The sequence below is a fragment of the Pseudomonas sp. PvP100 genome, assembly GCF_017833055.1.
In the GTDB taxonomy this organism is placed as follows: domain Bacteria; phylum Pseudomonadota; class Gammaproteobacteria; order Pseudomonadales; family Pseudomonadaceae; genus Aquipseudomonas; species Aquipseudomonas syringae.
Genome location: NZ_JAFIBO010000001.1, coordinates 2878823 through 2934515, shown reverse-complemented (window position 1 = coordinate 2934515; position 55693 = coordinate 2878823). Strand labels below are relative to the sequence as shown.

At 60.6% G+C, this 55693-nt stretch carries 56 protein-coding genes and 1 riboswitch (2 of these 57 cut by a window edge); of the genes, 36 read left to right on the top strand and 20 right to left on the bottom strand.

Annotation, left to right across the window (positions count from 1 at the left end):
* Positions 1–499 carry the start of a ribonucleotide-diphosphate reductase subunit beta gene (locus JOE39_RS12515; protein WP_054993501.1) on the bottom strand. 749 nt of this gene lie to the left of the window's left edge, so the window shows 499 of its 1248 coding nt (coding positions 1–499); it begins with the start codon at positions 497–499; its stop codon lies beyond the left edge, outside the window.
* A gap of 265 nt (positions 500–764) precedes the next feature.
* Complete coding sequence (locus JOE39_RS12510) at positions 765–3677, bottom strand: ribonucleoside-diphosphate reductase subunit alpha (protein ID WP_210077309.1); 2913 nt, start codon at positions 3675–3677, stop codon at positions 765–767.
* 709 nt (positions 3678–4386) lie between these two features.
* On the opposite strand from JOE39_RS12510, the gene JOE39_RS12505 reads away from it, so the two are divergent.
* Genes JOE39_RS12505 through fhuF form a run of 3 tightly spaced genes read left to right on the top strand, consistent with a single transcriptional unit; the run spans position 4387 to position 7449 of the window.
* The gene (locus JOE39_RS12505) at positions 4387–5130 is read left to right on the top strand and encodes a response regulator (RefSeq protein ID WP_003393712.1); all 744 of its coding nucleotides are present in this window, start codon (positions 4387–4389) and stop codon (positions 5128–5130) included.
* A 4-nt stretch (positions 5131–5134) separates the two neighbouring features.
* Positions 5135–6745: an ATP-binding protein gene (locus JOE39_RS12500; protein WP_017279015.1), complete on the top strand. Its 1611-nt coding sequence runs from the start codon at positions 5135–5137 to the stop codon at positions 6743–6745.
* A complete protein-coding gene (gene fhuF, locus JOE39_RS12495; protein WP_046266367.1) occupies positions 6703–7449 on the top strand; it encodes a siderophore-iron reductase FhuF in 747 nt (248 codons plus the stop codon). Before JOE39_RS12500 ends, fhuF begins: the two co-directional genes overlap by 43 nt.
* Here fhuF and JOE39_RS12490 read toward each other — a convergent pair whose 3' ends face one another.
* Both JOE39_RS12490 and JOE39_RS12485 read right to left on the bottom strand, forming a co-directional pair.
* Positions 7450–8175 carry a 4'-phosphopantetheinyl transferase superfamily protein gene (locus JOE39_RS12490; RefSeq protein WP_198699077.1) on the bottom strand — a complete coding sequence of 242 codons (726 nt, stop codon included), beginning with the start codon at positions 8173–8175 and terminating at the stop codon, positions 7450–7452.
* A gap of 222 nt (positions 8176–8397) precedes the next feature.
* Positions 8398–9186, bottom strand: a complete 789-nt coding sequence (locus JOE39_RS12485) for a dienelactone hydrolase family protein (RefSeq protein ID WP_003393714.1) — start codon at positions 9184–9186, stop codon at positions 8398–8400.
* 173 nt (positions 9187–9359) lie between these two features.
* Between JOE39_RS12485 and JOE39_RS12480 the strand changes: the two genes are divergently transcribed.
* From JOE39_RS12480 to JOE39_RS12465, 4 genes are all read left to right on the top strand, one after another.
* The gene (locus tag JOE39_RS12480; RefSeq protein ID WP_210077311.1) at positions 9360–9710 is read left to right on the top strand and encodes a hypothetical protein; all 351 of its coding nucleotides are present in this window, start codon (positions 9360–9362) and stop codon (positions 9708–9710) included.
* Between the two features lie 27 nt (positions 9711–9737).
* Complete coding sequence (locus JOE39_RS12475) at positions 9738–10415, top strand: response regulator (RefSeq protein WP_003393715.1); 678 nt, start codon at positions 9738–9740, stop codon at positions 10413–10415.
* On the top strand, positions 10412–11758 hold the full coding sequence (locus JOE39_RS12470) for an ATP-binding protein (protein ID WP_003424932.1): 1347 nt from the start codon (positions 10412–10414) through the stop codon (positions 11756–11758). Before JOE39_RS12475 ends, JOE39_RS12470 begins: the two co-directional genes overlap by 4 nt.
* Before the next feature lie 393 nt (positions 11759–12151).
* Complete coding sequence (locus tag JOE39_RS12465; RefSeq protein WP_010437384.1) at positions 12152–13504, top strand: dicarboxylate/amino acid:cation symporter; 1353 nt, start codon at positions 12152–12154, stop codon at positions 13502–13504.
* Positions 13505–13570: 66 nt separating this feature from the next.
* Here the strand turns inward: JOE39_RS12465 and JOE39_RS12460 are convergent, their stop codons facing one another.
* Positions 13571–14065: a SprT family zinc-dependent metalloprotease gene (locus JOE39_RS12460; protein WP_003314586.1), complete on the bottom strand. Its 495-nt coding sequence runs from the start codon at positions 14063–14065 to the stop codon at positions 13571–13573.
* Between the two features lie 194 nt (positions 14066–14259).
* On the opposite strand from JOE39_RS12460, the gene ttcA reads away from it, so the two are divergent.
* Positions 14260–15084: a tRNA 2-thiocytidine(32) synthetase TtcA gene (ttcA, locus tag JOE39_RS12455; RefSeq protein WP_003344844.1), complete on the top strand. Its 825-nt coding sequence runs from the start codon at positions 14260–14262 to the stop codon at positions 15082–15084.
* Between the two features lie 6 nt (positions 15085–15090).
* Here the strand turns inward: ttcA and JOE39_RS12450 are convergent, their stop codons facing one another.
* The 3 genes from JOE39_RS12450 to arsC form a co-directional block, all read right to left on the bottom strand.
* The gene (locus JOE39_RS12450; protein ID WP_003314590.1) at positions 15091–15762 is read right to left on the bottom strand and encodes a DNA-3-methyladenine glycosylase I; all 672 of its coding nucleotides are present in this window, start codon (positions 15760–15762) and stop codon (positions 15091–15093) included.
* Between the two features lie 99 nt (positions 15763–15861).
* Positions 15862–16467 carry an NAD(P)H:quinone oxidoreductase gene (gene wrbA, locus JOE39_RS12445; RefSeq protein WP_003418197.1) on the bottom strand — a complete coding sequence of 202 codons (606 nt, stop codon included), beginning with the start codon at positions 16465–16467 and terminating at the stop codon, positions 15862–15864.
* Positions 16464–16817, bottom strand: coding sequence for an arsenate reductase (glutaredoxin) (gene arsC, locus JOE39_RS12440; RefSeq protein WP_003314592.1), 354 nt, complete (start codon positions 16815–16817; stop codon positions 16464–16466). The genes wrbA and arsC overlap by 4 nt, the downstream gene beginning before the upstream one ends.
* Positions 16818–16946: 129 nt before the next feature.
* Here arsC and JOE39_RS12435 point away from each other — a divergent pair, with 129 nt between their 5' ends.
* Positions 16947–17414 (top strand): TlpA disulfide reductase family protein, encoded by a 468-nt coding sequence (locus tag JOE39_RS12435; protein ID WP_004416738.1) that lies wholly within the window; start codon positions 16947–16949, stop codon positions 17412–17414.
* A 170-nt stretch (positions 17415–17584) separates the two neighbouring features.
* On the opposite strand, the gene JOE39_RS12430 is transcribed toward JOE39_RS12435, so the two are convergent.
* The 3 genes from JOE39_RS12430 to JOE39_RS12420 form a co-directional block, all read right to left on the bottom strand.
* Positions 17585–17992 (bottom strand): META domain-containing protein, encoded by a 408-nt coding sequence (locus JOE39_RS12430; protein WP_046266894.1) that lies wholly within the window; start codon positions 17990–17992, stop codon positions 17585–17587.
* Complete coding sequence (locus tag JOE39_RS12425; RefSeq protein ID WP_003314595.1) at positions 17989–18426, bottom strand: hypothetical protein; 438 nt, start codon at positions 18424–18426, stop codon at positions 17989–17991. The genes JOE39_RS12430 and JOE39_RS12425 overlap by 4 nt, the downstream gene beginning before the upstream one ends.
* An 80-nt stretch (positions 18427–18506) precedes the next feature.
* A complete protein-coding gene (locus JOE39_RS12420) occupies positions 18507–21260 on the bottom strand; it encodes a response regulator (protein ID WP_024649972.1) in 2754 nt (917 codons plus the stop codon).
* A gap of 251 nt (positions 21261–21511) precedes the next feature.
* Here JOE39_RS12420 and cysM point away from each other — a divergent pair, with 251 nt between their 5' ends.
* From cysM to JOE39_RS12395, 5 genes are all read left to right on the top strand, one after another.
* Positions 21512–22414 (top strand): cysteine synthase CysM, encoded by a 903-nt coding sequence (gene cysM, locus JOE39_RS12415; RefSeq protein ID WP_003393723.1) that lies wholly within the window; start codon positions 21512–21514, stop codon positions 22412–22414.
* On the top strand, positions 22414–23769 hold the full coding sequence (rlmD, locus tag JOE39_RS12410) for a 23S rRNA (uracil(1939)-C(5))-methyltransferase RlmD (protein WP_032661144.1): 1356 nt from the start codon (positions 22414–22416) through the stop codon (positions 23767–23769). Before cysM ends, rlmD begins: the two co-directional genes overlap by 1 nt.
* Before the next feature lie 156 nt (positions 23770–23925).
* A complete protein-coding gene (gene relA / locus JOE39_RS12405; RefSeq protein WP_004416742.1) occupies positions 23926–26169 on the top strand; it encodes a GTP diphosphokinase in 2244 nt (747 codons plus the stop codon).
* A gap of 108 nt (positions 26170–26277) precedes the next feature.
* Entirely contained in the window at positions 26278–27111 is an 834-nt protein-coding gene (mazG, locus tag JOE39_RS12400; protein ID WP_116817318.1) for a nucleoside triphosphate pyrophosphohydrolase, read from the top strand.
* Between the two features lie 30 nt (positions 27112–27141).
* Entirely contained in the window at positions 27142–27681 is a 540-nt protein-coding gene (locus JOE39_RS12395; protein ID WP_003314606.1) for a DUF2058 domain-containing protein, read from the top strand.
* A gap of 78 nt (positions 27682–27759) precedes the next feature.
* Here the strand turns inward: JOE39_RS12395 and JOE39_RS12390 are convergent, their stop codons facing one another.
* The 4 genes from JOE39_RS12390 to purM form a co-directional block, all read right to left on the bottom strand.
* Positions 27760–27939 carry a hypothetical protein gene (locus JOE39_RS12390; protein WP_002554613.1) on the bottom strand — a complete coding sequence of 60 codons (180 nt, stop codon included), beginning with the start codon at positions 27937–27939 and terminating at the stop codon, positions 27760–27762.
* 507 nt (positions 27940–28446) lie between these two features.
* Positions 28447–29160 carry a DUF3108 domain-containing protein gene (locus JOE39_RS12385; RefSeq protein WP_003305121.1) on the bottom strand — a complete coding sequence of 238 codons (714 nt, stop codon included), beginning with the start codon at positions 29158–29160 and terminating at the stop codon, positions 28447–28449.
* An 8-nt stretch (positions 29161–29168) separates the two neighbouring features.
* The gene (gene purN, locus JOE39_RS12380; protein WP_096116455.1) at positions 29169–29819 is read right to left on the bottom strand and encodes a phosphoribosylglycinamide formyltransferase; all 651 of its coding nucleotides are present in this window, start codon (positions 29817–29819) and stop codon (positions 29169–29171) included.
* Positions 29819–30877, bottom strand: coding sequence for a phosphoribosylformylglycinamidine cyclo-ligase (gene purM / locus JOE39_RS12375; protein ID WP_003344863.1), 1059 nt, complete (start codon positions 30875–30877; stop codon positions 29819–29821). The genes purN and purM overlap by 1 nt, the downstream gene beginning before the upstream one ends.
* 341 nt (positions 30878–31218) lie before the next feature.
* Between purM and JOE39_RS12370 the strand changes: the two genes are divergently transcribed.
* The 6 genes from JOE39_RS12370 (at position 31219) to JOE39_RS12345 (ending at position 36553) form a co-directional block, all read left to right on the top strand.
* Positions 31219–32322 (top strand): DUF2066 domain-containing protein, encoded by a 1104-nt coding sequence (locus JOE39_RS12370; RefSeq protein ID WP_122233805.1) that lies wholly within the window; start codon positions 31219–31221, stop codon positions 32320–32322.
* 39 nt (positions 32323–32361) lie between these two features.
* Positions 32362–33435: an AI-2E family transporter gene (locus JOE39_RS12365; protein ID WP_210077313.1), complete on the top strand. Its 1074-nt coding sequence runs from the start codon at positions 32362–32364 to the stop codon at positions 33433–33435.
* Positions 33436–33651: 216 nt separating this feature from the next.
* Positions 33652–34356: a DnaA regulatory inactivator Hda gene (gene hda / locus JOE39_RS12360; protein ID WP_003369632.1), complete on the top strand. Its 705-nt coding sequence runs from the start codon at positions 33652–33654 to the stop codon at positions 34354–34356.
* Positions 34350–35114, top strand: coding sequence for an NAD-dependent deacylase (locus JOE39_RS12355; protein ID WP_024692408.1), 765 nt, complete (start codon positions 34350–34352; stop codon positions 35112–35114). The genes hda and JOE39_RS12355 overlap by 7 nt, the downstream gene beginning before the upstream one ends.
* Positions 35115–35189: 75 nt before the next feature.
* On the top strand, positions 35190–35918 hold the full coding sequence (locus JOE39_RS12350; RefSeq protein ID WP_004416752.1) for a C40 family peptidase: 729 nt from the start codon (positions 35190–35192) through the stop codon (positions 35916–35918).
* Positions 35919–36007: 89 nt separating this feature from the next.
* Complete coding sequence (locus tag JOE39_RS12345; protein ID WP_003404277.1) at positions 36008–36553, top strand: C40 family peptidase; 546 nt, start codon at positions 36008–36010, stop codon at positions 36551–36553.
* A gap of 339 nt (positions 36554–36892) precedes the next feature.
* Here the strand turns inward: JOE39_RS12345 and JOE39_RS12340 are convergent, their stop codons facing one another.
* Positions 36893–38221, bottom strand: coding sequence for a sorbosone dehydrogenase family protein (locus JOE39_RS12340; protein WP_210077315.1), 1329 nt, complete (start codon positions 38219–38221; stop codon positions 36893–36895).
* 119 nt (positions 38222–38340) lie between these two features.
* Positions 38341–38555: riboswitch (cobalamin riboswitch) on the top strand.
* 90 nt (positions 38556–38645) lie between these two features.
* Here JOE39_RS12340 and cobO point away from each other — a divergent pair.
* The 13 genes from cobO (at position 38646) to JOE39_RS12280 (ending at position 49496) form a co-directional block, all read left to right on the top strand.
* Entirely contained in the window at positions 38646–39257 is a 612-nt protein-coding gene (gene cobO, locus JOE39_RS12335) for a cob(I)yrinic acid a,c-diamide adenosyltransferase (protein WP_003393737.1), read from the top strand.
* A 25-nt stretch (positions 39258–39282) separates the two neighbouring features.
* Positions 39283–40578 (top strand): cobyrinate a,c-diamide synthase, encoded by a 1296-nt coding sequence (locus tag JOE39_RS12330; RefSeq protein WP_003393738.1) that lies wholly within the window; start codon positions 39283–39285, stop codon positions 40576–40578.
* On the top strand, positions 40575–41225 hold the full coding sequence (gene bluB, locus JOE39_RS12325) for a 5,6-dimethylbenzimidazole synthase (RefSeq protein WP_096134535.1): 651 nt from the start codon (positions 40575–40577) through the stop codon (positions 41223–41225). The genes JOE39_RS12330 and bluB overlap by 4 nt, the downstream gene beginning before the upstream one ends.
* Positions 41222–42130 carry an adenosylcobinamide-phosphate synthase CbiB gene (cbiB, locus tag JOE39_RS12320; RefSeq protein WP_096115738.1) on the top strand — a complete coding sequence of 303 codons (909 nt, stop codon included), beginning with the start codon at positions 41222–41224 and terminating at the stop codon, positions 42128–42130. The genes bluB and cbiB overlap by 4 nt, the downstream gene beginning before the upstream one ends.
* A complete protein-coding gene (gene cobD / locus JOE39_RS12315) occupies positions 42123–43127 on the top strand; it encodes a threonine-phosphate decarboxylase CobD (protein WP_003314621.1) in 1005 nt (334 codons plus the stop codon). Before cbiB ends, cobD begins: the two co-directional genes overlap by 8 nt.
* Positions 43124–44584, top strand: a complete 1461-nt coding sequence (locus tag JOE39_RS12310) for a cobyric acid synthase (RefSeq protein WP_003393744.1) — start codon at positions 43124–43126, stop codon at positions 44582–44584. Before cobD ends, JOE39_RS12310 begins: the two co-directional genes overlap by 4 nt.
* On the top strand, positions 44585–45106 hold the full coding sequence (gene cobU / locus JOE39_RS12305; protein WP_003314622.1) for a bifunctional adenosylcobinamide kinase/adenosylcobinamide-phosphate guanylyltransferase: 522 nt from the start codon (positions 44585–44587) through the stop codon (positions 45104–45106). It begins immediately after the preceding gene.
* Positions 45103–46155, top strand: coding sequence for a nicotinate-nucleotide--dimethylbenzimidazole phosphoribosyltransferase (gene cobT, locus JOE39_RS12300; RefSeq protein ID WP_003393747.1), 1053 nt, complete (start codon positions 45103–45105; stop codon positions 46153–46155). Before cobU ends, cobT begins: the two co-directional genes overlap by 4 nt.
* Entirely contained in the window at positions 46152–46724 is a 573-nt protein-coding gene (gene cobC, locus JOE39_RS12295) for an alpha-ribazole phosphatase family protein (protein WP_003393748.1), read from the top strand. Before cobT ends, cobC begins: the two co-directional genes overlap by 4 nt.
* Position 46725: 1 nt before the next feature.
* Positions 46726–47457: an adenosylcobinamide-GDP ribazoletransferase gene (locus JOE39_RS12290; protein WP_046719131.1), complete on the top strand. Its 732-nt coding sequence runs from the start codon at positions 46726–46728 to the stop codon at positions 47455–47457.
* 107 nt (positions 47458–47564) lie between these two features.
* The gene (locus tag JOE39_RS12285; RefSeq protein WP_162488815.1) at positions 47565–48764 is read left to right on the top strand and encodes an MFS transporter; all 1200 of its coding nucleotides are present in this window, start codon (positions 47565–47567) and stop codon (positions 48762–48764) included.
* Entirely contained in the window at positions 48761–48883 is a 123-nt protein-coding gene (locus JOE39_RS26475; RefSeq protein ID WP_003314627.1) for a hypothetical protein, read from the top strand. Before JOE39_RS12285 ends, JOE39_RS26475 begins: the two co-directional genes overlap by 4 nt.
* A gap of 61 nt (positions 48884–48944) precedes the next feature.
* Entirely contained in the window at positions 48945–49496 is a 552-nt protein-coding gene (locus JOE39_RS12280) for a glutathione peroxidase (protein ID WP_003314628.1), read from the top strand.
* A gap of 258 nt (positions 49497–49754) precedes the next feature.
* On the opposite strand, the gene JOE39_RS12275 is transcribed toward JOE39_RS12280, so the two are convergent.
* The 3 genes from JOE39_RS12275 to JOE39_RS12265 all read right to left on the bottom strand — a co-directional run bounded on the left by JOE39_RS12275 (position 49755) and on the right by JOE39_RS12265 (position 52283).
* Complete coding sequence (locus JOE39_RS12275; RefSeq protein ID WP_003314629.1) at positions 49755–51029, bottom strand: outer membrane protein transport protein; 1275 nt, start codon at positions 51027–51029, stop codon at positions 49755–49757.
* A 248-nt stretch (positions 51030–51277) separates the two neighbouring features.
* Positions 51278–51496 (bottom strand): hypothetical protein, encoded by a 219-nt coding sequence (locus JOE39_RS12270; RefSeq protein WP_002554588.1) that lies wholly within the window; start codon positions 51494–51496, stop codon positions 51278–51280.
* Positions 51497–51977: 481 nt separating this feature from the next.
* Positions 51978–52283, bottom strand: coding sequence for a hypothetical protein (locus tag JOE39_RS12265; protein ID WP_003314630.1), 306 nt, complete (start codon positions 52281–52283; stop codon positions 51978–51980).
* A gap of 752 nt (positions 52284–53035) precedes the next feature.
* Here JOE39_RS12265 and rmuC point away from each other — a divergent pair.
* Together rmuC and JOE39_RS26540 are read left to right on the top strand one after the other, a co-directional pair.
* On the top strand, positions 53036–54400 hold the full coding sequence (rmuC, locus tag JOE39_RS12260; RefSeq protein WP_161420716.1) for a DNA recombination protein RmuC: 1365 nt from the start codon (positions 53036–53038) through the stop codon (positions 54398–54400).
* Positions 54401–54600: 200 nt separating this feature from the next.
* Positions 54601–54723, top strand: a complete 123-nt coding sequence (locus tag JOE39_RS26540; RefSeq protein ID WP_003418154.1) for a PA1414 family protein — start codon at positions 54601–54603, stop codon at positions 54721–54723.
* 86 nt (positions 54724–54809) lie between these two features.
* Here the strand turns inward: JOE39_RS26540 and JOE39_RS12255 are convergent, their stop codons facing one another.
* Positions 54810–55106, bottom strand: coding sequence for a hypothetical protein (locus JOE39_RS12255; protein ID WP_003342779.1), 297 nt, complete (start codon positions 55104–55106; stop codon positions 54810–54812).
* Between the two features lie 225 nt (positions 55107–55331).
* On the opposite strand from JOE39_RS12255, the gene JOE39_RS12250 reads away from it, so the two are divergent.
* Positions 55332–55693: the 5' portion of a DTW domain-containing protein gene (locus tag JOE39_RS12250; RefSeq protein WP_074908542.1), read on the top strand. The gene runs 238 nt beyond the window's last position; 362 of the gene's 600 nt are visible here — the first part of the coding sequence; its start codon is at positions 55332–55334; its stop codon lies off the right edge, out of view.

Below are 55693 nucleotides of genomic sequence, written 5' to 3'. Positions count from 1 at the left end.
CGGCCAGCACCAGGTTGTTGGCAACCAGTGAGTCGGCAGTGGAGAAGAAGCCCAGGTTACGCATGACGATGCGGCGCTCGTCGTCGGTCAGGCCTTCCGGGTTTTTCCAGAGGGCGATGTCGGCGGTCATGTTGACTTCTTGCGGCATCCAGTGGTTTGCGCAACCGTCCAGGTACTTCTGCCAGGCCCAGTCGTACTTGAAAGGTACGAGCTGGTTGAGGTCGGCGCGGCAGTTGATCATCATTTTTTCATCAACGGCGACGCGGGCGGCGGCGCCTTCGAGTTCGGCCAGGCCTTCAGCGACGTCCAGTGCGTCCAGCGCTTTCTTGGCGCGGATCAGGGCAGCGGAGTCGGCGGCGGTTACTGCGCGGGCTTCCTGTGCAGCCAGGCCACCGGCGCTGTCGAGGCGGTCCATGTTGGCTTCGTTGGCGTGGCCGGCGTTGGTCGCTTTGGCGACTACTTCGCCGTCTTCTTTATCGAATTCGTCCCAGCTCAGCATGGTGTACTTCTCCTGCTTGAGGGTCAGTCGGGTGGACTGGCCTGTTGGATCTAGAGGGTGTGTTGCTTGCTTTTCAGGTGTGGCGCGCAAGGAACATGAATTTTTGGCTTTCGGGGCCTTTGGGTGAGGAGGAGGGTGGCAAGGGGATGTGTATCCTTGCCGGCCTCTTCGCGGACAAGTCCGCTCCTACAGGTACAGCGTCAGGCTTGTTGGCCTCTCGCTCCCACAGGGTTGTGTTTCTCCTGTGGGGGCGAGGCGGGTTGCCTTACTGGCAAGCCTCACAATCCGGCTCGTCGATCGCGCAAGCTTTTGGCACTGGGGCCGGGCCGGCAGGTGCTGCTTCGGTTGGACGCGGGGCGGTGATCGCCGAGTCGTCCGGGCCGTGGCCGCCGCTCGATACTGCGTTGAGCTTGCCGGTGTTGACGGTGGACTTCTCGGTGCTGGTCGCGGCCAAGGCACGGAGGTAGTAGGTGGTTTTCAGACCACGGTACCAGGCCATGCGGTAGGTCACGTCCAGCTTCTTGCCCGAAGCGCCAGCGATGTACAGGTTCAGCGACTGAGCCTGATCGATCCACTTCTGACGACGGCTTGCTGCGTCGACGATCCACTTGGTGTCCACTTCGAAAGCAGTCGCGTAAAGCTCCTTGAGCTCCTGCGGGATGCGCTCGATCTCCTGTACCGAACCGTCGTAGTACTTCAGGTCGTTGATCATGACCGAGTCCCACAGGTCGCGGGCCTTGAGGTCGCGAACCAGGTACGGGTTGATCACGGTGAATTCGCCGGACAGGTTCGATTTCACGTAGAGGTTCTGATAGGTCGGTTCGATCGACTGCGACACGCCAGTGATGTTGGCGATGGTGGCGGTCGGTGCGATGGCCATGATGTTCGAGTTACGGATACCTTTCTGCACACGGGCACGAACCGGCGCCCAGTCCAGGGTTTCTTTCAGATCGACGCTGATGTACTTCTCGCCACGCTGCTCGATCAGGATCTGTTGCGAATCCAGCGGCAGGATGCCTTTGGACCACAGCGAACCCTGGAACGTCTCGTAGGCACCGCGCTCGTCGGCCAGGTCACAGGACGCCTGGATCGCGTAGTAGCTGACCGCTTCCATGGAGGTGTCGGCGAACTGCACGGCAGCATCGGAACCGTACGGGATGTGTTGCAGGTACAGCGCGTCCTGGAAGCCCATGATGCCCAGGCCGACCGGACGGTGACGCAGGTTGGAGTTCTTGGCCTGCGGTACCGAGTAGTAGTTGATGTCGATCACGTTATCGAGCATGCGCACGGCTACATCGACGGTGCGCTTGAGCTTGTCGGTGTCCAGCTTGCCGTCGACGATGTGGTTCGGCAGGTTGATCGAGCCCAGGTTGCAGACCGCGATCTCGTCCTTGTTGGTGTTCAGGGTGATCTCGGTGCACAGGTTCGAGCTGTGAACCACGCCCACGTGCTGCTGCGGGCTGCGCAGGTTGCACGGGTCCTTGAAGGTCAGCCAAGGATGGCCGGTTTCGAACAGCATCGAGAGCATCTTGCGCCACAGATCCTTGGCCTGGATGGTCTTGAATAGTTTGATCTTGCCTGGGTATTCGGTCAGCGCTTCGTAGTACTCGTAACGCTCCTGGAAGGCCTTGCCGGTCAGGTCGTGCAGGTCTGGTACTTCGGAGGGCGAGAACAGGGTCCACGGGCCGTCGTCGAAGACGCGCTTCATGAACAGGTCAGGGATCCAGTTGGCGGTGTTCATGTCGTGGGTACGACGACGGTCATCACCGGTGTTCTTGCGCAGCTCGATGAACTCTTCGATGTCCATGTGCCAGGTTTCCAGGTAGGCACAGACCGCGCCCTTGCGCTTGCCGCCCTGGTTGACCGCAACGGCGGTGTCGTTGACCACTTTCAGGAACGGTACGACGCCTTGCGACTTGCCGTTGGTGCCCTTGATGTACGAGCCCAGCGCACGAACCGGTGTCCAGTCGTTGCCCAGGCCGCCTGCGAATTTGGACAGCATGGCGTTGTCGTGGATTGCGTGGTAAATGCCCGACAGGTCATCCGGCACGGTGGTCAGGTAGCAGCTGGACAGCTGTGGACGCAGGGTACCGGCGTTGAACAGTGTCGGGGTCGACGACATGTAGTCGAACGACGACAGCAGGTTGTAGAACTCGATGGCGCGGTCTTCACGGGCTTTCTCTTCGATTGCCAGGCCCATGGCCACACGCATGAAGAAGATCTGCGGCAGTTCGAAACGCACGCCATCCTTGTGGATGAAGTAACGGTCGTACAGGGTTTGCAGGCCCAGGTAGGTGAACTGCTGGTCGCGCTCGTGGTTGATCGCCTTGCCTAGTTTTTCAAGGTCGAATTCGGCCAGCACAGGGTTGAGCAGTTCGAACTTGATACCGGCGGTGACGTAGGCAGGCAGCGCCTTGGCGTACAGGTCGGCCATTTCGTGGTGGGTGGCGCTGTCGGCGACACCGAGGAAACCCAGGCCTTCGGCGCGCAGGGTGTCCATCAGCAGGCGGGCGGTGACGAACGAGTAGTTCGGCTCGCGCTCGACCAGGGTACGGGCGGTCATCACCAGTGCGGTGTTGACGTCTTTCAGGGCCACGCCGTCGTACAGGTTTTTCAGGGTTTCGGTCTGGATCAGGTCGGCGTCGACTTCAGCCAGGCCTTCGCACGCTTCGGTGACGATGGTGTTCAGGCGACCCATGTCCAGCGGCGCAAAGCTGCCGTCGGCGCGGGTGATGCGGATCGACGGGTGAGCCTGGACCTGCTCTTCGGGGGCGCGAACGGCACGCTCCTTGGCGCGCGAGTCACGGTAGATGACGTAGTCGCGAGCCACTTTCTGCTCGCCGGCACGCATCAGTGCCAGTTCGACCTGATCCTGGATTTCTTCGATGTGGATGGTGCCGCCCGAAGGCATGCGACGCTTGAACGTGGCGCTGACCTGTTCGGTCAGGCGGGCAACGGTGTCATGGATGCGCGACGAGGCAGCAGCATTGCCGCCTTCAACTGCAAGAAACGCCTTGGTGATGGCAACGGTGATCTTGTCGTCCGTGTAGGGAACGACAGTACCGTTACGCTTGATCACGCGCAGTTGACCGGGGGCAGTGGCAGACAGATCCTGCTGGGTCTGGCTTGCCTGCGGCGCGCCGGTCGGCGAGTTCTCGCGAGTTGTGTCTGTTTGCATGTGTGACTCCACGTTCTTTAAGTTTGTTCGGGCATTGCTGCCCACCATTTCGTTTAGAGCAGTCAGTCGCAAAAGGCGACCAAAGGGCTCCAAAACGAAGGTGAAAGCGGGGTGCTGTCGCCGCTTCCAGGTTTTGAAGCCAAAAAGGACCGGGCTATGCCCGATCCTTCGAAAATCTGATCAAGAGTGCGTGTTCGATGTTGCAAAACGTGTACGGGATGGCTCTGGTTCACGCGCGAGCGTCTTGGTGCCTAAACTGGCTTGAAGTTCAACCCCTCAGACGCAACAAAAATGCTTGAATTTCCCATTTGAGTTGTGCTGGCGTTTTTATTCAAAACCCCACATGTAGGGTGTGTCTCGTCGCCGGGCTACAAGATAATGCGTTTTGGACATGAATTGCAACGCGCCGCTTGTGGATAAAGTGTGTGTAGTTTGTGTATGAATCGCACACCTTGCGTGTAGGCCGCATAACTACTGGATCGTGACCGTTTGTCACTGTTTTCTGTAGGCACTGGTGAGGCACTGCTGATTTTTAAGGGCGCGAACCCTATCACAAAAAAACACAGCTGAAAGGCCGTTCTGGCATGTCATGTGCTATGCCGCGTGCGGTGTCGTGTGATCCCCGCGAGGGTTGCTACACTGGCCTGCGACGTGGTGCCGCAACCCCTGCGTTGCAAAAACAAAAAACGGTCGATAACGACAAGGAAAGATGGCTGTGGAACCACACACCTGGCACGTGCTGATCGTCGAGGATGACCAGCGACTGGCCGAATTGACCCGTGATTACCTGCAGAGCCACGGCCTGCGCGTGAACATCGAAGGTGACGGCGCGCTGGCGTCGGCACGGATCATCGCTGAGCAGCCGGATCTGGTGATTCTCGACCTGATGCTGCCCGGCGAGGACGGTTTCAGCATCTGCCGCAGCGTGCGTGACCGTTACGACGGGCCGATTCTGATGCTCACCGCACGCACCGATGACACCGACCATATAGAAGGTCTCGATACCGGCGCCGACGATTTCGTCTGTAAACCGGTGCACCCGCGCGTGTTGTTGGCGCGTATCAAAGCCTTGCTACGCCGTAGTGAAGCGCCGCAGGTGCCGGCTGCCGAGCTGCGCCGTCTGGTGTTCGGCCCGCTGGTGGTGGACAACGCACTGCGTGAGGCCTGGTTGCGCGAGCAGAGCATCGAGCTGACCGGTGCCGAGTTCGACCTGCTGTGGCTGCTGGTGGCCAACGCCGGGCGCACGCTGTCGCGCGAAGAGATCTTCACCGCGTTGCGCGGCGTGGGGTACGACGGGCAGGATCGCTCCATCGATGTGCGTATCTCGCGTATCCGCCCGAAAATCGGCGACGACCCCATTCATCCGCGTCTGATCAAGACCGTGCGCAGCAAGGGCTATCTGTTTGTGCCCGAAGCCGCGCAGGACATGAGCGGCCACGTGTTCAGCGGCTGACCTGATGAATTCGATCTTTCTGCGCATCTACGGTGGCGTACTGGGCGTGTTGGTGCTGGTCGCGCTGCTCGGCGTGCTGGCCCTGCATGTGCTCAACCAGTCGCGCGGCGAGCAGTACCGCGAGCGCCTGGCTCATGGCACCTTTACGATCATGGCCGACAATCTGGTGCCGCTCGATGGCATCGAACGGCGCCGCGCCCTGGCGGTCTGGGAGCGTTTGCTGGGCATTCCCCTGAGTCTGCAAACCCTTGAGCAGGCTCACCTCGACAGCAGCGCACTGGGCCAACTGGCGCGCGGCAAGGTGGTGGTCGAACAGATCGGGCCGCACGCTGCCAGGGTTTATCGTCAGTTGAGCGACAAGGAGCCGCTGTTGCTGACCGGCGAAGTGCAGCAGATCACCGAACAGTTGGCGAGAGCCACTATTTACCTGCTGATCGATGAACTGGTGCGCTTTCCGGTCGACGAGCAACCGGCGCGCCTGCAGGCCCTGCGCAGCGACAAGGGGTTCGGTTTCGACCTGCACCTGCTGGCGCTGGATCAGGCGGATCTGGACGATGACCAGCGCCGCCGCGTCTATGAGGGCGATACGGTCATGGCGCTGGGCAAGGGCGGCGATTCGATCCGCGTGCTGGCCGGGATCGTCGACACCAACTGGGTGCTGGAAATCGGTCCGCTGTACCAGATGAACCCTTACCCGTTGCATTGGCTGCTGCTGATCGCCTTGATGGGGCTGTGTCTGATCGGTCTGGTGGTGTACTTGCTGGTGCGGCGTCTGGAGCGACGGGTGCTGGAGCTGGAAGCGGCGGCCACGCAGATTGCTCAGGGCAGTTTGCAAACCCGCGTGCCGACCGAGGGCTCCGACTCGGTGGGGCGTGTGGCAGCGGCGTTCAACAGCATGGCCGAACACCTGCAGCGCTCATTGATGATCCAGCGCGAACTGGTGCGCGCGGTGTCCCACGAGTTGCGTACGCCGGTGGCGCGTCTGCGTTTCGGTCTGGAGATGGTCAGTGACGCCGCGACTCCCGAGGCGCGGCGCAAATACATGATCGGTATGGACAGCGATATCCAGGACCTCGACAAGCTGGTCGATGAGATGCTCACCTATGCGCGTCTTGAGCAGGGCGCGCCGACCTTGAACTTCCAGCGTGTCGATCTGGATGCGCTGATCGATCAGGTGATCGCCGAACTGGCGCCATTGCGCGCCAACGTGAGGGTTTCGCGGGGCGAATGCCTGAGGGCCGAAGAGGGCGAGGCTGCCTGGGTCGAGGGCGAGCCGCGCTACTTGCATCGCGCCGTGCAGAACCTGGTGAGCAATGCGCTGCGCCATGCCGATAACGAGGTGCGTATCAGCTATCGGCTGGAGGCGCAGCAGTGCCGTATCGACGTGGACGACGATGGTCCTGGCGTTCCGGAGCAGGCGTGGGAACAGATTTTCACGCCGTTCATGCGCATCGATGACAGCCGCACCCGAGCCTCGGGCGGGCATGGGCTGGGCCTGTCGATCGTGCGGCGGATCATCCATTGGCATGAAGGCCGCGCGCTGATCGGGCATAGCGTCAGCCTGGGCGGAGCATGCTTCAGCCTGTCTTGGCCGCGCACGCAGGTGCCGCGATGAGCTTGCCGTTGTTTGCCGGGCCATTTGCGCGATTCGGGCGGACCTTGCTGACGGCGGATGACGCGCGCCCCTTGATGACGTTGCCTGATCTGCTGCGCCCCGAGCGTCTTGATCAACTGCTGCTGACTGTTTACGGGCCGCAACTGATGCCTGATCAATTGCCTGTGCTGGTGTCGCAGTGGGCCAAGTTTTACTTCATGCAACTGATTCCGCCGGTGCTGGTCGCCAGCCTGGTGCATGACTGGCATTGGCCGTTGCAGCTTGGGCAGGTGGCGCTGGCGCTGGATGAGCGAGGCGTGCCGAGCGGTGTCAGGCTGGCGGGGGAGGGACGCGTCTGGCGGGGTATGCCGGTTGATCCGTTTCAGCGCTTTGCCGGGTTGCTCGATGACAATCTGCAGCCCTTCATTACTTCTCTGAGCGCTTATGGCGGACTGTCTGCCGCGGTGTTATGGAGCAGCGCCGGGGATTATCTGGAAGGCTGCCTTGCGCAACTGGCCACCAGCAGTGATGCGTCGCTGGCTGCCGGGCGGGCGCTGTTAAGCGAGAAGAAAAGGCCGGACGGGCGCGCCAATCCTCTGTTCCAGGCCGTGCGTTATGTGCCACAGGCGCAGGGCGGTGAACCTCGCAGGCAAAGGCGTGTGTGCTGCCTGAGTCATCGGGTCGAGTGGGTTGGACGTTGCGAACATTGTCCGCTGCCCGGCTGATCAACCTTCGACGGCGACCAGGCTCAACAGGTGGTCGTCCTGCACACTGAACTGACCGTCCAGCTCCTTGCCCGCATGCCACTCGCTGGACAGGTCGATCAGCAGTTGTAATCGGGCGTGGCCATCGGCGGACCATTCCAGCAGTTGCGCGTCTTCGAAGTAGAAGCGCTTGTGCACGATGGGGTAGAGCGCCTTGAACAGCGCTTCCTTGATCGAAAAGGTCAGGGTCACGCGCAGTGCGATCTGATCTTCCGGACCTGCCGCCATCTCTGCCAGCTCGGCCGCCGTCAGAATTTCCCCGGCCAGCCGCGAGGCGCGGTCGTGGCTCAGCAGGTTTTCCGTATCCAGCCCCAACCCGCGCCACTGCTGCTTATGCGCAACCACGGCAGCGGCCCAGCCGGTGCTGTGAGTGATCGAACCGCAGACATCAGCGGGCCAGATCGGCGCACGGTCTTCGCCCACTGCAGGGACATGCAGGCGGCCATCCAGCTGACGCATGGCTTCGCGGGCGCAGAGACGACCGGCGAGGAATTCAGTCTGGCGCTTGGCTACCGAACGCTGAATGCTCGCGGGCATTTGCAGCTCACAACGCTGAAAGTCGCCGTCGACCAGCTTGAGCGGATCAAAATGCCCACTCACGAGCAGCGCCCCCGGCAAGGCTTGCGGCAACGGCCAATGCCGGATCAGTTCCGGGCAGCAGATGGGGAGGTGGGATAGTCGAGTCATGGGCGGCATTTTGCCGGGTGAATGGGTTGGAGGGAAGGGCACAGTAAGTATCGTACCGACGCTCCGCATCTTCTTGACGACGCAGAGCGTCGAGAACTGCATTCCCACGCTGGAGCGTGCGGAACGATAACCTCAACTATCGTGCGACGCTCTGCGTCGCATGCCTTTCCGGACGCTCCGCGTCCTCCCAGACTCGGGTGGACGCGCAGTGTCAGCTATGGCTCAACCAAATATCTTCTTGAAAAACACTTTCATGTCTGCCCAGGAGCTCTCATCGGCGGCCTTGTCGTAGCCGATGTCCGGGCCGCCGTGTTCGCCGTGGCTCAGGCGGTCGGCGTCGGGGTTGGTGAAGCCGTGTTTGGCGCCGTCGATGCTGACGAATTTGTAGTCGGCCTTGGCGTCGTCCATTTCCTTCTTGAACGCGGTGACGTTTTCAGGGGTGACCATGCTGTCCTTGGCGCCGTGCTCGACCAGCATTGGCACCTTGATGCCCGGTTTTGCAGGAGTGTTGGTGACCAGTGCGCCGTGGAAACTCACCACGCCCAGCAGCGGTTCACCGCGGCGTGCTGCGTCGAGCACGATCTTGCCGCCGAAGCAGTAACCGATCGCTGCGATCTTTTTCGGATCGGTCTGTGGCTGCTTCTTCAATTGCTCCAGCCCGGCGTCAAAACGCTTGTCGGCGGCATCGCTGTCCTTCAGCGCGGCCTGCATGAAGGCCATCGCGTCTTTCGGGTGCTCGGTGTTCTTGCCTTCGCCGTACATGTCGATGGCCATCGCGCTGTAACCCAGCGCAGCCAGGTCGCGGGCGCGGCGCTTGGCGTAGTCGTTCAGGCCCCACCATTCGTGAACCACCAGGACGCCAGGGCGCGGGCCTTTTACAGCGTCGTCGTAAGCGTAATAGCCCACCAGCTTGGTGCCGTCGGCACTTTTATAATCGATCTGCTCGGTCTTGATCGCCGCCTGGGCGAGGCCGGTCAGGCCCATCATGATCATTGCAATCCACACACGCATGGTCAGCTCCTTGTTGATGTTTTGAAGTCGCAAACAACCATAGCCGATTCTGCTGCACAGGGTGTGGATGACTGTTCAGCGCCGGTTCATGCAGTGTTCAGTCGGGGTTCAGCCCGGCGCGATTACTGTTGGCCCATACCTTGACAGCGTCCCCGAGCGCAAAAGGAGTCGATATGTTGAATCTCAACAAGTTTTTCCTGGCCTTGGCTTTTCTGGGTGGCAGTGCTGCGGTGCAGGCGGGTGATGGTCGGCTTGACGTGGCCCGTATCGAATTCAGCAAGACCAGCGAAAAGCTTGACGATACCAACAGTTGGGGACATGCGCTCGGGGAGCAGGCGCATTCCAACGTCTCGGTGGGGACGCTTTATTCGCAACCGGTTTACGGCAGCCTGACGGGCACTCACAATGGTGCGCCTGTCAGCCGCGAAATCCTGCTGGGCAGCTATGATGTGACACAACACGTGCCCGTCAGCGCCCGCCTGTTGAGTACTGATGCGACGATGTCGTTTCATTCTTTGTCTTGAGGCTGCGATTGTGCCTGGGAGAGCTGCATGAAGTTGTTGGTAGTTGAGGATGAAGCACTGCTGCGCCACCACCTGCGAACCCGTCTGACCGAAGCCGGGCATGTGGTGGAAGCGGTGGCCAACGCCGAAGAGGCGTTGTATCAGGTCGCGCAATTCAATCACGATCTGGCGGTGATCGACCTGGGCTTGCCGGGCATCGGCGGCCTTGACCTGATTCGCCAGCTGCGTGCACTAGGCAAGGCCTTTCCGATCCTGATCCTGACCGCGCGCGGTAACTGGCAGGACAAGGTCGAAGGCCTGGCGGCCGGGGCTGACGACTACGTGGTCAAACCCTTCCAGTTCGAAGAGCTGGAGGCACGGCTGAACGCCTTGTTACGGCGTTCCAGCGGCTTCATCCAGTCAACAATAACGGCTGGTCCGCTGTTGCTGGACCTCAATCGCAAGCACGCGGCACTGGCCGAACAGCCCTTGGCGCTGACCGCCTACGAATACCGCATTCTTGAGTACCTGATGCTCCATCATCAGCAAGTGGTGCCCAAGGAGCGCCTGATGGAGCAGCTGTATCCCGACGACGACGAGCGCGACCCGAACGTGATCGAAGTGCTGGTCGGTCGTCTGCGTCGCAAACTGGACGGCAGCGTGGCTTTCAAACCTATCGAAACCGTGCGCGGCATGGGCTATCTGTTCAATGAGCGCTGTACGTGATTCGTTCGCTTCGCCTGCGCTTGATGCTGGGCGCCGCCACGTTGGCGGTGATCTTCATGCTGCTGATGCTGCCTGCACTGCAGGGGGCGTTCAGCCTGGCGCTACGCGGAGCGATCGAGCAACGCCTGGCTTCTGATGTCACCACCATGATTTCGGCGGCTCGCGTCGAAAACGACCATCTGTTGATGCCCTCGGTGTTGCCGGGCGAACAATTCAATCTGCCCGGCAGCCGTCTGCTGGGCTACATCTATAACCGCCAGGGGCAGATGGTCTGGCGCTCGTTGTCGACCGAAGGCGAGAACATCGACTACCGCCCGCAATATGACGGGCAGGGCAGCGAGTTCACCAAGATCAAGGAAATCAATGGCGATGAGTATTTCGTCTATGACGTCGAGATCCGGCTGCTCGGCGGGCGCAATGCCGCGTTCAGTATCGTTGCCGTGCAACCGTTGCGCGGCTATCAGGAAACCATCGACGGTCTGCGCCGCAAGCTTTATCTGGGCTTTGGCGCAGCACTGGCGGTGCTGCTCGGGTTGCTGTGGATGGGCCTGACCTGGGGGCTGCGGGCCTTGCGCGGCTTGAGCCAGGAACTGGATCAGGTGGAAGCCGGCGTGCGCGACAGTCTCAGCGAAGAACACCCCAGTGAACTGCTGCGCCTCACTGACTCGCTTAACCGCCTGCTGCGCAGCGAACGTGAGCAGCGGATTCGTTACCGAGACTCTCTGGACGACCTGGCGCATAGCCTGAAAACCCCGCTGGCGGTCTTGCAGGGCGTAAGCGAGAACATTGCCAAGCGCCCCGAGGATGTCGAGCAGGCGTGGGTGCTGCAATCGCAGATCGAGCGCATGAGCCAGCAGATCGGCTATCAACTGCAACGGGCCAGCCTGCGCAAGAGCGGTCTGGTGCGGCATCACGTGATGCTGCGGCCCGTGGTCGAAAGCCTGTGCAACACGCTGGACAAGGTGTATCGCGACAAACAGGTCAAGGCCACGCTGGACCTGCCCGAGCACTGCCAGGTGCATATGGAAGAGGGCGCGTTGCTGGAAATGCTCGGCAACCTGCTGGAAAACGCCTATCGGCTGTGCCTGAGTGAAGTGCGCGTCAGCTTCACGCGCTCGACGACCGGCGATGAACTGTGCGTCGAAGACGACGGCCCCGGTGTCCCACAGAGCCAGCGTGCGCGCATTCTCGAACGCGGCGAACGGCTGGACCGCCAGAACCCTGGCCAAGGCATCGGCCTGGCGGTGGTCAAGGACATCATCGAAAGCTATGGCGCGCAATTGACGCTGGGCGATTCCCCGATGGGGGGCGCGGCGTTCAGGATTCATTTTCTGGCGCAGTGACGATAGTGTTTTCCCGAACACCTATCGTTCCTCACGATCCAGCATGGGAATGCCGTTCGTGACGCTCTGCGTCACACCTCTGCGCGTCACCGAGCGCTCCCGTCACCGGCGAAAGAAGGCGGATACCCGCCACTGTGTGCCTGTTTTTCCCACCATACGGCGGAAAACCGCCACCTCTCCTGTCAGATCCCGGCTACCGTTACCAGTGTGCGCCTTATACTGCGGGGTTTTGATATCAAAATGACTCCATGGCACGCGTATTGCTATCTACATGGCAGAGACCTGCCTTGTGCAGCTCGACAAAACAAATCCCTCCAGTGCAGGAGGGTTAGCGCTTTATAGGCTCGCGCGCATCAGGTGAAGATGCCGACGACGCCCTTGAGGAAAACTGCAATGACGACTCGTCAGCCCATCTACAAATCCCTCTATTTTCAGGTAATCGTAGCGATTGTCATCGGTATCCTGATCGGTCACTTCTACCCGGACACCGGCAAAGCGTTAAAACCGCTGGGTGACGGGTTCATCAAACTGATCAAGATGGTGATTGCCCCGATCATATTCTGTACCGTCGTCAGTGGTATCGCTGGCATGCAGAGCATGAAGTCGGTCGGCAAGACTGGCGGCTACGCGCTGCTGTACTTCGAGATCGTTTCGACCATCGCCCTGCTGATCGGTCTGATCGTGGTCAACGTGGTTCAGCCGGGTGTCGGCATGAACATCGACGTCAGCACGCTCGACGCTTCGAAGATCGCCGCCTACGTCACGGCCGGTCAGGACCAGAGCATCGTCGGCTTTATCCTTAACGTGATTCCGAACACCATCGTCGGCGCGTTTGCCAACGGCGATATCCTGCAAGTGCTGATGTTCTCGGTGATCTTCGGCTTCGCGCTGCATCGCCTGGGTGCCTACGGCAAGCCGGTTCTGGACTTCATCGATCGCTTCGCCCATGTGATGTTCAACATCATCAACATGATCATGAAGCTGGCCCCGCTGGGTGCGTTCGGTGCCATGGCCTTCACCATCGGTGCCTATGGCGTGAGCTCGCTGGTGCAGTTGGGTCAGTTGATGATCTGCTTCTACATCACCTGCGTTCTGTTCGTCGTGTTTGTGCTGGGCGCTATCGCCCGCGCTCACGGCTTCAGCATCTTCAAGCTGATTCGCTACATCCGTGAAGAGCTGTTGATCGTACTGGGTACTTCTTCTTCGGAATCGGCCCTGCCGCGCATGCTGATCAAGATGGAGCGCCTGGGTGCCAAGAAGTCTGTGGTCGGTCTGGTTATCCCGACGGGCTACTCGTTCAACCTGGACGGTACCTCGATCTACCTGACCATGGCCGCCGTGTTCATCGCTCAGGCAACCAACACGCACATGGACATCACGCACCAGATCACCTTGTTGCTGGTGCTGCTGCTGTCGTCCAAAGGTGCTGCTGGCGTAACCGGTAGCGGCTTCATCGTACTGGCTGCGACCCTGTCGGCTGTAGGCCATCTGCCGGTTGCCGGTCTGGCGCTGATTCTGGGTATCGACCGCTTCATGTCCGAAGCCCGCGCCCTGACCAACCTGGTCGGTAACGCTGTTGCTACCGTTGTGGTTGCCAAGTGGGTCGGCGAGCTGGACACCGACAAGCTGCAGTCCGAGCTGACTTCCGGTGGCTCCGCCATTCTGGAAACCCGCCCTGAAGACGACCTCGGCGTTGCCGAAGGCCCGACTCCGGCCGCTGCGGTGAACACCACCAAGACCGTCTGATAACCCTCAGGCCATAAAAAACCCATCTTCGGATGGGTTTTTTTATGCCTGCAGTTTGCCAGAGGATTATTCCGTGCGCGTCTCGCCGCTGAACACCAGGGGCTCGCGGCAGCGACGGCATAGGTAGCGCCGCCCCTTGCGAACCATGCCGTGACGCTGCGCGGTGAACGGAAAGTCGCTGTCCGGGCACGGGCAGCGGTAGATGTAACGGATCACGCTACGCCGCTTGACCGCATAGGTGTGGCAACGATTGGGCGGCAGTTCATAGACGCCGCGCATGATCAATTGCCATTCTTCGCCGTGCGGCTGAATGCTGCCACCGAACAACTGATGGGCGATCAGGTGCGCGACTTCGTGGGGTACGGTCTGGCGCAGGAAGTCTTCGGCGTTTTCCTTGTAGAGCTGCGGGTTGAAGCGCAACAGGTTTTCATGCAGATGAGCGACACCGGCCTTCTGACCGCGCAACTGGAAACTGACCACCGGGCGTTTGAAGGTGCGCTTGAAGAAGGCTTCGGCTTGTTGGTAACAGGTTTCGACGCGTGAATTAAGTTGTTCGGGCATGCTTTAGGGTTCTCCAGTGCGCCAAGTATGCCGCAATGTGGCTAAGCTCTAAACACGCCAGCCGCCCGGTGGTCATTTTTGATCCAGCGTGGTCGCCTGTCTGAACAGCACGGGCGCAGCATATTTAACGAATGGTCGGTTACGGGTAAAATGTCCGGCTTTTCTCAAGCTATCGTCAGCGGATATTTCCATAAATGGGCACCCTTTCAGTCAATCAGAACAAATTGCAGAAACGTCTGCGTCGGCTGGCCGGCGAAGCGGTTGCCGACTTCAACATGATCGAAGAGGGTGACAAGGTCATGGTCTGCCTGTCCGGCGGCAAGGACAGTTACACCATGCTCGACGTGCTGATGCACCTGCAGAAGGTCGCGCCGATCAAGTTCGACATCGTGGCGGTCAACATGGACCAGAAGCAGCCCGGCTTTCCCGAGCACGTGCTGCCTGCCTACCTCAAAGAGCTGGGTATCGAGTACCACATCGTCGAGAAAGACACGTATTCAGTGGTCAAGGAACTGGTCCCCGAAGGCAAGACCACCTGCTCGCTGTGTTCACGGCTGCGTCGCGGCACGCTGTACACCTTCGCTGACGAGATCGGTGCCACCAAGATGGCGCTCGGGCACCACCGCGACGACATCGTCGAGACATTCTTTCTCAACATGTTCTTCAATGGCTCGCTCAAGGCCATGCCGCCCAAGCTGCGTGCCGATGATGGCCGTAACGTGGTGATTCGTCCGTTGGCGTACTGCCATGAAAAGGACATTCAGGCCTACTCGGACCTAAAGCAGTTTCCGATCATCCCGTGCAACCTGTGCGGTTCGCAGGAAAACCTGCAACGTCAGGTGGTCAAGGAGATGCTGCAGGACTGGGAGCGCAAGACGCCTGGCCGGACGGAGAGCATTTTCCGCGCCTTGCAGAACGTGCAGCCCTCGCAGCTGGCCGACCGCAACCTGTTCGACTTCAGCAACTTGCGCATCGACGAAACCGCTGCGTCGCGGTTCGTCAATGTGGTCAATATCTGACGGCACTCAGTGGTTGACGGTGAACGCCAGCATGGCTGACAGCTGGCACATCGGCCGACCGCTTTCTGCGTGCCACTGGTTGAAGACGTCCTGCACGATCGCCTGATCGCGTTTGCTGCTCGGCACACGGTCGACGATATCCTGCGCGTTCAGGGCGGCAACCACATCCCAGGTCGGAATGAAGGTGTCCTTGCCGATCATGCGCAGAAAGCGCGGCGCTGACAGGCCGCCCATCTGGTTGCCGTGTTTGGCGATGTACTGCCACAGGCCAGTGATGTTATCGACCGGCCACTCGGCGATGAACTTGCCGAAACTGCCATGCTCCTGCTCGATGTCCAGAATCAGTTGCGCATTGCGCGGCACGCTCTTGAGCTTGCCCAAATGACGAATGATGCGCGCATCCTGCATCAGCCGTTCTAGGTGATCGGCGCCCATCAGCACGACTTTCTCCGGGTCGAAGCGAAAAAACACTTCTTCGAACGCTGGCCACTTGGCGTCTACCAGGCTGTGTTTCAGGCCTGCGCGGAAAACCCGCAGGGCCATGGTCGACAGGTAGCGGTCGGCGCTGATGGCTTGCAGTTGCCTGGGTGTTTTGGGGGAGGGTAGATGAGCTTCCAGAGCTTTGGCAGAGCCGAATCGATTCAGGCAATACTCGTTCAGCCATTTGTAGTCGTGCATCGGTTCTCCAAAGAAATTCAACAGGCAGGACAAGGGTTCAGACCGACCCTTGCCCTGCAAGTTTACGATTTAACTGAAAGCATCCGGCGCTCTGCCGATTCAGCTGCGCGGCGCGTCCAGTTGCACCGCGGTCCTGGCCAGACGCTGGCCCAAGGCGCGGCACAGGTCGGTTTCATGACGGTCCAGCGCGCGCTTGCCATCGGCACCGGCGTGATGGCTGGGACCGTAGGGCGTGCCACCGCCGGTGGTTTCCAGCAGCGCCGATTCGCTGTAGGGCAGGCCCATGATCAGCATGCCGTGATGCAGCAGGGGCAGCAGCATCGACATCAGCGTGGTTTCCTGACCACCGTGCAGGCTGGCGGTGGAGGTAAAGACGCCGGCGGGTTTACCGACCAAAGCGCCGGTCAGCCACAGGTTGCTGGTGCCGTCGAGGAAGTATTTCAGCGGCGCGGCCATGTTGCCGAAGCGCGTCGGGCTGCCCAGCGCCAGGCCGGAGCAGTTTTTCAGGTCATCGAGGGTCGCGTACAGCGCGCCGCTTTCCGGAATCTCGGGGGCGGTCGCTTCGCAGTCGGCGGAAACGGCAGGTACGGTGCGCAGCCGCGCTTCCATGCCGCCCAGTTCAATGCCGCGGGCAACCTGCCGGGCCATTTCGCTGGTGGAGCCGTTGCGGCTGTAATAGAGGACCAGAATGTAGGGTGTGCTCACGGCAGCAGCTCCAGAATGTTCTCGGGTGGGCGGCCAATGACAGCCTTGTCGCCAGCGACCAGAATCGGCCGTTCGATGAGTTTGGGGTGAGCGGCCATGGCGGCGATCAGTTGCTCGTCGCTCAGGCTCGGGTCGGCCAGATTGAGTTGCTTGTAATCGTCCTCGCCGGTACGCAGCAGTTGCCGGGCACCGATGCCCAGCTTGCCGAGCAGGTCGCGCACACGGTCGGCGTCGGGCGGGGTTTCCAGGTACAGGACGATGTCCGGCGTCAGGCCGCGGGCCTGAAGCAGTTCCAGCGCGCCGCGGGACTTGCTGCAGCGCGGGTTGTGATACAGCGTCAGATCGGTCATTTGCACGTCGCATCTTGTGTGGGGTGGCGTATTCTAACCAGCGATGGCACTGTCCGACATATCGAATGGTCAATAGTCGTGGCTTGGGTATAAGTAATTGCAGGTTGAACGGGGCGAGGAAACAAGCAAATGGCAAGGCGATTAACAGCAGCGGTAATACTTTTCGGCAGTTTGCTGCTCAGCGGATGTGGCGTGGACCTGGGCAATGATCAGAATGGCCAGAAGGTCGCCAGCGAGCGCATCAAGGGGCACTGGCTAGTGGTCAACTACTGGGCCGAATGGTGTGGCCCTTGCCGCACCGAGGTTCCGGAGTTCAATGCATTGTCCGAGCAGCTCAAGGACCAGAAAGTCACCGTGCTGGGGGTCAACTTCGACAACCTGCAGGGCGACGAACTGAAAAGCGCTGCCAATGCACTGGGCATCAAATTCACCGTGCTCGCCCAGGACCCGGCCGAGCAATACAGCCTGCCGCCCTCCGAGGCACTGCCGGTGACCTACATCATCGACGACAAGGGCAAGATGCGCGAACAACTGCTCGGCGAACAATCAGCCGCGACCGTGATCCAGAAGCTCAAGACACTGCGCGGCGAGGGCTGATCGGATCGATTTTCGACGCTTGGCGTAGCAACGAGGACGCGGAGCGTCCAGAACGGCATGCGACGCGGAGCGTCGCACGATAGTGATCGTTCCCTGCGCTCCAGCGTGGGAATGCAGTTCTAGACGCTCTGCGTCGCAAGTTACGCTGAGCTTCGGCACGATAGTTACAATCAGCTATCTTCCAGCCAGAAACGCAACGGCTTGCCCTGCGTTGGCCACAGACGCAACTGCTCGATGGGCGAGATATCCCAGCGCTGAACACTGCTCATCGCCTTGATAAAACGCTGCTCCTGCTCCATCAGCGCCGGCGCGCACATCTTGCGCGTCTTGCCCAGCGGACCGAAACTGATGCTGTGATCGTTCAGCGTATAGGGCGCAAACCAATGGTTGCAGCCCGCATTGCCATACGCACGGCCATCGGCACCCAGCGTCATGGTCAAGCGACTGTTATCAATCAGCGGACGCTCGCCGATCCACTCGGTTACATAGCTGTGATCCTGCTGGATCGGCAGCGGGTCAGCAGTACAACCAACCAGCAGCGCGCCGCCGATCAGGCTCAGGAGCGCAAACTGTTTCATGCCGCTTTCTCCTGACACTTCTTGCAGAAGTGCTTCTCGCCATCGGTTTTCCAGCCCAGCTCCGCGATGCGCGCGGTAGCGGCCGGTTTCTGCGCCTTGACGCCCAGCTTGCTCTCTACCATGAACTCGAAGTTCAGTTCGGCGGCGCAGCTGTCGCAATTCACTTTCCACTGATGAATTGCCAACTCGTCGAATACCGGGCCTTTGGCCACCGCAATCCACTGGCCGGGCGGGTTGATCAGGTGCCGGACTTTCTCGACGGTGAGGCGCATGTGCAGGCTTTTACTGCCTTTGATGGTCACCAACAACTGGTCGTTGTCGTGAATCGAGCCGCCGTTGCCGGTGACCTGATAGCGACCGGGCGCCAGAGTGCGGCATTCGGTCAGCGTGTGCTGAGGGTTAAGCATGCTGTAGCGAAAATCGTGTTCGACCATGGGTCCTCCAAAATTGCGCGCATCCTAACATGCTCCGCCCACGCTGGAGCGTCAGGCACGAAAGGTGTCCCGCCGCACGCTCAAGCCATGACCCGCGCCTCGGCTTCCAGGCGAATGATGGCCTTGTCCAGATCGTTCAGGGCCTCTTCGGTGTGCGGAGCGTCTTGCTTGAGCAGGGTTTCGGCGCGCTGGCAGGCACTGCGCAGTTGAGGAACGCCGCAATACCGCGTTGCGCCGTGCAGACGGTGGATGCGTTCGATCAACGCGTGCACATCCTGGCTGGCACGCGCCGCACGAATGGCCTCGCGGTCGGCATCCAGGGAAGCCAGCAGCATGGCCAGCATGTCGGCGGCAAGATCCGCCTTGCCTGCCGCCAGGCGCAACCCTTCTTCATGATCCAGCACCAGTGGCCCGACATGCACCTCAAGCGCTTCATTCTGGCGTTCCGGCGCAGGGTTGCGCAGCGCCAGCCCGGTCCACTTGAGCACCACCTGCGCCAGTTGCCGTTCGCTGATCGGCTTGGTCAGGTAGTCGTCCATACCGCTTTGCAGCAGTGAGCGCTTTTCATTGGCCATCGCATGCGCGGTGAGGGCTACGATCGGCAGCGAACTCTGGTTGCGTTCGGCTTCCCAGGCGCGGATCGCCTCGGTGGCCTGCCGGCCGTCCATGCCGGGCATCTGCACGTCCATCAACACCAGATCGAACGCTTCTTGCTGTACCGCATTGACCGCCGCGTAACCGCCCTCGACAGCGACCACTTCAGCGCCCATGTCTTCGAGCAGGGTCTGTACCAGTAGCAGGTTGGCCGGGTTGTCGTCCACGCACAGCACTCGCGGTGCGCGGCTCGACAGTGGCGGGCCGATATCGGTACGCACCGCTCGCGGCGCGATCAGCTCGGACAGGGCTTTTTGCAGTTTGCGGGTGCATGCGGGCTTGGCCTGCAGTTGCGTGTAGACATCGTGGACCGCCAGCTGGAACAGCGCGTGCTCGGTGGTCGGGCACAGCACCATGACCTTGCAGTTGAGGTTTTCCAGGTCCCAGATGTGCTGGCGCAGCCGTTCCGGAGAGATTTCCAACGCCGTCACGCCAAGTACCGCCAGATCGATGGCTGCTGGCGTTTCGTGCGCTGCGGTCACGCCGTTGAGCAGGTTTTCCAGATTATTGAACACGATGGTCTGCAGGCCGCAGTCTTCCAGCTGATGCTCCAGCGCCTGACGCGCCAGGTCATGATGTTCAAGTACTGCGGCGCGCAGGCCTCCGAGCGGAATATTGAGTGATTCTTCCTTGTCTTCACGGGCCTTGGGCAGTTTCAGGCTGATCCAGAATTCCGAACCTTCGCCCGGCGTGCTGTCGACACCGATTTCGCCGCCCATCTGCTCGATCAGGCGTTTGGAGATCACCAGACCCAGCCCGGTACCGCCCGGTTGACGCGAAAGAGAATTGTCGGCCTGGCTGAAGGCCTGGAACAGTGCTCGGACATCCTGGCTGGACAGGCCGATCCCGGTGTCCTGCACGCTGATGCGCAGCTGCGCGTGCTCTTCGGTTTCGTCCTCGAGCATGGCGCGCGCGACGATCGTGCCTTCGCGGGTGAATTTGATCGCGTTGCTGACCAGATTGGTCAGGATCTGCCGCAGACGCAGCGGATCACCGGACAGCGCCAGTGGCGTATCGCGGTACACCAGACTGACCAGCTCCAGCTGTTTGGCGTGCGCCGCCGGGGCGAGGATGGTCAAGGTGTCCTGCAACAGATCGCGCAGGTTGAACGGAATATTGTCGAGCACCAGCTTGCCGGCCTCGATCTTCGAGAAGTCGAGAATCTCGTTGATGATGCTCAACAGGTTGTCTGCGGACTTTTCGATGGTGCCCAGATAGTCGAACTGGCGGGGGGTCAGCTCGCTTTTTTGCAGCAAATGGGTGAAGCCCAGAATGCCATTCAGCGGCGTGCGAATTTCATGGCTCATGTTGGCCAGGAATTCGGACTTGATCCGGCTTGCTTCAAGCGCTTCCTTGCGTGCCAGATCGAGTTCGATGTTCTGGATTTCGATGGTCTCCAGATTCTGTCGCACATCCTCGGTTGCCTGATCGATGCTCAGTTGCAGTTCTTCCTGCGCGTTCTGTAGCGTCGCCGCCATGCGGTTGATGCCCGACGCCAGCTCGTCCAGCTCCCGGCTGCCCAGCGGTGGCAGGCGGGTTTCCAGATTGCCGTCCTTGAGTTGCGAAACCGCCTGCTTGATCTGGCTCATCGGCCCGTTGATGGTGCGGCTCATGCGTACCGCGAGGGTCGCGGTAAACGCCAGCCCGGTCAGGATCAGCAGCAGGCTGGCAAACAGGCTTCGGTAACCGCGCAGCAGCGTGCCGTTATGGGAGATTTCAAGCTCGACCCAGCCCAGCAGGGTATCGGCTTCGGCAGGGATGATCGGGCTGGTCAGATGGCGTTGACTGCCGAATACCGGCAGCAGGTAGCGCGTGGCGTCGGTGCCGGTGGAACTGAGCAACTGCGAGGCGCTGCCAATCGGCGACGGGCTGATCATGGTCGGCCCGGCGTGGGCCAATACCGTTCGATCGGTGTCGAGAAACGACACGGCGCGCACGTCGGCCTGCTCCAGCGTCTGGGTGGCAATGCGACTGAGCAGCACTTTATCCTTGCGCCCCAGGGCATTGGCGGCAAGCGGCGCCAGATCCTGGGCGATCATTTCGCCGCGTTGCAGCAGTTGGCTTTGCAGTTCGCTCAACTGCATCCAGGTGAAATAACCACCGAGCGTCGCCGCCATCAGGCTGGCAGGCAAAATAGTCAGTAGCAGCACACGGCCTTTTATACCCAGCTTGGTCAGCACGCTCTTCCTCCGGCAACATGTATCAGTCCGTCGATATCAGGCATCGGCTGCCTTGCTGTATCGGCACAAGGGAATGAGTTTAGCCATTTACCATCGGCATGGGCACCTTACTCTCTGTGCAGGGCGGGGCGGCAGTGGAAAAAATCAGCGTTTATTCTTTTTGGGAATAAGCAGCGCACTTTGCGTGATATGGGCTTTGGCCGTTTGCCGTTATGATAGGCACCCCCCGCAGTCTGGATTGCGAAGACGCCATGACCCTGCAGTATCAAACCATTGCCGATTGCGTCGGCAACACCCCGCTGGTGCGTCTGCAACGCATGGCGGGTAACACCAGCAATACCCTCCTGTTGAAACTCGAAGGTAACAACCCCGCTGGCTCGGTAAAAGACCGCCCGGCCTTGTCGATGATCACCCGCGCCGAGTTGCGCGGCCAGATCCATCCGGGTGACACACTGATCGAAGCCACCTCCGGCAATACCGGGATCGCGCTGGCCATGGCCGCGGCGATCAAGGGCTACCGGATGATTCTGATCATGCCGGACAACTCCAGTGCCGAACGCAAGGCCGCGATGACCGCCTATGGTGCCGAGCTGATTTCTGTCAGCAAGGACCAGGGCATGGAAGGTGCTCGCGATCTGGCCGAGCGCATGCAGGCCGAAGGGCGCGGCAAAGTGCTCGATCAGTTTGCCAATGGCGACAATCCTGAAGCGCATTACACCTCCACCGGTCCGGAAATCTGGCGGCAGACGGGCGGTACCGTGACCCATTTCGTCAGTTCGATGGGCACCACTGGCACCATCATGGGCACCTCGCGCTACCTCAAGGAGCAGAATCCGGACGTGCAGATCGTCGGCCTGCAACCGATGGAGGGCGCCTCGATCCCCGGTATTCGCCGCTGGCCGTACGAATACCTGCCGAAAATCTATCAGTCGGACCGTGTCGACCGCATCATCGACATGGGCCAGACCGAAGCCGAAGACACCATGCGTCGACTGGCCCGCGAAGAAGGCATCTTCTGTGGCGTGTCGTCCGGTGGTTCGGTCGCCGGGGCGTTGCGTATTTCCCAGGAAGTCGAAAACGCCGTGATTGTGGCGATCATCTGTGACCGAGGCGACCGTTACCTGTCGACCGGCGTCTATGATTCGCCCAACTGATGGCCAAGCATGAAAGAGGTTTGCGCTTTCAGCCTGCGGGCGGCGTTAAAACCGTACAGATTCCTACTGGTAAAAAGCAGCGGCTCACCATCGAGCGGCTGTCCGACGACGGTCGAGGTATCGCCTTTCTCGAGGGCAAAACCTGGTTTGTCGCCGGCAGTCTGGCAGGCGAAGAGGTCGAGGCGCGCGTGCTCAATGCGCGCGGCAAGGTCGTCGAGGCGCGCACCGAGCGGGTCTTCACCGCCAGCGCCATGCGTCGCGCTCCGGCCTGTGAGTATTTCGGTCGCTGTGGCGGCTGCAGTGTTCAGCATGTGCCCCACGAAGAACAGCTTGCCCTGAAACAGCGCATGCTCGCCGAGCAGTTGCTGCGCGTGGCGAATGTCGTGCCGGATGATTGGGCGGCACCTTTGAGCGGTGCCGAGCTGGCCTATCGCCGACGCGCGCGGGTCGCGGTTCGCTGGGATGCCAAGGCCAAAAGGCTGGAGGTGGGGTTTCGCGCAGCCGCCAGCCAGGACATCGTCAGCATCGAACACTGTCCGGTGCTGGTACAGGCCTTGCAACCCATCATGAATGAGCTGCCTGGCATGCTGAAAAGTTTCAGCAAGCCGCAGGCGCTGGGTCATGTCGAGCTGTTCAGTGGTGTGGCGACTGCCGTGTTGTTGCGCCACACCGCGCCGCTTGCCGAGGCCGATCTGGCGCTGTTGCAAGCGTTTTGCTCCAGGCATGGCGCGCAGCTGTGGCTGCACGGCGAAGGCGAGCCCCAACCGGCCAGCCCTGGCGATACGCTGGGCTACCGGCTGGAGCCGTGGAACCTGCACTTGGCCTGGCGACCGGGAGATTTCATTCAGGTCAACGCGGCGGTCAACACCGCGATGATCGAGCAGGCTATGCAATGGCTGGCGCCTGCAAAAGACGAACGTGTCATGGACCTGTTCTGTGGTCTGGGCAATTTCGCCTTGCCGCTGGCGGGTCTGGCCAAGGAAGTGGTGGCGGTTGAAGGCGTTGCGACCATGGTCGAGCGTGCAGCCGTCAACGCAATGAGTAATGATCTGCACAATGTGCAGTTTTTTCAGGCGGATCTTTCGCAGCCGCTGGCACATGCCGACTGGGCGGCAGAAGGGTTTTCTGCGGTACTCTTGGACCCACCGCGTGACGGGGCCTTTGAAGTGGTCCGTCAGATCAGAAAGACGGGGGCCCGGCGACTGCTCTATGTTTCATGTAATCCGGCAACTTTGGCTCGTGACGCGGTCGAACTGATCCGTCAGGGCTACCGGTTAAAACGTGCCGGAATCCTCGATATGTTTCCGCAGACGGCGCATGTCGAGGCGATGGCTTTATTTGAAATGAGTAAGTGAGCAGCGTTCACTGGAACGAGGTCGTTGCTGACAAGGAATCTCATTTAATCCGACTGGCCCGCGAATGCCGGTCCTTGCTTGCCCGGCAAGTGGCATTCGCTCAGAAGGCTGGCGACTGATGGCGCTATTCATCGCGCCGTAGGGAAGGTAAGCAGCATGGTACAGGTGAGAGCGAACCAGCCGATAAACACAGACGGCAGTATCAATCTCGACGCGTGGCTCGATCATATTGTCAGCGTCGACCTGGTCCTGGACCGGGAAGTCATGAAAAAGGCCTGTGAATTTGCCCGGGAAGCCGAGCAGACCGACAAGGCCCACAAGAATCATTGGGCAGAGGGCACCTCCAGTTTCCAGACCGGTCTGGAAATCGCGGAGATCCTGGCTGACCTCAAGCTGGATCAGGACTCGCTGGTCGCCGCGGTCATTTACCGTGGCGTGCGTGAAGGTCTCATTGCGCTGCCTGAAGTCGAGCAGCGCTTTGGCGCAACGGTCGCCAAGCTGATCGACGGCGTGCTGCGCATGGCCGCGATCAGCGCCAGTCTCAGCCCTCGTCAGTCATTGGTGCTCGGCAGTCAGGCGCAGGTCGAAAACCTGCGCAAGATGCTGGTGGCGATGGTCGACGACGTTCGTGTTGCACTGATCAAGCTGGCCGAACGTACCTGCGCGATTCGTGCGGTAAAGAACGCCGACGACGAAAAACGCAACCGTGTGGCCCGCGAAGTCTTCGACATCTATGCTCCGCTGGCCCACCGCCTGGGCATCGGTCACATCAAGTGGGAGCTGGAGGACCTGTCCTTCCGCTACCTGGAGCCTGATCAATACAAGCAGATCGCCAAGCTGCTGCATGAGCGCAGGCTGGACCGCGAGCGCTTTATCAGCGACGTCATGTCCCAGCTCGACAACGAACTGCAGGCCACCGGCGTGACCGCTGACATCAGCGGGCGTGCCAAGCATATCTATTCCATCTGGCGCAAAATGCAGCGCAAGGGCCTGGCGTTCAGCCAGATCTATGACGTGCGTGCGCTGCGTGTGCTGGTCCCGGAAATGCGCGATTGCTACACCGCGCTGGGTATCGTGCATACCTTGTGGCGGCATATTCCCAAAGAGTTCGACGACTACATCGCCAACCCCAAGGAAAACGGCTATCGCTCGCTGCACACCGCCGTGATCGGGCCGGAAGGCAAGGTGCTGGAAGTGCAGATCCGCACCCACGCCATGCATGAAGAGGCCGAGCTGGGCGTGTGTGCGCACTGGCGCTATAAAGGCACCGACGTCAAATCCGGCTCCAATCATTATGAAGAGAAGATTTCCTGGCTGCGTCAGGTGCTCGAATGGCATGAAGAGCTGGGCGACATCGGCGGTCTGGCCGATCAGCTGCGGGTCGATATCGAGCCTGACCGCGTCTACGTCTTCACCCCGGACGGCCACGCCATCGACCTGCCCAAGGGCGCGACACCACTGGACTTCGCCTATCGGGTGCACACCGAAATCGGCCACAACTGCCGGGGTGCGAAGATCAATGGTCGAATCGTACCGCTCAACTACAGCCTGCAGACCGGCGAGCAGGTCGAAATCATCACCAGCAAGCACGGTACGCCGAGCCGCGACTGGCTGAACTCGAACCTGGGGTACATCACCACCTCACGGGCGCGGGCCAAGATTGTTCACTGGTTCAAATTGCAGGCCCGCGACCAGAACGTCGCTGCCGGCAGAACCCTGATCGAACGCGAACTGGCGCGCCTGGCGTTGCCACAGGTCGATTTCGACAAGCTCGCGGACAAGGCCAATCACAAGACTGCCGATGACATGTTCGCGGCCTTGGGCGCAGGCGATCTGCGTCTGGCGCAACTGGTCAATCTGGCTCAGCAGCAGGTCGAGCCTGATCGCGTCAATGAACAACTGGAGCTGATCCCGCGCAAGGCCACCGGCTACAAGCCCGGCAAGCGTGGCGATATTCAGATTCAGGGCGTCGGCAACCTGATGACGCAGATGGCCGGCTGCTGCCAGCCGCTGCCGGGCGATGCCATCGTCGGTTATATCACCCAGGGTCGTGGCGTCAGCATTCACCGTCAGGATTGCGCTTCGGTGCTGCAGCTGGGCGGTCGCGAGCCCGAGCGGATCATTCAGGTCAGCTGGGGACCGGTGCCGGTGCTCACCTATCCGGTGGACATCATCATCCGCGCCTACGACCGTTCCGGCTTGCTGCGGGATGTCACCCAGGTGCTGCTCAACGAGCGGATCAACGTGCTGGCGGTCAACACCCGTTCGAACAAGGAAGACAACACAGCGCTTATGTCCCTGACCATCGAGATTCCGGGTCTGGACGCGTTGGGGCGGTTGCTGGGGCGTATTTCCCAGTTACCGAACATCATTGAAACGCGCAGGAACAGGACGCCCTAGGGGCAGCTATAAGCTGCAAGTTTCAAGCTGCAAGCTAAAGCGGATTGCGGTGGCTTCCAGCTTGCAGCTTGAAGCTTGAAGCTAAACCGCTGCGACCGAAGGAAGCCTATGTACACAGTTCAAGACCTGCTGCACCTCATGGCCCGGCTGCGTGATCCGCAGTTCGGCTGCCCGTGGGACCTGAAGCAGACCTACGCCAGCATCGTGCCGCACACGCTGGAAGAAGCCTATGAAGTGGCCGATGCCATTGAACAGGGCGACCTCGACCATCTGCAAGGCGAGTTGGGAGACCTGCTGTTTCAGGTGGTCTTCTATGCGCAGTTGGCCAAAGAGGAAGGCCGGTTTGAATTCGACGATGTGATCGACGGTATTACCCGCAAGTTGCTGCGTCGCCATCCGCACGTGTTTCCGACCGGCGAGCTGTACGCGCCGGCAGAAACGCCGCGCCTGACCGACGAGCAGGTCAACCTTCGCTGGGACGAAATCAAGGCCGAGGAGCGTGCCGAAAAGGCTGGCGTTCCCGAGCAGTTGTCGCTGCTCGACGACGTGCCCCGGGCCTTGCCGGCGTTGAGTCGTGCGGCCAAACTGCAGAAGCGTGCGGCGCAGGTGGGTTTTGACTGGCCTGCGGCATTGCCGGTGGTCGACAAGGTGCGTGAAGAACTCGATGAAATTCTCGAAGCCATGGTCGACAATGACGCCGAGGGCATTGCCGAGGAAGTCGGCGACCTGCTGTTCAGCGTCGTCAACCTGGCCCGACATCTTAAGGTCGACCCGGAAACTGCGCTACGCTCGGCCAATAGCAAGTTCGACAGACGCTTCCGATTCATTGAACAGGCTTTGCGCCACCTGCAGCGTCCTATCGAAGCGTGCTCGCTCGAAGAAATGGACGCGTTGTGGGGCGAAGCCAAACGTCAGGAAAAAAGCACACCCGGCTGCGGCTGAGTGTGCGGTAACGGTATAAGTGAGTAGACAATGAGCCTTTCCCTTCGCGATCAGTTGCTCAAGGCAGGTCTGGTCAACCAAAAGCAGGCCAAGCAGGTCGGCAAAGAAAAGCAGAAAGAGCAGCGTCTGGTGCATAAGGGTCAGGCGCAGGCCGATGACTCGCAAAAGCGTGCGGCCCAGGAGGCCATGGCCGAGAAGGCCAAGCGTGATCAGGAGCTGAACCGTCAGCAGCAGGAGAAGGTCGAGCAGAAGGCCCGTACTGCTCAGGTCAAGCAACTGATCGAAGTGTCGCGCCTGCCCAAGCTGATCACCGAGGATTACTACAACTTCGTTGACGACAAGAAGGTCAAGCGCATCCCGGTCAACGCCATGGTGCGCAACAAGCTCAGCAGCGGTTCACTGGCCATCGTTCACCACGGTGGCGGTTACGAGATCATTCCGCGTGAGGCTGCGCTGAAGATCCAGGAGCGTGACCCGCGCCGTATTGTGCTGCTGAACACCCCGACCGAAGCGCCGGATGCAGACGACCCGTACGCGGCGTATCAGGTGCCTGACGATCTGATGTGGTAAGCCCACGGCGCTGTCATTGAGTTGTCAAAACAAAACCCGCATTCAGCGGGTTTTGTCTTTTTCTGTTCTTGGAATTGTTCAGTGGTTGCCCTGGCTTTCCAGTGCTTCCAGCTCTTCCTTATAGCGAAGGGCATCGGACTCAACGTGGAACATGCCGACAAGTTGGTCCTGTTGGTGCACATCCCAGATCTGGATGCCGTCGGCAACGGCTTCGTGAGAGAGGTGGGCGTCGTCGCGTTCAGTAACTCTGACAGTCATAGTAGTAAGCTCCTGACTTTGATGGCCTCGATGGTTAGGCCTCTGGATACTGCGGCGATGTGTCGCAGGACTCTTTTATAGGATTTGTTAGCTGCCTAAGTAAATAGCCTGTTCAGGTTCCCCGCTGGTCAGAAATTGATCGATCTTCTGCAGCCCTTGCTTGACGAGGCTTACAGCGCAGTGGTGGCAAAATGAAGGATGTTTCATGTGCTTCGGGTGCGCTGTCGGCTCGTCCGAACGCGCCTGGATACGCCGTTCCAGACGCTCCGCGTCCTCTTTGCGACGCAGAGCGTCGCGAACTGCATTCCCACGCAGAGCGTGCGGAACGATAACCTCAACTATCGTGCCCGATGCTCTGCGCTTCTGCCCGAAGGGCGTGGGAGTGAGCTTGCTCACGAAGGGGCCGGTGCCGGCGCGACTATCGTGCGGCGCTCTGCGTCGCATGCCTTCAGCTAATAAAAAACCCCGCTGAAAAGCGGGGCTCTGTGGTGCGGGTGGTCAGGGCAATCAGCTGCCTTTGACGGCCTTGCCGTTGACGGTGCCGTCCAGCAAGACGATGTTGTATTCCTTGCCGTCGGTTTCGACCTGTTGCAGGCGGACCAGCAGGTAATCCCAGTCCTTGGCGAACCACAGCACGGTGGTGCGCTTGCTTTGCGTCGGGTCGCGCACGCGCTCGACCTTGATCGCATCGACCTGGCCTGTCTTGGTGGTGACTTTTTCCGAACCCAGCACGCGGAAGTCGTAGGTGTCCACTTCATCACCGTCGACAACCTGATAGCTCATGCTCTTCTTGCCCTCAGCGATGTCATGTTGCAACGCCAACTGATAGGTGGACTTGTCGAGGATGCCACGGTTGAGCGGCAGCTTGATCGCATCGCCACGGTCGGTGCCGGTGACGAACTTGGTGTTCCAGTCAAACGCCAGATCGACCTTCTTGGATTTGCCCAGGCCACTGCGCTCGAAGCTGTAGGTCTGCGGCAGCAGGGTGTCCTTGTCGACCTTCAGTGTGCTGACTTCAGTCAGGCTGGCGATCATCATCGAGGCCTTGAAGCTCAAGGTCCAGGTGCCGTTGGCGCCGGCTTCCAGGCTGCGTTCAGCCGTACCGCTCATAGGCAGCTGTTTCCAGTCGGCGGTGTAGCTGGCGGAGAAGGGTTGAAGGTCTGCGGCCTGTACGGCAGGCAATGCGAGCAGAGCGAAAGCGAAGAGCAGAGCGCGACGCATAGTATCTCCTAATGTCGAATCAGATGGCCGCTGGCCGGGAGTAACTGGCTATCGAGTAACGCACCTTGTTCACCAAGGCTCAGTCGGCCTTCGGCAAACCAGCGAATGGCCAGTGGGTAAATACGGTGCTCTTGAACATGGACCCGTTGCGCGAGCGTTGCGGGCGTGTCGTGCAACTGTACCGAAATAACTGCCTGTACGACCAGTGGGCCGCCATCGAGTTCCTCGGTAACAAAATGCACGCTGCAGCCATGCTCGGTGTCGCCGGCTTCCAGCGCACGCTTGTGCGTGTGCAAGCCTTTGTAACGCGGCAGCAGGGAAGGGTGAATATTTAGTAGACGGCCGTGATAGTGGCGAACGAACCCTGCGCTGAGAATGCGCATGAACCCGGCCAGTACGACCAACTGTGGCTGGAAGGTGTCGATCCGTTCGATCAGCGCTGCATCGAAAGCCTCACGGCCTTCGTACGCGGTGTGATCCAGTACGCAGGTTTCGATGCCTGCGTCTCGGGCGCGTTGCAGGCCGAACGCATCTGCGCGGTTGGATATCACCGCGCGGATGCGGACGGGGCTGGCCTCGTCCTTGAAGCTGTCGATCATCGCTTGCAGGTTGCCGCCGGTGCCGGACAGCAGCACCACGACGTCGCAGATGGCTGGCATCAATGCGCCTTGAGGTTTTTCAGCTCGACCTGTGCTGCGCCTTCGGCAGCGGTGGCGATCTGGCCGATCACCCAAGGCTGCTCGCCCGCTTCACGCAGCACCTTGAGTGCCGCTTCAACGTGCTCCTGAGCGACGCAGATCACCATGCCCACGCCGCAGTTCAGCACGCGGTGCATCTCGTTTTCCGCAACGTTGCCTTGCTGCTGCAGCCAGTCGAACACCGCCGGACGCTGCCAGCTGGCGACGTCGACAACGGCCTGAGCGCCTTCAGGCAGTACGCGTGGAATGTTGTCGAGCAGGCCGCCACCGGTGATGTGGGCCATGGCCTTGACTGCGCCGGTTTCCTTGATCAGCTTGAGCAACGGCTTCACGTAGATGCGGGTCGGCGCCATCAGCAGTTCGGTCAGCGGTTTGCCGTCCAGCTGGATGTTCTCGATGTCCGCGCCTGCCACTTCGATGATCTTGCGGATCAGCGAGTAACCGTTGGAGTGCGGGCCGGACGATGGCAGCGCGAGCAGGGCGTCACCGGCAGCAACTTTCGAGCCGTCGATGATCTCGGCCTTTTCCACCACGCCGACGCAGAAGCCTGCGAGGTCGTAGTCTTCGCCTTCGTACATGCCCGGCATTTCAGCGGTTTCGCCACCCACCAGCGAGCAACCGGCCAGTTCGCAGCCGGCGCCGATGCCGGTGACGACCTGAGCGGCGGTGTCGACGTTCAGTTTGCCGGTGGCGTAGTAATCGAGGAAGAACAGCGGCTCTGCACCGCAGACCACCAGGTCATTGACGCACATGGCGACCAGGTCGATGCCGATGGTGTCGTGCTTGTTCAGGTTCAGCGCCAGACGCAGCTTGGTGCCCACGCCGTCGGTGCCGGAAACCAGAACCGGTTGCTTGTAGCCGGCCGGGATTTCGCAGAGGGCGCCGAAGCCTCCCAGGCCGCCCATGACTTCCGGACGCTTGGTGCGCTTGGCGACGCTCTTGATGCGTTCGACCAATGCTTCACCGGCGTCGATGTCTACACCGGCGTCTTTATAGCTCAGGGAGGGTTGCTTGCTCATAGAAAATCCAGGCCTTTAGGGGGGATTCGGAGGTATCGACCGCTGCGTTAGGGCCCGTTCAGCACCGCGCTGTCATGCGGTGGTAATGTTGGGGCCATGGCGATTGCCGGTCTGCGAAGGCGCGCGATTTTATCAGGCTTGCTCATCAGGGGCCATCCTTGCGCCGACAACAGGGCGGTGTTGCACCAAATAAACCTCAACCAGGTGGCCCGTCAGTGCGAGTCTGGACGTTTAAGGTGTACTTTATGCGCGAACTGAATGATGGGTGGCTCACGTCTGTCCCAGACCTGTACACCTGCTGAAACAGCTTCTTTTTACTTTTTTCCGTTCGGGAACTGTCCATGCGTTTTTCCAGAATTCTTCTAATCGGCTGTCTGTCCCTGATCAGCCTTCCCAGCCTTGCCGAAACGGTCAGCAACCTTTATCAGGTTCGCGAGCCGGTCAATGGCCAGTCGCCCGATGAACGCACGCGGGCCACGCAGGCCGCCGTTGAAACCCTAGTGCTGCGCCTGACCGGCGACGCCAAGGCCGTGCAGGGTTCGGCCATCGCCGCGCTGCGCAAAGACCCGCAGCAGATCATTAGCCAGTTCGGCTACGAGGCCGGGCCGCCGGAAACCCTGCTGGTCGACTTCGATCCGGCAACCACCGACCGTGCGCTGCACGATGCGGGTCTGTCGATCTGGGGCAGTAATCGCCCATCGATTCTCGGCTGGTGGCTGAATGACTCGGTGGAAGGCTCGAATCTGGTCGGCGACGGTCAGGCCGCCGCCGAACCCTTGCGCCAGGCCGCTCAGCACCGCGGACTGCCACTGCGCCTGCCGCTGGCTGATTTGAGCGAGCAGGGTATCGGTAACGCGAAAACCCTGGAGGGCACTGACCCTGCGCCGCTCAAGGAAGCCTCCGAGCGCTATGGCGCTGACGCGATACTGGCCGTGCACGCCAGGGAAGATGGCGGTCAGTGGCAGGGCAAATGGCGCTTGTGGCTGGGTGATCAGCGCGAACAGGGCAGCGCAACCGGTGCCACCTCCGAGGCGTTGGCTGATGCGGTGCTGCTCTCGGTAAGCGAGCGTCTGGCGCCGCGCTTCGTTGCCAAGCCAGGTGCGTCGACCGGCATGCTGATCCAGGTTCAGGGCATGACGCTGGAGCGCTATGCGCAACTGCTTCAGTTACTCGAACCGTTCGGCGTGCGTCTGAGTTCTGTCGAAGGCGATAAAGTGGTGTTTGAGGTCAGTGGCAGCACCGATCAGCTACGCTCGCAGTTGTCGCTGGCCAAATTGCAGGAAGTGCCTGCAGCCGAGGCAGCCGCTACCGCAACGCCGCCTGCCGCGCCTGTCGATGCAACTGCGCCGGTGGCGCCAGCGAATGGAGCTGCTCCTGTTGCGGCACCTGCGCCCGCACCGATGATTGTTCCGGCGTCCGCGCCACAGCTTTATTTCCGCTGGTAACCCGGCAAGAACGCTTTTCTATTGGCTTGAGGGATATTGATGACTGATATGCGGCGTTGGTTCTGGATCGGCGGCCTGGCCTTGCTGGTCGCATTCGTGGTGCTGTTGCACCCAATCCTCACTCCCTTTCTGGTGGCATTGCTACTGGCCTATATGGGTGATCCGCTGGTGGATCGACTGGAGCGCGCCGGACTGTCCAGAACCCTGAGCGTGGTGGTCGTTTTCGGGCTGTTCACGCTGGTGCTGATGGCGTTGCTGCTGATTCTGGTACCGATGCTGGCCAAGCAGTTGTTCCGCCTCTACGAACTGGCGCCGCAGATCCTCGACTGGCTGCAACACGCGGCGTTGCCGTGGGTTCAGGCCAAGTTCGGGCTGGCAGACGGGTTCTGGAAGTTCGACAAGATCAAGGCAGCCATCTCCGAGCATATGGGCCAGGCCGGGGACATCGTCTCTATCGTGCTGTCCCAAGCTACTGCGTCCAGCCTTGCGCTGATCGGCTGGCTGACCAACCTGGTGCTGATTCCCGTGGTGTGTTTCTACCTGCTGCGCGACTGGGACATCATGACCGGCAAGATTCGTAGCCTGCTGCCGCGTCAGCGTGAAGCGCAAATCGTCAAGCTGGCGGGCGAGTGCCATGAAGTATTGGGCGCGTTCATACGCGGTCAGTTGCTGGTGATGGTCGGCCTTGGCGTGATCTACGCGGCCGGTCTGATGCTGGTCGGGCTGGAACTGGGCCTGCTGATCGGCGTCATTGCCGGTCTGGCGGCCATCGTGCCTTACATGGGTTTCGTGATCGGTATCGGTTCGGCGCTGGTGGCCGGGCTGTTCCAGTTTGGCGGTGACCTGTACCCGATGATGGGGATTGTGGCGGTGTTCATGATCGGTCAGGCCCTGGAGGGGATGGTGCTGACGCCATTGCTGGTCGGTGATCGCATCGGCCTGCACCCGGTCGCGGTCATCTTCGCGATTCTCGCAGGTGGCGAGCTGTTCGGCTTTACCGGCATTCTGCTGGCCCTGCCGGTGGCGGCGGTGATCATGGTGCTGGTGCGCCACATGCATGATCTGTACAAGGACTCGGAAATCTACGCAGGCGCGGAAGATCCGGAGCTGTAAGGTCGACGCAAGCCTCTTCGCCGACCGGTGAAGAGGCTCATGCCTTGAGGGCATGCCCCCCTTCAAACGCCCCGTATTGGGCGGCGCTTTACTCACCCTGACGCAAACCTTTGATTTTGCTTGAGGTCTGTCGCATTGTGCGACCAGCGTCACGGGTATAAACTTTGCGCTCTTTACACAGAGGCCCTTGACGGTTTGCATGAGCCGTTAGTCAGCATGAAACCGATTCAGCTGCCCCTGAGTGTGCGTCTGCGTGATGACGCCACTTTCGTCAATTACTATCCAGGCGCCAACGCCGCTGCACTCGGCTATGTCGAGCGGCTGTGCGAAGCCGACGCTGGCTGGACCGAAAGCCTCATCTATCTGTGGGGCAAGGACGGGGTAGGGCGCACGCACCTGCTGCAGGCTGCCTGCCTGCGTTTCGAACAGCTTGGCGAGCCTGCGGTGTATCTGCCGCTGGCCGAAGTGATAGATGAAGGCATCGAGCTGTTCGATCATCTGGAGCAATATGAGCTGGTGTGTCTGGACGACCTGCAGGCGATCGTCGGTAAGCCGGACTGGGAAGAAGCGCTGTTTCATCTGTTCAATCGTCTGCGTGACAGCGGGCGTCGCCTGCTGATTGCCGCGTCCAAATCGCCCCGCGAACTGCCGGTAAAGCTTCCCGACCTGAAATCGCGCCTGACCATGGCATTGGTGTTCCAGATGCGCGGGCTGTCCGACGAAGACAAACTGCGCGCCTTGCAACTGCGTGCTTCACGCCGAGGCCTGCACCTGACCGACGATGTCGGGCATTTCATCCTGACGCGTGGTACACGCAGCATGAGCGCGTTGTTCGAATTGCTCGAGCGCCTCGATCAGGCGTCACTCCAGGAAAAGCGCAAGCTGACCATTCCCTTCCTTAAAGAGACCCTCGGGTGGTAGATCAGGCGCTGTTGATGCAGACGGCGGCTGCCTTGCGCCATGCACAACGGATTCTGGTGATCACCGGGGCGGGGCTGTCTGCCGATTCGGGGCTGCCGACCTATCGCGGCGTGGGCGGGCTCTACAATGGCAAGACCGACGATGGCCTGCCTATCGAAATGGCCCTGTCCGGGCCCATGCTGCGTCGTGACCCTGAACTGTGCTGGAAATACATCGCCGAACTGGGCAAGGCGTGCCTGGGTGGCGAGCCGAATGTCGCGCATTACGCCATCGCCCAGTTGCAGCGCATCAAACCCGAGTGCTGGGTACTGACCCAGAACGTCGACGGTTACCATCGCGCGGCGGGCAGTCCGCCGGAGCGCCTGATTGAAATTCACGGGCAACTCTCGCCACTGTTTTGCCAATCCTGCGGTGCTGAGGATTCTCAATTGAGCGAGCACTTGCAGCGCCCTTTGCCCCCCTTATGCCCGGCATGTAGTGGCATTTTGCGACCGTCCGTCGTTCTTTTTCAGGAAATGCTCCCCGAAAAAGCGCTGGAAACACTGCATGAAGAGCTGGCTAAAGGCTATGACGCGGTCCTGAGTATCGGCACCACCGCAAGCTTCCCCTACATTCACGAACCTGTCATTCGCACCAGGGTTTCCGGGGGGTTTACCGCAGAAATCAATCCGCAGCCGACGGATCACAGCGCGCAGATGGACGTCTTTTTACCGTACCGCGCGGCACATGTCATGGCCGAACTCATAAGTCACATCTAGTTCGATTGAATTTGCAAATCACCTTCATAAAAGGCATAGTCTCGCCATCTTAACTAGTCAGCCACGGTTGTGCCCATGCAAGTTGTTCGCTTCGCACCCCTCGTGCCTCTCGCACTCGTTACATTTCTCTTCGGTTGCTCGGCCAATATGCCGGTCGCACAGCAGGAACAGGCCCAGCCAGTTCCACGCTATCAGAGCGCAATCAATGCCAACGCCCAGTCCGCAGCCCGTCGCGCAGACGCGGCAGTCCTGCAGGACGAGCTCGCTACCGAAGACGAACTGTCCCAGTTCGCTGATAACAAGTCTTACCAACTGCCGGCCCTGGCCGACAGCATCCTGGAGCGTGGCAAGTCGCTGATCGGCACACGCTACAAGTTCGGCGGCACGTCGACTTCTTCAGGTTTCGATTGCAGCGGCTTCATCGGTTATCTGTTTCGCGAAGAGGCCGGCATGAGCCTGCCACGTTCCACGCGTGAAATGATCAACGTCAACGCACCTCTGGTGGCGCGCAACAAGCTTCAGCCGGGCGATGTGCTGTTCTTCAGTACCCGCGGTCGCGGTCAGGTCAGCCACGCAGCGATCTACGCCGGTAATCGGCAGTTCATCCACTCCAGCAGTCGCCGCAGCGGCGGTGTGCGCATCGACAGCCTCGATGACGCCTACTGGAGCAAGACCTTCATCGAGGCCAAGCGGCCTCTGGCGATGGCCCCAGGTACTGTTGCAGTAAAATCGACACCTGAAGTAACGCAGACAACGGCGATGACTTCGACTACAGTCAAGACCGCGTCCAAGCGGCGTAAATAAATAGAACGCGCAGTACAAGACCTTCGGGTCTTTCTGCGTTTTTGAGCTTCTCGGCAGCGTAAGCCGCATCCGGATGGGTTGTTGTGGTTATGTCGATTGCGTTGCGGCTGTTAGTCATCTCTGTTGCTGCGTTGCTCGGTGCCTGCGCCAGTGCGCCGCCTCCGCCCAAAGCGCCCCGGATCGTTCAGCGTCCGGTGGTCACTGCACCTCCCCAGATTCTCTCTCCGGCTGCCGAAGACGTGCTGTTTCGTGCGTTGGGGCTGGTTGGCACGCCTTATCGCTGGGGCGGCAACACGCCTGACTCCGGTTTCGATTGCAGCGGTCTTATAGGTTATGTCTATCGTGATGCGGCGGGCATTTCCCTGCCGCGTTCCACGCGCGAGATGATCGTGATGGGCGCACCGAATATTCGTCGCGAGCAATTGCAGTCAGGTGATCTGGTGTTCTTCGCCACATCGGGCGGTTCTCAGGTGTCCCACGCCGGGATCTATGTCGGCGAAGGCCGCTTCGTGCATGCACCTGCCACCGGCGGCACGGTCAAGCTCGACAGCCTCGACAAGCCTTACTGGCAGAGAGCCTACCTCAACGCCAAGCGCGTAATTCAGCCCGCCAGCCTGGCGCAGAATCGGCCTTAAGCGCTTCGCGCTGATTGCTCTGCGCGCGCTCAAGAGCGTCCAGAACTGCACGCTCACGCCCACGCGGAGCGCTCAACGTTACACCTAAGTCTGCTTTTGATTCTGGCCGTAGGCCGTAGGAGCGAACTTGTTCGCGAAGGGCCTGTATGATCGCCGAAAATGCATCTTCTGAAACACCGCCTTCGCGAACAAGTTCGCTCCTACGCCCTTCGGGCAGAACCCTGAAAGGCACGTATTCCGGGCTCTCCAGGACTTGTGTGTAACGCCGAGTGCTGGAGCGTAGGGAGCGATGATCTCAACTATCGTGCGACGCTCTGCGTCAAATCTCTACGCTCGGCGTTACTGAACAGCCTTGGCGGATGTCACGCGCCAGATCTTGTTGCCGACATCGTCGGCCACCAGCAATCCGCCGCGCTGATCATTGACTACGCCAACCGGACGACCCATGGCTTTTTCATCCTTGTTGAGGAAACCGGTCAACACATCGACCGGTGTGCCGTTGGGTTTGCCGCCACTGAATGGAATGAACACCACCTTGTAGCCGCTGTGCGGTTTGCGGTTCCACGAGCCGTGCTGGCCAATGAACAGACCTTCGTTGAACGGTGCAGCCAGTGTCTTGCCGTCGGCGAACACCAGGCCCAGCGAGGCGGTGTGTGGACCGACTGCGTAATCCGGGGCAATCGCCTTGGCGACCAGTGCCGGGTTCTGCGGCTTGACGCGCTCGTCGACGTGTTGGCCGTAGTAGCTGTAAGGCCAGCCGTAGAATGCGCCGTCCTGCACCGAGGTCACGTAGTCAGGCACCAGATCGCTGCCGATCTCGTCGCGCTCGTTGACCGCCGTCCACAGTTTGCCGGTCTTCGGTTCCCAATCCATGCCGTTGGGGTTGCGCAGGCCGGAAGCGAAGATCCGGTGGTTACCGGTAGCCGCGTCCACTTCCCAGATCGCCGCACGACCTTCTTCCTTGTCCATGCCGTTCTCGGCCACGTTGCTGTTGGAGCCCACGGTCACGTACAGCTTGCTGCCATCCTTGCTGGCGATGACGTTCTTGGTCCAGTGGTGATTGAGCGTACCGCCCGGCAGGTCGACGACCTTGGTCGCTTGCGCGCTGATCGAGGTCTGCCCGGATTCATACGGGAAGCTGATCAGGCGGTCGGTGTCGGCGACATACAGCTTGTTGCCCACCAAGGTCATGCCGAACGGCGAATTGAGGTTTTGCAGGAAAACCGTGCGGGTCTCTGCCACACCGTCCTTGTCCACGTCGCGCAGTAAGGTAATGCGGTTGGCGCTGGGCACACCGGCACCGGCGCGGCCCATGACTTTTTCCATCACCCAGCCGCGAATGCCTTTGGAGTCATCCGGTTTGGCGGGCGAATTGGTTTCTGCCACCAGCACGTCACCGTTGGGCAACACATACAGCCAGCGCGGGTGATCAAGGTTTTCGGCGAACGCAGCCACTTGTGTGCCCGGCGCGGCGACCGGCTTGGCGCCTTTTTCCCAGCCTACGGCGGGTGCGATGTTGACGGTCGGAATCAGCGTCTTGTTGGGCTCCGGCAGCTTGGGCGAGGGGCCTGTTCCATCCGAGACTTGCAGGCTCGACGACTCGCCGCAGGCAGCGAGGCCGCCGGCGACCAGCAGCAACACTGCGTAGTGGGGTCTGAGTTTGAACATGATCGATCTCCATTAACAAAGGCGTGGTCCAGTAACTGATAGAGGCACCGCCAACCCGCTAGGTTCAATCACGTTCCGCGGCGACGGTGTCGATTGACGCTCCCGGTCCAACCCTCTACCCTTCGCGGTTTGTTTCAGGTGCTCTGCAATCCTCGATTGGCAGAGTGAAACAGGGAAGCCGGTGTGGGTCGACAGATCTGATCCCGGCGCTGCCCCCGCAACGGTAAATGAGTCAAGGCTGTGCCTGACGCCACTGTGTTTCGACATGGGAAGGCGCGCAGCCGGGGTGACCCGCTCATGAGCCCGGAGACCGGCCTGAATCATTCAATGACATCACGGAGGGTGATGTTCTGTGCAGGGCGTTGCCGTGCTGTCCAGTGCTGTCCTTCCGTCTGTTGTCGCCTGCCCCGAGCGGAGAACCCAGATGAACGAATCCCCCGAACGCGACGAACGCCATCTGGCGCGCATGCAGCGCAAGAAAGCCTTCATGGACCAGCGTATTGCCAGCTCGCCCAACGAGTGCGGCCTGCTGCTGGTATTGACCGGCAATGGCAAGGGCAAGAGCAGTTCGGCATTCGGCATGCTCGCCCGGGCCATGGGCCACGACATGCAGTGTGGTGTGGTGCAGTTCATCAAGGGCCGCAACAGCACCGGCGAAGAAATGTTTTTCCGCCGTTTCCCCGAGCAGGTGCGCTATCACGTGATGGGCGAGGGCTTCACCTGGGAAACCCAGGATCGCCAGCGTGACATCGCCGCCGCTGAAGCCGCCTGGGCTGTGTCTCAGGAAATGCTTCGCGACCCGGCCATTGGTCTGGTGGTGCTCGACGAACTGAACATCGCCCTCAAACATGGCTACCTCGACCTCGAACAGGTGCTGAGCGATCTGCAGGCACGTCCGCCGATGCAGCACGTATTGGTGACTGGCCGCGGTGCCAAAGCCGAATTGATCGACCTGGCCGATACCGTTTCCGAGATCGGCGTGGTCAAGCACGCGTTTCAGGCCGGTATTCGTGCGCAGAAAGGTATCGAGCTGTGAACCCTTCATCATTGAGCGCATTGCAATGAGAGCCCCGCGTGATTGCCCGGCAGTATTGATTGCTGCGCCTGCCTCCGGGCAAGGCAAAACCACGGTGACCGCTGCACTGGCACGCCTGCACCGCAACCAGGGGCGCAAGGTCCGGGTGTTCAAGTGCGGCCCGGACTTCCTCGACCCGATGATTCTCGAGCGGGCCAGTGGCGCGCCGGTCTATCAATTGGACATGTGGATGGTCGGTGCGGATGAAAGCCGTCGCTTGTTGTGGGAAGCGGCTGATGAGGCGGACCTGATCCTGATCGAGGGGGTCATGGGCCTGTTCGATGGCACGCCGTCGAGCGCCGACCTGGCCCGGCATTTTGGCGTGCCGGTACTCGGCGTGATCGACGGCACGGCCATGGCGCAGACGTTTGGCGCACTGGCGCTGGGCCTGGCGCGCTATCAGCCTGATCTGCCGTTCGCCGGTGTGCTGGCCAATCGCGTCGGCACGGTACGCCATGCGCAATTGCTGGAGAACAGCCTGACCGAAGGCCTGCGCTGGTACGGCGCACTGTCCCGGGAAGTCGGCTTCGAACTGCCCAGCCGCCATCTGGGGCTGGTCCAGGCCAGTGAGCTCAACGATCTGGACGTGCGTCTGGACATGGCGGCTGCGGCGCTTGCCAGCACCTGTGAAGTGGCCTTGCCGCCGGCCGTGACCTTCACTGCGCCCGACCCGGTTCAGGTCGAGCCGCTGCTGCGCGGCGTACGCATCGCCATCGCGCGCGACGAGGCCTTTGCCTTTCTGTATGGCGCGAGTCTGGACCTGCTGAGGAACATGGGTGCCGAGCTGAGTTTCTTCTCGCCGATCCATGATCGCGAGTTGCCCGACGCCGACAGCCTGTACCTGCCAGGTGGTTACCCGGAGCTGCACCACGTCGCGCTGGCCGCCAATGGCGCGATGCAGGCTTCGATCAGGGCTCACCATATTGCCGGCAAGCCGATTCTGGCCGAGTGCGGCGGCATGCTCTATTTGCTCGAAGCCTTGACCGATGTCGAGGGCGTGCGTGCCGAACTGGTCGGTTTGCTGTCCGGTGAAGCCGTCATGCAGAAGCGTCTGGCTGCGCTGGCTTTGCAAGCCGTCGAGCTGCCCGAGGGCACGCTGCACGGTCACACTTATCATCATTCGCTGACCAGCACCGAGCTGCAGCCGATCGCGCGCGGCGTCAGCCCCAATGGCGGACGCGGCGCAGAAGCGGTTTATCGCCTGGGTCGCCTGACCGCGTCCTACGTGCATTTCTATTTTCCGTCCTGCCCTCGGGCGATAGCGGCGCTGTTCAAACCATGACCGAGCAAGCGTTCAGCCCCGAAGAGCGGGCTGCGGTGTACCGCGCCATCGCCGAACGTCGCGACATGCGCCACTTCATCGGCGGCACGGTCGCGCCCGAACTGCTGGCACGCGTGCTGGAGGCCGCGCACCAGGCTCCCAGCGTCGGGCTGATGCAGCCGTGGCGCTTCATCCGCATCAGCGACCCGTTATTGCGCGGCAGGATGCAGGCGCAGGTAGAGGACGAGCGTATTCGTACCGCCGAGGCGCTGGGTGAGCGAACCGACGAGTTCATGAAGCTCAAGGTCGAAGGCATCAACGACTGTGCAGAAGTGCTGGTCGCCGCGCTGATGGAAGGGCGAGAGCAGCACATTTTCGGCCGTCGCACCTTGCCGGAAATGGACATGGCCTCGCTGTCCTGCGCGATCCAGAACCTTTGGCTGGCCTCGCGTGTAGAAGGCCTGGGCATGGGCTGGGTGTCGCTGTTCGACCCCGAGGCGCTGGCCGAACTGCTGGGCATGCCTGACGGCGCCAAGCCGCTGGCGATCATATGTCTGGGCCCGGTCAAGGAATTTTATCCTGCGCCAATGTTGGTGATGGAAGGCTGGGCGCAGGCGCGTCCGCTGCATGAGCTGCTGTACGAGAATCAATGGGGAGTGAGTCAATGAGTGTGGCGCTGTTGAGCGTCGCCGGGGTCGCGCTGGATGCGCTGCTCGGTGAGCCAAAACGATGGCATCCGCTGGTGGCGTTCGGCAACTTCGCCAGTCGGGTCGAGCAGCGCTTCAACAGTGGCGGCCGTGGCTGGCGCAGTCATGGCGTTACTGCCTGGGTCATCACCGTTGTACCCCTGACGCTGCTGGCCACGCTGCTGAGCTGGTTGCCTGGCGTGGGCTGGCTGTTCGATATTCTGGCGCTGTATTGCGCGCTGGGCATGCGCAGCCTGGGTGAGCACGTTCAGCCGGTGGCGCAAGCGCTGCGCAGTGATGATCTGGTCGAAGCACGTCAGCGGGTCGGTTATCTGGTCAGTCGCCAGACCACTGAGCTGGACGCTACCGAAGTCGCCCGCGCAGCCACCGAGTCGGTGCTGGAGAACGGCAGCGATGCGGTGTTCGCGGCGCTGTTCTGGTTCGTGGTGGCTGGCGCGCCCGGCGTGGTGCTGTACCGGCTGAGCAATACACTGGACGCCATGTGGGGTTACCGCAATGAGCGCTTTGAGCGTTTTGGCTGGGCTGCGGCGAAGATCGATGATCTGCTCAACTATATTCCCGCACGTCTTGTGGCATTGACCTATTCCTTGCTGGGCAAGACCCGACTGGCGCTGCGTTGCTGGCGTACGCAGGCTCCGGCATGGGATAGTCCGAATGCCGGCCCGGTAATGGCCGCTGGCGCAGGCGCGCTGGGTGTCGAGCTGGGTGGCGCGGCGATCTACCACGGCGAGCTGCATCAGCGCCCGCAACTGGGTGAGGGTACGCCTGCCGATGCGGACTCGATCGATCGCGGCTGGCAACTGGTGCAGCGCGGCGTCTGGTTATGGCTGCTGGTCATCTGCGTGGCGGCTGAATTTTATGCTTGAGCACGGCGGGCGGTTGCGCGCGGCGGCGCAGCATTACGGTATCCCTCTGGCCGACTGGCTGGACCTGTCCACCGGGATCGCGCCCTGGTCGTGGCCCATCCCGGAGATTCCGACGCGTGCCTGGGCGCGGTTGCCCGAGACTGACGATGGTCTGGAAGCGGCGGCCTGCACTTATTACGGCGTGTCCCGGTTATTGCCGGTGTCCGGTTCGCAGGCTGCGATTCAGGCGCTGCCACGGGTGCGCAGCGGAGGGAGAGTTGGCGTACTGTCGCCCTGCTACGCAGAGCACGCGCATGCCTGGCGCAAGAACGGCTTCGTGGTCCGTGAGGTGGGTGAGCAGGAGGTCGACTACTTCCTCGACAGCCTGGACGTGCTGGTGGTGGTCAACCCCAACAACCCGACCGGCCTGCACCTGAGCGCCGAGCGCCTGCTGGAGTGGCATGCGCGACTGGCCGAGCGCGGTGGCTGGCTGGTCGTCGATGAAGCGTTCATGGATAACACGCCGGGCATGAGCCTGGCGGCCGAGACGTGGCGCAGCGGACTGATTGTCCTGCGTTCGTTTGGCAAGTTTTTCGGCCTGGCCGGCGTCCGGCTTGGTTTTGTCATGGCCGAGCCGGTGCTGTTGAGGATGCTGGCGCAGGAAATCGGGCCTTGGTCGGTCAGTGGGCCAACCCGGATCATCGGTCAGGTGTGCCTTAGCGATCAGCAGGGGCAGACGCGCCAGCGTGAGCGTTGTGAGCAGGCCCGCGAGCGGCTGGTGGCGTTGCTCGACCGCTACCGTCTGAGCCCGCAAGGCGGCTGCGCGCTGTTCCAATGGCTGGTGACCCCTGAAGCGCAGACGCTCTATGAGTTTTGTGCGCAGCGTGGCGTGCTGCTGCGCCTGTTCAAGGGTGACAGCTCCGAGTCGTCCAGTCTGCGTTTCGGTCTGCCCTGCGACGAGGCCGACTGGCTGCGGCTGCACGATGTTCTGCTTGAATACCGCAAGGAATACCCATGAGCACGCTGATGGTACAAGGCACCACTTCCGATGCCGGCAAGAGCACCTTGGTGACGGCCCTGTGCCGCTGGCTGACTCGTCAGGGCGTCAAGGTTGTGCCGTTCAAGCCGCAGAACATGGCGCTCAATAGCGCGGTGACGGCAGACGGCGGCGAGATCGGTCGCGCACAGGCCGTGCAGGCCCAGGCGTGCTACCTCGAACCGCACACCGACATGAACCCGGTGCTGCTCAAGCCCAACAGTGATACCGGCGCGCAGGTGATCATTCACGGCCGCGCCGTGACCACCATGAACGCGGTGGCGTATCACGGCTACAAAGAGATCGCCATGCAGGCAGTGCTGGAATCGCATCGGCGCCTGGGTGAGAGCTATCCGGTGATTGTCGTCGAGGGCGCGGGTTCTCCGGCCGAGATCAACCTGCGCGCCAACGATATCGCCAACATGGGCTTTGCCGAGGCGGTCGACTGCCCGGTGCTGCTGATTGCCGACATCAATCGTGGCGGGGTGTTTGCCCATCTGGTCGGCACGCTCGAGCTGCTGTCGCCCAGCGAGCAGGCGCGGGTCAAGGGTTTCATCATCAACCGTTTTCGCGGCGACATCGCCTTGTTGCAGCCGGGCCTGGACTGGCTGGAAGCGCGCACCGGCAAGCCGGTGGTTGGCGTGCTGCCCTACGTGATGGATCTGCACCTGGAGGCCGAAGACGGCCTGGACCAGCGTCAGACCGACAAGGTCGAGCATGTGCTGAACGTGGTGGTCCCGGTGCTGCCTCGCATCAGTAATCACACCGATTTCGATCCGTTGCGCCTGCACCCTCAGGTCAATCTGCAATTCATCGGCCCCGGCCAGGCGATTCCTCCTGCGGACCTGATCATTCTGCCCGGTTCCAAGAGTGTGCGCAGCGATCTCAACTACCTGCGCAACAATGGCTGGGACACCGCCATCGAGCGGCATTTGCGTTATGGCGGCAAGCTGATGGGGATTTGCGGTGGCCTGCAAATGCTCGGTGAGCAGGTACACGATCCACTCGGGCTGGAAGGCGCAGCCGGGTCCAGCCCAGGGTTTGGCCTACTGGCAATGAGCACGGTGCTGGAAGCGGAAAAGCAACTGCGCAATGTGCGCGGTCGTCTGACCCTGGAAGACGCCGAGGTCAGCGGTTACGAAATTCATGCCGGGGTAACGACAGGGCCGGCGCTGGAGCAGGCTGCCGTGCAACTGGACGACGGGCGTTGCGATGGTGCGCAGAGTGCCGATGGCCAGGTGCTGGGGACTTACCTGCACGGCCTGTTCGAATCACCTGCTGCCTGTAGCGCGTTGCTGCGCTGGGCGGGGTTGACGAACGTGCAGTCCGTCGATTATCACGCCTTGCGCGAGCGCGACATCGAACGTCTGGCGGACCTGGTGGAAAAGCACCTGGACGGCCCATTGCTTCGCGAACTGTGTGGCCTGGAGGCGAACTGAATGCTGCAATTGATCCTCGGCGGCGCGCGCTCCGGCAAGAGTCGTCTGGCGGAAAAACTGGCTGCCGACAGCGCGCTGAGGGTGACGTACATCGCCACCAGTCAGCCTCTGGACGGCGAAATGAATCAGCGTGTTGCCAGCCATCGCGCACGCCGTCCCGAGCACTGGGGGTTGGTCGAAGAGCCGATCGAACTGGCGCGGGTACTGCGCGAAAACGCGGCGCCCGATTGCTGCCTGCTGGTCGATTGCCTGACCCTCTGGCTGACCAATCTACTGATGCTCGACAACCCCGAGCGCCTGCTTCAAGAACGTGAATCCCTGCTCGACAACCTTGCCGGGCTGCCGGGTGAAATCATTTTTGTCAGCAACGAAACCGGGCTCGGCGTCGTGCCGCTTGGCGAACTGACCCGTCGCTATGTCGATGAAGCCGGCCTGTTGCATCAGGCGCTGGCCGAGCGTTGCCAGCGTGTCGTGTTGACCGTTGCCGGCTTGCCCCTGACGTTGAAAGGAACCGCGCTATGAGTAATTCCTGGTGGCTCAAGCCTGCACAGGCCATTGATGTGCCAATGCGCGAGGCGGCACTGGCCCGTCAGCAGCAACTGACCAAACCCGCCGGTTCACTGGCACAACTGGAGCGCCTGGCGGTACAGCTGGCCGGTCTGCAGGGACGTGAGCTTCCGGCCGTCGATCAACTGTGGATCGCGATTTTTGCCGCTGATCATGGTGTCGTCGCTGAAGGTGTGTCGGCGTACCCACAGGAAGTCACCGGTCAGATGCTGCACAACTTCGTCAACGGCGGCGCCGCGATCAGCGTGCTGGCGCGTCAGCTCTCCGCGCAACTGGACGTGGTCGATCTGGGCACCGTGTCGCCAATGGATCTGCCCGGGGTGCGCCATCTGCGCATTGGCGCGGGCACCGCCAATTTTGCCCAGGGGCCGGCCATGAGTGTCGAGCAGGGGCTCGCCGCCCTGCAGGCCGGGCGTGACAGCGTATTGCGCGCCAAAGCTGTCGGCACCGAACTGTTCATCGGTGGCGAGATGGGCATCGGCAACACCACAGCCGCCAGCGCAGTTGCCTGCTCGCTGCTGGAGTGCGCCGCGCCATTGCTGGTCGGACCGGGCACCGGGCTGAACGCCGAGGGTATTCAGCACAAGACCCACGTCATTGAGCGCGCACTGGCATTGCACGCCGAGCAGGCGGGTGACCCGCTGAGCAGCCTGTTCTGTCTGGGCGGCTTCGAAATCGCCGCACTGACTGGTGCGTACCTGGCCTGCGCGCAGGAAGGAATTGCGGTACTGGTCGACGGTTTCATTTGCAGCGTGGCCGCGCTGGTGGCGGTACGCCTGAACCCTTCCTGCCGTAACTGGCTGCTGTTCGGTCATCGGGGCGCCGAACCGGGCCATCGGCATCTGCTGGAAACGCTGCAGGCCGAACCGTTGCTGGACCTCGGTTTGCGTTTGGGCGAGGGCAGCGGTGCCGCACTGGCGGTGCCGCTGGTGCGCCTGGCGTGCGAGCTGCACAACGGCATGGCGACGTTTGCCGAAGCGGCTGTGGCGGATCGTCCCGCATGACCTTGCACCTGGACTTGTTGCGTCACGGCGAAACCGAACTGGGCGGCGGCCTGCGCGGCAGCATCGACGACGCTCTGAACGAGTCTGGCTGGCAGCAGATGCGTGCGGCAGTGGCGGGTGGCGGCCCCTGGACGCGGATCGTCAGCTCGCCGCTGCAACGTTGCGCACATTTCTCCGAAGAGCTGGCGCAGCGCTTGTCGTTGCCTCTGCACCTGGAGCCGGGTTTGCAGGAGCTGCATTTCGGTGACTGGGAAGGGCACAGCCCTGCGCAACTCATGGAGACCGATGCCGAGGGCCTGGGGCTGTTCTGGGCGGATCCCTACGCCTTCACACCTCCCAACGGCGAGCCGGTGCTGGATTTCTCGAATCGCGTATTGAGTGCCGTTGAGCGTCTGCATCAGGCTTATGCCGGTGAGCGCGTGTTGCTGGTCAGTCATGGTGGTGTCATGCGCCTGCTGGTGGCGCAGGCGCGTGGTTTGCCGCGTGAGCAACTGTTGCAGGTGGTGGTCGGGCATGGCGCGCTGTTGTCGATTCAGGTCGCTGCTGATCGCGTACTCACGGAGATCTGAGATGCTGCCGTTCTGGATCGCTCTGCAATTTCTCGGCAGCCTGCCGATCAGGCTGCCTGGTATGCCGCGTCCCGAAGAGCTGGGGCGTTCTTTGCTGTTCTACCCGTTGGTGGGGGCGGTGTTCGGCACACTGCTGCTGGGTTTCAACACGCTGCTCAGTGGTGCGCCGCTGATGCTGCACGCCGCGCTGGTACTCACTGCCTGGGTATTGCTCAGCGGCGGCCTGCATCTGGATGGTCTGGCCGACAGTGCTGACGCCTGGCTGGGCGGCTTCGGTGACCGTGAACGCACCTTGAAGATCATGAAAGATCCACGCAGCGGGCCTATCGCCGTGGTCACGCTGGTCTTGGTGCTGCTGCTCAAGTTTGCCGCGATTCTGGCGCTGATCGAGAGCCATGCCAGTGTCTGGCTGCTGTTGGCACCGGTGATCGGGCGCGCTGCCATGCTTGGGCTGTTTTTGGGGACGCCGTATGTGCGTTCCGGCGGGTTGGGGCAGGCGCTGGCCGATCACCTGCCGCGTGGCCCTGGACGCAAGGTTTTGCTCGCCACTGCCATTGCGTGCGTGCTGCTCGCCGGCTGGTCAGGGGTAATGGTATTGCTGGTCTGCGCCGCCTGCTTCTTCTGGTTGCGGCAGCTGATGATGCGACGTCTGGGCGGATGCACCGGTGATACAGCCGGGGCTTTGCTTGAGCTGCTGGAGTTGACGGTGCTGCTGACGCTGGCGCTGCTTTGAGACCCTGCGCATCGCTTTGTTGACAGCTTTTACCGGCAGCGCGTAGCTTCGCGAATCGCGGGTAAAACCATGTAACACAAAGCGCAGGGAGCTTAACCATGACATCGATCTGGCGTACCAGTGGCTGGGTTCTGCTGGGGAGTGCGCTGATTCTTGCGCTTTCGTTGGGCACGCGGCACGGCTTCGGTCTGTTTCTGGCACCCATGAGCGCCGAGTTTGGCTGGGGACGTGAAGTCTTTGCCTTTGCCATTGCCCTACAGAATCTGATGTGGGGCCTGGCACAGCCATTCGCCGGGGCGCTGGCCGATCGATTTGGTGCGGCGAAAGTCGTCTTCGTCGGCGGTGTACTGTATGCCGCAGGTCTGTTGTGCATGAGTACCGCCGATTCTTCCCTCAGCCTTTCATTGAGCGCCGGTCTGCTGATCGGTATCGGTCTGTCCGGCACATCGTTTTCGGTCATTCTGGGTGTCGTGGGGCGTGCGCTGCCTGCGGAAAAACGCAGTATGGGCATGGGGATCGCCAGCGCGGCCGGCTCATTCGGTCAGTTCGCCATGCTGCCCGGTACATTGGGTTTGATCAACTGGCTGGGCTGGTCCGGTGCCTTGCTGGTGCTGGGCGTGATGGTGGCGTTGATCCTGCCTTTGGTGGGTATGCTCAAGGATACGCCGAGCGTATCCACCGGCGTCGAATTGACCCTGGGCGAGGCGCTGCGTGAGGCGTGCTCGCATTCGGGGTTCTGGCTGTTGGCGCTGGGGTTCTTTGTCTGCGGCTTTCAAGTGGTGTTCATTGGCGTGCATTTGCCGGCCTATCTGGTGGATCAGCACTTGCCCGCCAAGGTCGGCACTACAGTGCTGGCCCTGATCGGCCTGTTCAATATCTTCGGCACCTACACAGCAGGCTGGCTGGGCGGGCGCATGTCCAAGCCCCGACTGCTGACCGTGCTTTACCTGTTGCGTGCGGTGGTGATCGTGATGTTTCTCTGGATACCCTTGAGCCAGACCACAGCGTATCTGTTCGGCGTGGCGATGGGCTTGCTGTGGTTGTCGACCGTGCCGCTGACCAACGGTACGGTCGCGACACTGTTCGGTGTGCGCAACCTGTCAATGCTGGGCGGCATTGTCTTCCTGTTTCACCAGCTAGGCGCCTTCCTCGGTGGCTGGCTGGGCGGGCTGGTGTATGACCGCACCGGTAGCTACGACCTGATCTGGCAAGTCTCGATACTGCTGAGTCTACTCGCCGCGGCGCTCAACTGGCCGGTGCGCGAGCGGCCGGTGGCACGATTGCAGGCGCAGGGCGGTCTGGCATGAGTCGGCGCTGGCCTCTGCTGGCGGCGCTGCTGGTGGGCGCCGTGGTGCTGGGATTGCTCTGGTGGGCCTGGCAGCATGTCGGGCTGGGCGCATTGCAATTGGGAATGGGCGCTTGCTAGGCAGACGCTCCTGCATGGGGTAGCGTGTCGGCAGACCAAAACAATATTCAGGGCCGCCATGATGAACATTCGCTTTTTTTCGATCCCTCTTTTGCTGCTGGCCATGAGCGGTGCTGCAATGGCCGCCGACTGCCCGCCGTTGCTGCAAGGCGAGTTGCCCAAGCTGCGCGCCAAGGAAAACATCGACCTGTGCAAGCGCTTTGCCGGCAAGCCGCTGGTGGTGGTCAATACTGCCAGCTTCTGCGGCTTCGCCCCGCAGTTCAAAGGCCTTGAAGCGCTGAGTCAGCGCTACAAGGGGCAGGGGCTCGAAGTATTGGGCGTGCCGTCCAATGACTTCAAACAGGAAGCCAAGGATGGTGAGGAGACTGCCAAGGTCTGCTACGTCAATTATGGCGTGACCTTCACCATGACCGAGCCGCAGGCCGTGCGCGGTGACGATGCGACCCATTTGTTCAAGGTGCTGGCCGAGCAAAGCAGTGCGCCGCGCTGGAACTTTTACAAGTACGTGGTCGATCGCCAGGGCAAGGTCATCGCCAACTTCTCCAGCATGACCAAGCCGGATGATCCTGAGCTGATCGCAGCCATTGAGAAGGCGATTGCGTCTAAGCCTTAGGGGGCAAAAAAGGGCGGCTTGAGTCTTGTCTGAATCGACCTGGCATCGCAGAGCCCTTGTGTGACGCGGAGCGCCACATAGAGGACGCAGAGCGTCCAGAACTGCATGCCGACGCTGAGCGTCGTCACGATAGTCAGTCAATGACGTGGAGTATCTGTGCGGTAGTCAATCAATGCAGATCTGAGCGCACCAGGCACGTACTAAAAAGCCCGCAACCATCACTGGTTGCGGGCTTTTTTTCAGCCTGGCAGTTGCTTATCAGAAGCGATAGGTAACCGAAGTGCCCAGGCCGTGAGCGGTGTTGCGGTAGTCGGCGCTGTACGAACCTTTGGTCGCGCTGGAGTCGCGGATCTTGGTTTCGTCTTCACGCAGGTACGAGTACGCCACGTCGATGGTCAGGTCGTCGGTCGGGCTCCAGCCTGCACCGAAGCTGATGATCTTGCGATCGCCCGTCGGGATGCGTGGGGAGCGGTTGACGTTGTTGGTCGGCGACTGATCAACGGAGAAGCCGGTGCGCAGCGTCCACTCTTTATTGACCTTGTACGAAGCACCGATGGCGTGGGCCCAGGTGTCGTGCCAGTTCTGTTCTTCGCTGATGGTGCCGATCGGCCCGGCAGAACCGCCCAGCAGGGCAGGGACGCCATCGTTGTTGACGGTGATGTCTTGCAGTCGGCTCCAGCGAGTCCAGGTACTGCCGGCATAGACCGTCCAGTTCTCGTCGATCTGCTGGGTGATGGAGAAGTCCACGGACTCAGGCGTGGAGATGTCCAGCGAAGCGTCATACTTCTGACCGCCGAAAGGACCGAAACCCGAACCTTCGATCTTGGTCTTGCCCTTGAGCTTGTAATCGACCTTGGAGTGGTAAGTCAGGCCCAGGCGAGTGGTGTCGGTAGCCTGCACCAAAATACCGGCATTGAAGCCGATTGCGGTGTCATCGCCTTCGATCTTCACCTTGCCGTCGTTACGGCCCGGTGTTGCGGCGTTCAATGTTGCCGAGGTCAGCTCGCCGTCGATACGGTTGATCGTCGGGCCGAAACCGATGGACACCTTGTCATTGAATGCATAGCTGACAGTCGGCTGGAAGGTCACGACCTGGACGTGACTCTTGTCACCCCAGTAGCGACCAGCGAAGCCTTTTTCGTAATCGGTGACCAGGCCGAACGGTACGTACACGCCCAGACCAAATGCCCAGTGATCATCGATTGGTTTGACGTAGTAGCCCATGGGTACGCCGACCACCGGAACCATATCGCCGTCGTTGCTGCCGCCAAATGTGCCACGGCCATTGTCGATATCGGTCTTGGCGATCACTGCCGCTGCACCCACGCTGATTTGTTCGCGTTTGATGCGGGACATACCGGCAGGGTTGCCGAATACGGTGCTTGCGTCATCGGCTGACGAGGAGCGACCTGCAAAGCCGGTGCCCATGCCGCTGATGCTTTGTTCGTTGAGGGCAAAGCCGGCAGCGAGCAGTTGAGAAGAGGCCAGACCCAGTGCGAGTCCAAGCGTTGTCCGGTTCAGTGCTTTTGTCATTATTTTCATTATTAGAACTCCTTGTTGTTCACCGGTCGAAAATTACCAACATTTTCGACGGCGCGCTATAGGCTGAGGAGCCCGATTTAGAGCTATTCTTGTAGGACAATCCTGCCGAAGGAGTAGGAACTTCGAATTAGCGCAGTTCCAGAGCCTTATCGTCGCATAATGACACTGTTATAAAGCGCGCATAAAAAAAGCTCCGCCTTTGCAGTGCGGGGCTTTTGGCTTGCGGTGCAACGTTTTCGTCAGGCGATGAGGGCCTGGCGGGTACGCTCGATCACGGCCTGCAGCGGTTCGGCGCTGGCGTACTGATCGGGGTACAGGCGTTCGCTGTGGCGGGCGATGCCATGTTCATTGACGATGGTGAAACTGAAGCAGCCTTTGCGAGCGGCCATGATCAGGCAGTTCATTGGGGCAAAAGCGTTGGTCAATGTGTGAATTGCATGTTGAGTCTGAGTATTCATATTCAAGGTGTTTCCTGAAGCAACACGGAACAATACCGTGCAAAAATAAAGATTCCAGTAAACGCGGGCCGACATTTGATACAAAAGCCTGGCTGGGCGGAGAACCTGACTGGAACAAAGACAGGCAGTTGAAGCGCGCTTTATCGTATGGCGCTCTGGCTGACCGGTAGGTACTTAGGAGGGCAGGCAACACAACAGGAGCAAAGGTTCTACGCTCCGGGTGAAGATCCTGATCAATTGCAGGCTGGTTGAAGCAGACCATGAGGGCCATGACTGCACTGTCACCCCAAATGGTGCATCAGTGCGAAAGGTTCATGTCTGGAAACCATCGAGGTGGTCGATCCCTTGTTGCCAACATTCTCGTCGCATGGAGGAGTGTCTGTCGGGGGACTTGTCGACCGGAATTGATTTTCAGCTTGGTACTAACGGCGGCGATATTACCCGCCTCATCTGGACATTGCAAGTGGCAGTGTATAAAACTTCACCAGTGCCCGGCCAATCTATAGATCAGTACGGTGATTGACGCAACCATCGAGCAGCCCAGCACGTAGGCGGTGACAGTAAGCCGCAGCGACCTGCGGCTTTCGATGGCGCGCATGATGTCGCCTGTCGCGTTGATGCGCCCGCTGCTCAGGTCACCGCAGATGATCAGCATCAGGGCGATCGCTGACAGCAGCACGCTGTAGGCGAACACGCCGCCGTCCGGGGGTGGCAGCACGATACTGACTGCCAGGGCGACGAAGCAAACAGCCAACAGCAGCAGGAAGAACTTGGCGATCTCCTTCATGGATTCCTTCACTGAATCGTTGGTTCATTAGGGTGGGGAGCATTTTTGGCAGTGCTTGGACCGCACTATGTGCAATTTGTCGCCTGTGTTGCTTTCATTGCCCTGAATAATGCGCAAAATGCCTCTTCATCGATGTCGAACCAGAAACCGAAAACTTGCTGAAAGCCTTGTATTCATTGAGAATGCGATGCGTTCGGGCGCGCAATAAATAATGCATGAAATGACCAAAAACGGCCTTGATGAGGAGTTGTGCACATTAGCGCCACAAGCTGCGACATCACTGTCACAAGCGAAGCTAAGGGTTTGATTTATGATGGTGAATTATTAAGTCAATGAAAAACATCGTTTTTTTTAGCTGGTGAAAAAATCGTCAGTTTGAGCGCAGGCCCCATGCTGCTTGCGTTTGCGGAAGTTAAAGGGAGGTTGTCCACTGAGTTATCCACAGCTTCTGTGGATTGTCCCGCGCAAATGTCCCCCTAATAGGGGCTGTGTGCCGTGCTGAAAGCGCGTACAATCCGTTTCCCCGATTTGCCCCCGCCTGTTGATCCCGTCTCACCCGAGATGATGTTTCTGCTGCATTATCACGCTCTACTCAATCTGCCGCTGGCCTTTATTATTCAGCCCGCATGGAGTCTTTAATGGCACTGGACCTGAACAGCCTGTTACTGGGGCTTGGCGCAGCAGCGTTGCCCTTGCTGGGCCTGCTTTGGCATCTGCAGCGCCGTCTGGCCGCTCGTCAGGCCGAGAGCGCGTTGCTCGATGAGCGTTTGAGCATGGCGCAAATGGCGCAGGAAGGTCTCAACGCCCAGCTGGATGCGTGCCGTGACGAGGTCAGCGACCTCAGTCAGGCCAATGCCGCCAAGCAGGCTGATCTGGCGGCTTTGCGCCGCGAGGTCGAGTTGTTGCGCCAGGAAAGCGATAACGCGCGCGAAACGGCACAGGACTGGAATCATGAGCGTGCCGCCAGAGAGGCAGAGTTGCGTCGCCTTGATGCGCAGTGTGCAGCGCTTAACGCTGAGCTGCGCGAACAGCAGGATGGCCATCAGCAGCGCCTGAACGATCTGCAGGGGTCCCGGGATGAGCTGCGCGCGCAGTTCGCTGAACTGGCGGGCAAGATTTTCGATGAGCGCGAGCAGCGCTTCGCCGAGACCAGCCAGCAGCAGCTGGGCCAATTGCTCACGCCGCTCAAGGAGCGTATCCAGTCGTTCGAAAAGCGTGTCGAGGAGAGTTACCAGAACGAAGCGCGCGAACGCTTTTCCCTGGCCAAGGAGCTGGAACGTCTGCAGCAGTTGAATCAGCGTTTGAGTGATGAGGCGACCAACCTGACACGCGCCTTGAAGGGGCAGAAGACCCAGGGCAACTGGGGCGAGCTGATCCTGGAGCGCGTGCTGGAGCATGCCGGGCTTGAAAAGGGCCGTGAGTACCAGACGCAAATCAGCCTCAAGGGGCCGGACGGCGAACGCTTTCAGCCTGACGTGTTGATCATGTTGCCGGGCGACAAGCAGGTGGTGGTCGACGCCAAGGTCAGCCTGACGGCCTACCAGCAATATGTGTCTGCCGATGACGAGGTCATTGGTCAGGCTGCGCTGAAGCAGCACGTACTGTCGTTGCGTAACCATGTCAAAGGCTTGTCGGGCAAGGATTATAAGCGTCTCGAAGGGCTTCATAGCCTGGATTTCGTTCTGCTCTTCGTGCCTATCGAGGCCGCTTTTTCTGCCGCCCTGCAGGCCGAGCCGAACCTCTTCCAGGAAGCCTTCGACCGCAACATCGTTATTGTCAGCCCCACTACCCTGCTGGCCACCTTGCGGGTGATTGACAGCCTCTGGAAGCAGGAGCGTCAGAGCCAGAACGCCCGTGAGATCGCCGAACGCGCAGGCTGGCTGTACGACAAGTTCGTATTGTTCATCCAGGATCTGGATGAGGTGGGCAACCGCCTGCAACAACTGGACAAGGCTTACTCGGCTGCGCGCAACAAGCTGACGGAAGGGCGTGGCAACCTGATCAGCCGCAGCGAGCAGCTCAAACTGCTGGGGGCGCGCGCCAGCAAGAGTCTGCCCGCCGATTTACTGGAACGGGCGATGACCGACGGCGATGGCCTGATCAGTCCGCCAGACTGAGTCTGGTCGACTCGTCGGCGTAATGTTCAGTAACAGGCCGTCCGTCGCAAAGACTAGAAGCGATCCTGCACAAATGTCACATTGGCTCCATCGGGAAAATTGTTTCTCGTTGCACTCGGCTAACAGTTCATTTGCTTCTATGATCTCTAGTGAGTGATGAGTACGGATCGACTGCCGAGTATTTCCCTCAAGGGGGCTCTATGAATAGCAAACTGCAAGAATGGCTCCACGATGTAGGCGTTGCATTGGGTCTGATAGAACGCCCAAAACTGCAGCCCATTCCGGTTCGTGCCGACGATGATCGTCGCCGCCAACGCCGGTAAGCCTCTCGCCTGACCCTGGCCACAGGGTAATGCGCATGTTGAATTTCGTCGGGGCGCACAGGGCGTCCCGATACAAGGGCCGGCTTTCAATGCTGATGCCCGTGCTTTTCCTCTGACTTTCCCGGTTCCTTTTTCAGCTCATGCAAAATCAGCTTGACGATGCTGTCCAGCGCAAACTGATCTGGTCTGGCGGTTGCCTGTCTTCTGATGGCTTCAGGGAGGGTGAAATCGAAGGCTTCCTCCAGCGCGCTGAAAAAGCGCTCGATATCCTCGTCATCAAGGGCCAGATCGGCGAGCGTTGCGTCATCCTGAATGGCGCTCTTGTCCACTAGAATGATACCCAGGGCGTCGAATACCTTTTGCCTGATCTCTTCGCGATTCATGAAAGCCCCTGATGTGGATCTTGTCAGATACAGCAGGCGTACTTCATTTCTCCAGCCCAGACCCATGAGGCTAGCTCAAATCGCCGTTGCGGCTGCGGATTGCTCCGCCGTTGGGAGGCTGATTTGTTTAAAATGCCTGGCTGTTCGACAGGCGGTTTGCGGCAACGCTGATTCATCGCGCAGTGCAGCCTCTTTAACCTTGTGAGATTGACCGAGTACCCATCGATGTCCCGCGCCCGTTGTGAACGTTGTCTGCGTCCTGCCACGCATTGTCTGTGCGCCCTGATTCCACAGCTGGACAGTCGCACGCGAGTGTTGATCCTGCAGCATCCCGATGAAGTCGGCCATGCCTTGAACACCGCCCGACTGGCCGCACTCGGTCTGGTCAATGCGCAGTTGTTGGTGGGTGAAGTGTTCGACGATCTGCAGCGGATTCTGAATCCGCCCGGTTATCAGCCTCGATTGCTGTTTCCGGGTGAGGCTGCGCAGACGCTGACGCCTTATGCGCAGGATTCACTGCCCACGCTGCTGGTCGTGCCGGATGGCACGTGGCGCAAGGCGCGCAAACTGCTGCATCTCAACCCCTT

Excerpts from the sequence above, each read along its gene's own strand:
- JOE39_RS12510 (WP_210077309.1), bottom strand. The coding sequence starts at position 3,677 with ATGCAAACAGACACAACTCGCGAGAACTCGCCGACCGGCGCGCCGCAG.
- JOE39_RS12505 (WP_003393712.1), top strand. The coding sequence starts at position 4,387 with ATGGCTGTGGAACCACACACCTGGCACGTGCTGATCGTCGAGGATGAC.
- JOE39_RS12500 (WP_017279015.1), top strand. The coding sequence starts at position 5,135 with ATGAATTCGATCTTTCTGCGCATCTACGGTGGCGTACTGGGCGTGTTG.
- fhuF (WP_046266367.1), top strand. The coding sequence starts at position 6,703 with ATGCTTCAGCCTGTCTTGGCCGCGCACGCAGGTGCCGCGATGAGCTTG.
- JOE39_RS12490 (WP_198699077.1), bottom strand. The coding sequence starts at position 8,175 with ATGACTCGACTATCCCACCTCCCCATCTGCTGCCCGGAACTGATCCGG.
- JOE39_RS12485 (WP_003393714.1), bottom strand. The coding sequence starts at position 9,186 with ATGCGTGTGTGGATTGCAATGATCATGATGGGCCTGACCGGCCTCGCC.
- JOE39_RS12480 (WP_210077311.1), top strand. The coding sequence starts at position 9,360 with ATGTTGAATCTCAACAAGTTTTTCCTGGCCTTGGCTTTTCTGGGTGGC.
- JOE39_RS12475 (WP_003393715.1), top strand. The coding sequence starts at position 9,738 with ATGAAGTTGTTGGTAGTTGAGGATGAAGCACTGCTGCGCCACCACCTG.
- JOE39_RS12465 (WP_010437384.1), top strand. The coding sequence starts at position 12,152 with ATGACGACTCGTCAGCCCATCTACAAATCCCTCTATTTTCAGGTAATC.
- JOE39_RS12460 (WP_003314586.1), bottom strand. The coding sequence starts at position 14,065 with ATGCCCGAACAACTTAATTCACGCGTCGAAACCTGTTACCAACAAGCC.
- ttcA (WP_003344844.1), top strand. The coding sequence starts at position 14,260 with ATGGGCACCCTTTCAGTCAATCAGAACAAATTGCAGAAACGTCTGCGT.
- JOE39_RS12450 (WP_003314590.1), bottom strand. The coding sequence starts at position 15,762 with ATGCACGACTACAAATGGCTGAACGAGTATTGCCTGAATCGATTCGGC.
- arsC (WP_003314592.1), bottom strand. The coding sequence starts at position 16,817 with ATGACCGATCTGACGCTGTATCACAACCCGCGCTGCAGCAAGTCCCGC.
- JOE39_RS12435 (WP_004416738.1), top strand. The coding sequence starts at position 16,947 with ATGGCAAGGCGATTAACAGCAGCGGTAATACTTTTCGGCAGTTTGCTG.
- JOE39_RS12430 (WP_046266894.1), bottom strand. The coding sequence starts at position 17,992 with ATGAAACAGTTTGCGCTCCTGAGCCTGATCGGCGGCGCGCTGCTGGTT.
- JOE39_RS12425 (WP_003314595.1), bottom strand. The coding sequence starts at position 18,426 with ATGGTCGAACACGATTTTCGCTACAGCATGCTTAACCCTCAGCACACG.
- cysM (WP_003393723.1), top strand. The coding sequence starts at position 21,512 with ATGACCCTGCAGTATCAAACCATTGCCGATTGCGTCGGCAACACCCCG.
- rlmD (WP_032661144.1), top strand. The coding sequence starts at position 22,414 with ATGGCCAAGCATGAAAGAGGTTTGCGCTTTCAGCCTGCGGGCGGCGTT.
- relA (WP_004416742.1), top strand. The coding sequence starts at position 23,926 with ATGGTACAGGTGAGAGCGAACCAGCCGATAAACACAGACGGCAGTATC.
- mazG (WP_116817318.1), top strand. The coding sequence starts at position 26,278 with ATGTACACAGTTCAAGACCTGCTGCACCTCATGGCCCGGCTGCGTGAT.
- JOE39_RS12395 (WP_003314606.1), top strand. The coding sequence starts at position 27,142 with ATGAGCCTTTCCCTTCGCGATCAGTTGCTCAAGGCAGGTCTGGTCAAC.
- JOE39_RS12390 (WP_002554613.1), bottom strand. The coding sequence starts at position 27,939 with ATGACTGTCAGAGTTACTGAACGCGACGACGCCCACCTCTCTCACGAA.
- JOE39_RS12385 (WP_003305121.1), bottom strand. The coding sequence starts at position 29,160 with ATGCGTCGCGCTCTGCTCTTCGCTTTCGCTCTGCTCGCATTGCCTGCC.
- purN (WP_096116455.1), bottom strand. The coding sequence starts at position 29,819 with ATGCCAGCCATCTGCGACGTCGTGGTGCTGCTGTCCGGCACCGGCGGC.
- purM (WP_003344863.1), bottom strand. The coding sequence starts at position 30,877 with ATGAGCAAGCAACCCTCCCTGAGCTATAAAGACGCCGGTGTAGACATC.
- JOE39_RS12370 (WP_122233805.1), top strand. The coding sequence starts at position 31,219 with ATGCGTTTTTCCAGAATTCTTCTAATCGGCTGTCTGTCCCTGATCAGC.
- JOE39_RS12365 (WP_210077313.1), top strand. The coding sequence starts at position 32,362 with ATGACTGATATGCGGCGTTGGTTCTGGATCGGCGGCCTGGCCTTGCTG.
- hda (WP_003369632.1), top strand. The coding sequence starts at position 33,652 with ATGAAACCGATTCAGCTGCCCCTGAGTGTGCGTCTGCGTGATGACGCC.
- JOE39_RS12350 (WP_004416752.1), top strand. The coding sequence starts at position 35,190 with ATGCAAGTTGTTCGCTTCGCACCCCTCGTGCCTCTCGCACTCGTTACA.
- JOE39_RS12345 (WP_003404277.1), top strand. The coding sequence starts at position 36,008 with ATGTCGATTGCGTTGCGGCTGTTAGTCATCTCTGTTGCTGCGTTGCTC.
- JOE39_RS12340 (WP_210077315.1), bottom strand. The coding sequence starts at position 38,221 with ATGTTCAAACTCAGACCCCACTACGCAGTGTTGCTGCTGGTCGCCGGC.
- cobO (WP_003393737.1), top strand. The coding sequence starts at position 38,646 with ATGAACGAATCCCCCGAACGCGACGAACGCCATCTGGCGCGCATGCAG.
- JOE39_RS12330 (WP_003393738.1), top strand. The coding sequence starts at position 39,283 with ATGAGAGCCCCGCGTGATTGCCCGGCAGTATTGATTGCTGCGCCTGCC.
- bluB (WP_096134535.1), top strand. The coding sequence starts at position 40,575 with ATGACCGAGCAAGCGTTCAGCCCCGAAGAGCGGGCTGCGGTGTACCGC.
- cbiB (WP_096115738.1), top strand. The coding sequence starts at position 41,222 with ATGAGTGTGGCGCTGTTGAGCGTCGCCGGGGTCGCGCTGGATGCGCTG.
- cobD (WP_003314621.1), top strand. The coding sequence starts at position 42,123 with ATGCTTGAGCACGGCGGGCGGTTGCGCGCGGCGGCGCAGCATTACGGT.
- JOE39_RS12310 (WP_003393744.1), top strand. The coding sequence starts at position 43,124 with ATGAGCACGCTGATGGTACAAGGCACCACTTCCGATGCCGGCAAGAGC.
- cobU (WP_003314622.1), top strand. The coding sequence starts at position 44,585 with ATGCTGCAATTGATCCTCGGCGGCGCGCGCTCCGGCAAGAGTCGTCTG.
- cobT (WP_003393747.1), top strand. The coding sequence starts at position 45,103 with ATGAGTAATTCCTGGTGGCTCAAGCCTGCACAGGCCATTGATGTGCCA.
- cobC (WP_003393748.1), top strand. The coding sequence starts at position 46,152 with ATGACCTTGCACCTGGACTTGTTGCGTCACGGCGAAACCGAACTGGGC.
- JOE39_RS12290 (WP_046719131.1), top strand. The coding sequence starts at position 46,726 with ATGCTGCCGTTCTGGATCGCTCTGCAATTTCTCGGCAGCCTGCCGATC.
- JOE39_RS26475 (WP_003314627.1), top strand. The coding sequence starts at position 48,761 with ATGAGTCGGCGCTGGCCTCTGCTGGCGGCGCTGCTGGTGGGCGCCGTG.
- JOE39_RS12280 (WP_003314628.1), top strand. The coding sequence starts at position 48,945 with ATGAACATTCGCTTTTTTTCGATCCCTCTTTTGCTGCTGGCCATGAGC.
- JOE39_RS12275 (WP_003314629.1), bottom strand. The coding sequence starts at position 51,029 with ATGACAAAAGCACTGAACCGGACAACGCTTGGACTCGCACTGGGTCTG.
- JOE39_RS12270 (WP_002554588.1), bottom strand. The coding sequence starts at position 51,496 with ATGAATACTCAGACTCAACATGCAATTCACACATTGACCAACGCTTTT.
- JOE39_RS12265 (WP_003314630.1), bottom strand. The coding sequence starts at position 52,283 with ATGAAGGAGATCGCCAAGTTCTTCCTGCTGCTGTTGGCTGTTTGCTTC.
- JOE39_RS26540 (WP_003418154.1), top strand. The coding sequence starts at position 54,601 with ATGAATAGCAAACTGCAAGAATGGCTCCACGATGTAGGCGTTGCATTG.
- JOE39_RS12255 (WP_003342779.1), bottom strand. The coding sequence starts at position 55,106 with ATGAATCGCGAAGAGATCAGGCAAAAGGTATTCGACGCCCTGGGTATC.